Genomic DNA, 57,671 nt, shown 5'->3' with positions numbered 1-57,671 from the left:
TTTGTCGCATCTTCATAATTACTAGGGTTCCAAGTAGCGCCTGCTGCAAGCACTTGTTCAATATACTCTTCATCATTTACAGCTTTCTCAAATGCATCACGTAAGATTGAAAGTCTTTCCTCTGGTGTATTAGGCGTTGCAGCAATAACGCGATACAAGGAGACGAGATCAATTAGTTCTTCATATCCTAATTCCGCAATGCTTGGTAAATCTGGATATTCTTCAAGTCTCTCGCTCGTATAAGACCATAATGGCACTAAATCTCCTGTATCAATATAATTTTTTAAACTTTCAACAGGAAGCTGAACAATATCAACATCTCCTCTAATTGCTGCCAAGATTGCTTCTGTACTTCCTGGGTGATTGATTGTCCGTAAATTCACATCAAGATGATTTGCTGCAACAACAAGTCCTAATCCATCTGTTGAAGAAATATTTGTAATACCTGCACGAACTTCGTCAGCATTTTGAAGCTGTGATAACTCTGTATAATTTGAAGACGGAGAAGCTGCTGCAATATAGTCAGTTCTCGTAATATTTCCGACATACTCAAATTCCGTTAAATCATAGCTTGCATCACCCAAAATTTGTTGTGTAAAATGTCCCGGTAGATTAATTAAACCTAGCGTATGGCCATCTGGATTTGCTCGTGTTAATTCTCCAAGTCCGATGTTCCCATTGCCACCTGCGACATTCTCAATAATGACACTTGTATCATTAGGTAAATATTTTTCTAAATAAGGTGCTAGCATTCTCGCAGCTAAATCAAACCCTCCACCTGCACTGTAAGGTACGATAATTGTAATTTCTTGTTCAGGGAAATTGTCAGCGCTTTCATTCGAATCATTTGCCGAACCCGTTGCTCCCTTATTGCTACCACAGGCGACAAGTAAAGAAAGCACTAAGCAAATAACACCTAAAAACGTAATTTTCCGACCCCACATTAACTGATTTTTCATCGTTTTTTCCTCCTTAAGTTATCTTTCTCTTCCTATTTAAAGTGTAGTGAATATAAATTGCTCAAAAAACAACTCCATTCCTGTATATGGAACGTTATTTCATAATTTTTATTGGATTATTAATTTTTTGAATGTTTTAGGAAAAGTTTGTTAAGACCTAGTTGAATGCAAGTAAAAAGGAGTGTACACGAGGCTACACTCCCTTAATTAGACGATAAATTTCTTCACTTCACTCCAACACTTTCTTTTGTATGAAGAAGGAAAAGCATTATCTTCTTTTAAAGAGACGCAAAAAGCTTGGTTTTTTTACCAAGCTTTTTGTACATATTAAATCTTCATAAACACAATGCTTCTGGGAGAGACAATTAAACGGTTTCTTTTGTTTTTTCAGGTTCGAAGGTCATCAGGGCATTCCCACTACCTGATGATTGAGCATAGCCAAGAAACGATGGTTTATAGTCACCTTCTAGGGCACCTAACATCATTGCTAAATGACGTCCACCTCCTTCTACTCCTGCAACACGCGCATACTGAGGGAGCATTTCTCTCGCCGATTCCATGTCTTTGTTCATAAGGTAGTCAATAAATTGCTTATCCAATGCTTGCTCTGAAATCGTCGGCATATGGTGACGTCCACGAACTAAGTTATGAGCCAAAGCACCACTGAAGACGAAAACGATTCGTTTATCCGAAGCATTCAAGACTTTTCCAATTTCCTGTCCCCATTTAAAGGTTTCATCCAGACTTGCGGCCATTGTAATGGACAAGTTTACGACAGGAATATCCTCATTCGGAACAAAATAACGCAGTGGAACAACTGTACCGTAATCCCATACATAGGTTGGGTCATTGACAGCAATCACTGGCAAACGTGCATGCTTTCCAGCCATAACTAGAGCTTCACCAAGCTCTTGATCGCCAGGATAATGATACGAGACGTCTGAAATAATATCAGGGCATTCAAAAGCGGTTAAAACCCCTTTATGAACGGGTGAAGCATCAACATAATGGTGAAAGGTTGAAATCCAGTGGCAGGAAACAAGAACGATTGCATCTGGTTTAAGGTCTTTAATCGTCCCAGCCAGCTCATCCATTTGTGCTACCATTTTTTGTTGAAAGTCAGGTACATTTTCACGATGACAAATACTTGGGACATGCGCTCCGAGTATACCCAATTCAATTGTCATACCAATTACCTCCTATCATTATTTTAATAGAGCCTTACGAATTTTTAGCCGTTCGTTTTTCGACAGATTCTCCTGCAATCCCCCAGTGAGATTTAGGTGTTTCGGTTACAAGGACTCTCACATTTTCTTTCGGAACCTCAAGCGTTTTTGCAAGTGTTTCAGTCAAATCAGCAATGACTTGTTCGATTTTTTCCTTTGGTCGCCCTTCCATCATGTTAACGTTTACAATCGGCATGGATAAGCCTCCTATCTTTTCCGACCTTTATTCTATTCAACAACAGTAAAACCAACTTCACCTAGGCCATCTAATTTCGCAGAAACAACATCTCCCTTTGATAATTGGACAGCACCAGTAATACCACCTGTTAAGATAATTTGGCCTGCAGTTAGCTTTTCACCTTTACGATGGAGCATGTTCGCAAGCATCGCTACTGAGTTAGCAGGATGACCTAACACCGCAGCACCTGCGCCAAGATCTTTAATCTCCCCATTAATCGATAGCGTTGTTCCAACTAAGTCTAGTTCAAGCTCCTCAGGTTTCCGTAAGCGATTTCCTAATACGACTTTTGAGGAAGACGCATTATCAGCGATTACATCAGGAAGGGTAAAATTAAAGTTTTCATAGCGGCTATCAATAAGCTCAAGTGCTGGAATGACATAATCTGTTGCCGCCAATACTTGTGCACCAGAGATTCCAGGCCCTTCAATGTCCTTTCCTAAAACGAAAGCAATTTCAGCTTCAACTTTTGGATGAATAAAATCTGATAATGAAACAGCAGATCCCTCTTGTACGACCATGTTATCAAAAATATAGCCATAAATCGGTTCTTCAACATTCATTTGCTTCATTTTTGCTTGACTTGTTAAGCCCATTTTAGGACCAACAATCGAATGACCTTGCTCAAGCTTAAGCTTCACGATCTCTTCTTGAATCAAATAGGCATCGTCTACTGTCAAATCTGGCACCTTGTCCTTTGTAATTCTAACGACATCTCTTCTTTCAAGCTCTGCATCTAATAAAAATTTAGCAATCTCTCGAAACTGCTCTGTTCCCACTATCAATTCCTCCAATCACACATTTACGCTTTTCTGTTTCCTTGCAATTTCTGCAGCTACATCAATAATCATATCTTCCTGACCACCGACAACTTTTCGCTTTCCAAGTTCAATTAATATGTCGCGTGAGTCAATGCCAAAGCGTGCAGCTGCTCGTTGGGAATGGAGCAAGAAGCTTGAATAGACACCAGCATACCCCATTGTAAGACTGTCTCTCGTAATCTCTTGAGGTTTTTGTAAAATTGGCGCAATGATGTTTTCCGCTAAATCCATCATCTTGTATAAATCAACGCCGCTGTTTAGACCTAATCGTTCAAGTACTGCCACAAGCACTTCTGTTTGTGTGTTTCCAGCACCAGCTCCGAGGCAGCGTACACTTCCATCAATCCGAGTAGCCCCTTCTTCAATCGCCGCTAAGGTATTTGCCATGGCAAGTGATAGATTGTTATGGGCATGGAAGCCAACGTTAATCGTCAATGTTTGTCGTAAGGCTTTAATTCGTTCCCGAACCTCATGAGGAAGAAGGGCACCAGCAGAATCTACAACATATACCGTATCAGCTCCATAGCTTTCCATTAGCTTCGCTTGCTCCACTAGCTTATCGATTGGTGCCATATGGGACATCATTAAAAACCCAACTGTTTCTAGCCCAAGCTCTTTGGCAAGCCCGATATGCTGTGGTGCAACATCTGCTTCCGTCACATGTGTCGCGATTCGCGCCATTTTTACCCCTAATGAAGCAGCTTGCTTCAGTTCATTCATCGTACCAATCCCTGGAATCAATAGGACAGCAATTTTTGCTTGCTTACATACAGAAACTGCCGCTTCAATTAACTCCATTTCATCGGTTAAAGACAAACCATACTGTTGAGACGAACCTGCTAAGCCATCCCCATGGGCAACTTCAATATACGGTACATTGGCTTCATCAAGCGCTTTTGCAACAGCGGTCACCTGCTCAACAGTATATTGGTGACCAATCGCATGACTTCCATCACGTAATGCAACTTCTGTTAATACGATATCTCGTTTATCAGTCATTCGTAAAAGTCCTTTCTCTCATAGTATAGTTTGTCATTACACTGCCGGTGAGCTTTTTAGCTTGTTCTTTGCAAATTCTTCAGCGACTTTTACCGAAGCAGCTGTCATAATATCTAAATTTCCAGCATATTTCGGCAAATAGTCTCCAGCCCCTTCAACTTCTAAAAAGATCGTTACTCTGTTCCCTTCAAAAATCGGCTCTGTTCGTAAACGGTAGCCTGGCACATAAGACTGAACAGCCTCTGCCATCTCTTGTATCGACTTTGTAATTTTCTCTTCGTCTAAAGTTCCTTCTTCAACAACAGCATAAACTGTATCTCTCATAAGGATTGGCGGTTCTGCAGGATTCAAAATAATGATGGCTTTTCCTTTTTTTGCACCACCGATTTCTTCAATTCCACGAGAAGTGGTTTGCGTAAATTCATCAATATTTGCTCTTGTTCCTGGTCCAGCACTCTTACTTGAAATCGTCGCCACAATTTCAGCATATTCAACTGGACTAACTCGGTTTACAGCGTGAACCATAGGAATCGTCGCTTGGCCACCGCACGTAATTAAGTTAATGTTTGGCGCATCTAAATGCTCACCTAAATTGACAGTAGGTACAACGAATGGCCCTCTTGCCGCAGGTGTTAAGTCAAGCACTTGCTTTCCAGCTTCTTTGAGAAGCTTTGCATGACGGACATGCGCTTTTGCTGAGGTTGCATCAAAGACAATATCAGCTAATTCGCCACTTGTTTCTAAAAATTCCTGCAATCCATTCGTAAATGTGTTGTATCCTTTATCTTGCGCTCTCTTAACCCCATCAGAGTTAGGGTCAATACCGATCATGGATGTTAATTCTAAAATTTCTGATCGCTCTAACTTAAGCATCAAATCCGTTCCAATATTTCCCGTTCCTAAAATGGCAACTTTTATTTTATCCATTTGAATCTCCTTCCTTTTTATGAAGAAAATCGAACTGATACTTCACCTAAGTGGGCAATTTTTGCCGTAAAGATATCACCTGGTTCTGCATTAACAGCTGCAGAAAGGGCACCAGAAAGGATGACCTCTCCCGCTTTTAACGTAATGTCAAATTGACTGAGCTTGTTCGCGAGCCAAGCAACGCAATTTGCAGGATTGTCCATTGCCGCAGCTCCTACACCTGTATTAATGATCTCACCATTCTTAAACAGCACCATACCAACTTGGGCAATGTCTACCTGATCCACACGGACCGGTTTTCCTCCGAGAACATATAAGCCTGATGAAGCATTATCAGCAATTGTGTCTTGTAATTTTATTTTCCAATCTTTCACCCGGCTATCGACGATTTCTAATGACGGCAAGATGTAATCCGTCGCTTGCAGAACATCAAGTGCGGTAACATTTGGCCCTTTTAGATCTTTTTTTAATACAAAAGCAATTTCTGCTTCGACCTTCGGCTGCATGACGCGCTCAAATGAAACCTCGCCACCATTTTCCACAACCATATTATCGAGTAAATGACCATAATCTGGTTCATTTACTCCTAATAAGTTTTGCATAGCTTTTGAAGTCAGACCAATTTTTTTCCCGACAATATTATGGCCTTGCTCTAATTTTTGCCGAATGATTTCTAACTGAACAGCATAGGCATCTTCTGTTGTAAAATTCTCGTTTTGTTCTGTTAAAGCCGTTGTCCCTTCACGATCTTTTTCAGCTTGTAATAGTTGATTTGCAAAGGTTTCGGTTGAATGCATGATGATTGCCTCCTATTATAGCTTGATACAAATATTTTTTAGTTCACTATAAAATTCAAAGCTATGCATACCACCTTCACGTCCAATACCACTATGCTTCATTCCACCGAATGGTGTGCGTAGGTCACGTAAGAACCATGTGTTCACCCAAATAATTCCTGCTTCCACCTCTCCAGCTACACGGTGTGCACGACGTAAATCATTTGTCCAAATGGATGCGCTCAATCCATAGTGTGAATCATTAACCTGTGCGATCACTTCTTCCTCAAGGTCAAATGGAATGACTGTAACGACTGGACCAAAGATTTCTTCTCTCACACAACGAGCATTTCGATCTAAGCCTGTAATAATTGTTGGTTCAATATAATAACCTTTTTCGAACCCTTCAGGTCTTTTACCACCTATTAAAATTGTTCCGCCTTCTTCTTTTGCTAAATCTATATAGCCCATTACACGCTCATAATGTTCTTTTCCAATCATGGCACCAATTTTTGTTTTTTCATCAAATGGGTCACCAACAACAAGCTCTTTTGTTTTCTTGACAAATTTATCAACGAATTCGTCATAGGCAGGACGCTCAACATAAATACGGGAACCACATAAGCAAACTTCGCCTTGGTTGATAAAACTAGATTTAATCGTTGTTTCTAACACTTCATCAATATCAGAGTCAGCAAAAATAATGTTTGGATTCTTTCCACCAAGCTCATAAGAAAGCTTCTTTAAGGTTGGTGCAGCCGCTTTCATAATTGCCGTACCCGTTGAGGTTTCTCCAGTAAATGTAATCGCATCGACATCAGGGTGCTCCGTTAAAGCTGCACCAGCTGAACCAGGTCCAAATCCGTGAACGACGTTAACAACACCATCAGGAACGCCTGCTTCCTTACAAATTTCAGCTAAGACTGTTGCTGTCATCGGTGTCCATTCTGCAGGTTTCATAACAGCAGTGTTTCCAGCCGCCAAGCAAGGGGCTAACTTCCAAGTTAATAGAAGCAATGGAAGGTTCCAAGGGTTAATTAAACCAACAACACCAACAGGCTTTCGTACAGCATAGTTAATTGCTAAATCATCATGCTGATATGCTTCTGTTCCCATTGTTGTCATGTAGTCGGCGAAGAAATGAAAGTTATAAGCCGCACGCGGAATGTCAATGGAACTTGATAACCAAATTGGCTTTCCTGTATCCAATGATTCTAATTGTGCAAGTTCCTCTTTTCTTTCTAAAATAATGTCGCCAATTTTACGGAGAATACGAGAGCGTTCAGTCAAAGGCATTGTTTTCCAACGGCCGTTTAATGCACGTCTTGCTGCTGAAACAGCTAAGTCGATCTCTTCTTTTCCTCCTTCAGCTACAGTTCCTAAAATTTCTTCGTTTGCTGGATTCACATTTTCAAAGGTTTTGCTGCTTAAAGAGTCCATATATTGACCATTAATAAAGTGTTTACAATCAATCCCAGTTACTGTTTTCGTTGTAATTGCTGTCATGCATCATACCTCCAAATAGTCGTTTTGATTGTTTTGCTATGTGTCTAGCATAAATGAACTTTGTACCTTATAAAACACCTTTGTTCTTATATACGCAACAAATAATTATTTTTTTAATAATTTTTAGATTATTCATTTTTATTTAACAATATGATATAGTGTTTTTATATCCCATAAAAGAACATTGTTCCTTTATAGGCAACAACTTAGAATGGAGGTTAGGTTATGCAACAAACGGCAAAGAAGGATTACACCTTATCATCTGTAAAGAACGCTCTTCGGATATTACGTAGTTTTTCAATGGAAGAGTCTGAACTAAAAATTACTGACTTAGCAAAGCAGCTTGATATAGGAAAAAGCACCGTCAGTCGTTTAATGTCAACGCTTGCTAGTGAAGGATTTGTAGAAAAAAATCCTGAGAATCAGCGCTATCGCCTAGGGCTTTCAATCTTGTCTCTTGCGAGCGTTTGCACTTCAAACTTCGAAATCCATACAGAAGCAATGCCTGTTTTGCATCAACTAGTAGAAAAGACAGGAGAAACCTCCCATTTGGCGATTCTAGATGGAATCGATGTTATTTATCTTCATAAGGTTGAAAGCAAGCATCAGGTTCGTGCTTTTACTCACGTTGGAAAGAGAAACCCTTCCTATTGTACTAGCTCAGGTAAGATTTTATTAGCCCATCATGATGTAAGTATATTAGAAGAAACAATTAAAAAGGGATTAGTGCCTTACACCGAAAAGACCATTACAGATCCGAAGAAATTAGCCAAAGTGTTAGAAGAGATAAGACAGCAAGACTACGCTATAAGCACTGAAGAAATGGCTGAAGGCGTTGTTTCCATCGCAGCACCTGTGAGAGATTACACCGGACAAGTGATTGCATCTGTGAACATAGTCGGACCGATTCAACGGGTAAACGACCATACGATGCCCAACCATATAAAAAAGGTTGTCGAGGCAGGTAAGCAAATTTCTGAAAGACTAGGCTATCGCCCTAATTTAAAAAATAACCAAACTTTGTAAGGAGAGGATTTTCATGTACGATTTCCATACGCATTTTATTCCTGAGGATGTCTTAACTTGGATTAAAGACCATCAGAAAGAGGTCAATGCTAATTGGATTAAAAAAAACCCAGAGAAAGAAAAATTTTTATCAATTAATGACAAGTGGGCTTTTGAACTTAAGAAAGAATTTGTAAGCGCTTCGTTATATCTTGAAGAAAAAGAAAAAGCAAGCGTCACTCATGCCATTGTTTCACCGATTCCACAGCTGTTTTTATATGACTTTCCCTCTGAAATCACAAGCGAACTCGCTTCTGTCTATAATCAAGCACTTGCACAATGGACAAGCTCTAATAGCAATCAATTGTCAGCACTAGCAACCGTTCCGTTAAACGACCCAGAGCAAGCAGCAAACGAATTGCGAAACGCGATGAATTTAGGCTTAAAGGGCGCAATTATTGGACCAGGCTTAAACGGTCAATTGCTGTCCAACCAGGTTTTCACCCCGTTTTGGGAGGAAGCAGACCGTCAACGAGCGATCATTTTTATACACCCATTGCTATGTGAAGATCCGCGGTTGAAACAACGCATGATGCCAAATCTAATTGGTGTTCCTTGGGAAACGACCATCTGTGCCACGGACATTCTATTAAGTGGATTGCTCGATCAGTACCGCAATACAAAAATTCTCTTAGCGCATGGTGGTGGTTTCCTCCCTTATCAAATTGGTCGTCTGAACAAGGGTTATGAGCAATGGCCACTCGTATCCAATACTCTTCGTAAAGAGCCAATTGAGTATTTGAAAGATTTTTGGTATGACAGTGTTCTTTGGAACCCCGGAACGCTTGACTATTTGGCACAAACGGTTGGTGAGGATCGAATCGTACCTGGTTCTGATTTTCCATTCGATCTTTGTGCTTGGCCTCCGGCTAGTAATTTGGCAAAAGGCTCTGAGGCTCTATTAACTTAAGTCATATCTTTACTTCACCTAGGCTGCCACGTTCATTGTGGCAGCCTTTTAAGCGAATTTTTACATCTCGTCCCCTTGCGTAAATGAGATACATACATTGATACATTGAAAATTCCTAGACTTGACTATGAAGTGCTTCCATGCTTCCCCACTCAATCGGAAGTCCAGTATAATTCTCAGAGAGGCTTGTTAGAGCTGCCCGAGAAGATGTAACATAGGCAAGCTCACTAACCTGTATTCCCCGCTCAAACGGACTGTGATTATGATTACGATGCAGCATTGTTGTCATCCACCAAGAGAAGCGTTGCGCTTTCCAAACACGTCGAAGGGCAATGTCTGAATAGCGCTGCATTTTATCCTTGTCTCCACAATGATAAAATGCAGCCACTCCTTTTGTTAAAACTTGGACATCTGACATGGCTAAGTTTAATCCCTTTGCCCCTGTTGGTGGAACAATATGAGCAGCATCACCAGCGATAAAAAGCCTACCATACTGCATCGGTTCACAAACAAAGCTTCGCATTGATACAATGTTTTTTTGAATAATCGGACCATCTGGCAAGGTCCAGCCATCCTTCGTCTCGACACGTGTTTTTAATTCCGACCAAATCCTATCATCTGACCAATTGGCAATGTCGTCGTTCGGATCAACTTGAAGATAATGCCGTTGAATTTGTGGAGTGCGTGTACTAATTAATGCAAACCCACGATCATGGTTGGCATAAATCAATTCAGGGTTGGCGATTGGTGTTTTCGCAAGAATACCTAACCAGCCAAATGGGTAAATTTGTTTCTTTTCATTTCGTATTTCATCTGGAATCATCTTACGACTCGGACCATGGTAGCCATCACAGCCTGCGATAAAGTCACAGGTGATTTCTAGTAGTTCACTATTTTCTTCTTTTCGAAATTGAATTTTAGGAGTATCGGTATTGATATTATGAAGGCTAACATCGCGAACGTTAAAATAGATCGTTCCTTGATCTTTTAATCTTCTAGCAACTAAGTCTTTAATGATCTCATGCTGAGGATAGACCATGATTGTTTTCCCTTCGGTTAATTCATACATATTAACCCGATGCCTAATTCCATTATATTGAAGTTCGATGCCATGATGAACATGCCCTTCACGCATCATTCGTGTCCCAACACCTGTTGCATTCATTAAATCAACGGTTCCTTGCTCAAGGACACCTGCACGAATCGTCCCTTCAATTTCTTCTCTCGTTCGGCACTCCACAATGATTGAATCAATACCTTCTAAATGAAGAAGGTGTGAGAGCATTAATCCCGCAGGACCTGCACCTATAATAGCGACTTGTGTTTTCATCGTATTATCCCCTCTCTACTTTTGAACAAATTTCAAATGTAAACGCTTCCTTCCCTTCATTTACATGGTATAATACGAATATTCAGAATAAAAGATTGTGTTTCTTTTATTCGAAACAATTTGAATTTTTGGGGGTGTTGACTTTGAAGGCTACCGAATCAAATACGTCCATCTTAAAGTCCGTACAAAATGGACTGCGTCTCTTACGGTTATTTTCAAAGGAAAAGCCTGTATGGGGAATTACTGACATGGCAACCACTTTACAGCTTAACAAAAGTACAGTTAGCCGATTAGTCGCTGATTTAGTCGCTGAAGGTTATGTACAAAAGACTAAAAATAAATACAAGCTAGGTTTATCATTGCTTTGTCTAAGTGGTGTCATTACATCAAACTTGGAAATGCACCGTGAAGCAAAAGATCCATTACAGGAGCTCGTCAACAAAGTAGCTGAAACCGCTCATCTTTCCATTCTAGAAGGCTCCGCAATAACGTATCTACACAAAGTAGAATGCAAGCATCCAGTGCGTCTTTTATCCCATATCGGCAAACAAAACCCTGCCTTTTGTACAAGTTCAGGCAAGGTGCTGCTTGCTTATCATTCAAAAGAGACGATTCAATCAGTTATAAAGTCAGGCTTACCGAAAATGGGCCCGAATAGTCAAACAGATCCACAAGCATTGCTTAAGGAACTCCATACGATTCGTGAAACTGGATATTCCATTTGTATAGAAGAATTGCACGAGGATGTTGTTAGCATCGCAGCACCGATCCGAGATTATACAGGAGAAGTTATTTCCGCAGTGAGCGTCGTTGGCCCCCTACAACGTATTACAAGAGAAAAGATTCCTTTTTTTGTGCAAGAAATTGTACATACTGCAGCCATCATTTCTACAAAGCTAGGCTATAGCTCTACACTTATGCCAATGAAAGGTGGAGATTATGAATGAGGTATCCGGCCATAAGCCAACATTCTGTTTCATCCATGAGAAATGCACTTCGACTATTGAAGTTATTTACGCTCGATGAAGCAGAATTATCAGTTAGTGAATTAGCTAAAAAGTTAGAAGTGGGTTTAAGCACCGCTCACCGTTTAACGAGTACACTTGTTCATGAAGGTTTTCTCGTTAAAGATCCACTTACAAAAAATTATCGACTCAGCTCTTCAATTTTAGCAATGGGTCACACGATTCTATCACAAATTGACCTCTGCCATTTTTCTACTCCCATATTAGAAAGACTTACAAAGGAGACTGGAGAGACTTCGCATCTTTCCATTTTAAAAGAAAACCAAGTTATCTATTTACAAAAGATTGATAGCTTGCACCCCGTTCATTTGCTTTCCCATGCTGGTAGGCAAAATCATGCCCATTGTACAAGTTCAGGTCAAATCATCCTCGCCTTTCAAAGCGATGAGGAAATTGAAAGAGTTATTAAGATGGGCTTGATTCCTTACACATCAAAGACGATTACTTCCCCTGCACGTTTTAAACAAAGGCTACGAGAAATGAAAGAAATGGGGTATTCGTTAAGTGAAGAAGAACTTCATTACGGTGTCAGCTCCATTTCTGCTCCAGTAAAAAATGCTCTAGGAACCGTTGTTGCCTCTGTTAGCATTGCCGGTCCTATCACTCGTATTAATCAACAAAAAACAGACCAACTCATCAAATCTGTAAAAAAGGCTGCTGAAGAAATGAGTAAACAGATGATGACAAAAAATCGAAGATAATACGAAATAGCTGTCTATTAACATTAAAGGAAGGGGTGTGAGCAAAAGCTTATTTGCTTCCTCATCCTGTTATCAAGCTCAGCCTCTTCAACAAAGCCTTCATAAGCAGGCTTTTCTCTATTAAAATCTTAGCGGCAACAAGCTGGAAAGGTTGACTAGAAAACGTTATTTGTTTTCAAGCGACATTGAGCCGTTGCCTCTAGTAGCTAAACACCTTTGACATGTTATACTTTCTTATCCCAAAAGAAAAGCTGTCTACAAAAGGTCTTGTTGCTTCCCTTTTGAGACAGCCGTAATTATGATTAAAATGCAAAGCTTCGATATTTGGTTTGCACCGACACCCACTTCGTAACCGTAAACTCCTCTACAACCCAAGGGTTTCCAAATCGTCCTAATCCACTTGCTTTGTTTCCTCCAAATGGAATATAAGGAGCATCATTAACGGTTTGATCGTTAATATGAGTCATCCCTGCATCCACTTCTAATGCGAGCTTTTCTCCTCGCTCAAGATCATTCGTGAAAATCGCCGAGCTTAAACCGTGCTGTGTATCGTTAGCAATTTCGATCGCTTCTTCATCTGACTCTGCTTTTATGATGGTAGCAATCGGTGCAAATAGTTCACTTTGTGCAAGCTTGCTTGAATTGTTTACATTGGTAAATACAAACGGAGTTAAAATGTTTCCTTCACGCTTTCCTTCCAGTGCAACCGTGGCCCCTTCACGCTTTGCTTCTTCAATAAAATTCAACGCTTTTTCCATCTGCCTGTCATTCACCAAGGGACCAATCACCGTTTTTGGATCGCTCGTATCACCGTATGGCAGGGCTTTTGCTTTTTCAACGAACTTATCGACAAATTCATCATGCTTGTCCTTGTGAACAATGATACGGTTAATGATCATACATATTTGACCTTGATGAATGAATTTACCGAAAATCGCTGCATCCACTGCTCGGTCTACATCTGCATCCGATAAGACGATGAATGGGCTGTTTCCACCGAGTTCCAGTGCAACCCGCTTTAGCTGTTTTCCAGCAATTTCACCAATGCGTCGACCAACTTGCGTAGAACCTGTAAAGCTAATTAACTTAGAATGAGGGTTTGTTAGCATCTCTTCCCCAATTTCTTCAATGTCCGTTAAAAGAACATTCAGCACTCCTTTTGGAAGACCAGCCTCTTCAAAGGCTTTTGCAATAATCGATCCACCGCTCAAACCAACTTGAATATCCGGCTTATGAACGACACTATTCCCTAAGGCAATCGCTGGTGCAATCGTTCTCATTGATAGATTCATCGGGAAATTAAATGGTGAAATCGAAGCAATGACGCCAAGGGGTAAACGGTGAATATGATTCAGCTTGCCTTCCACATGACCTGGCACTTCCCGTACTTGGTAGATTTCATCGGCATACTTAATCGATTCCTCCAAAAACTCAAGCGTTAGATGCAATTCAACGTTTGCTTTTAATACCGTGCCCCCCGTTTCACGACCAATCACATTCACTATTTCTTCACGGTTCGCTTTTAAATACTCTGCCGCTTTATGCAAGACTTCTCTGCGCTCTTCAACAGAGCTTTTGGCCCATTTTTTTTGCGCTTCCTTTGCCACTTCAAAGGACTCTTTTAGTTGCTTTGACGTTGCCAAGCGAACAGACGTTATTGGCGTGTTATCATACGGGTTTAAAATATCATAGGACCGTTCACTCGCACCTTCTGTCCATTCACCATTGATAAAGCTTTTGTTTAAATTTTCAAAACCAACCATGTGTGAGCCACCCTTTCTATTTTAAAAATGATTGCTACCATGTTACTAGACCTACTCTATCCATTCGGTAAACGCTTACAAATAACGATAACGAAATTTTTCTTTTAATTAAACTTGTTCATTCTTTTATGTGAAAATAATACCAAATAATTTGTATTTATGAGATATTTTGATCACCCCATGCTAAAAAAGCTACAAAAACATGCTCATATTCATCGTTGTAATGACTGCCTGATCTGGAATGATGGTCCGAGAGATGATTTTCCATTCCCCGTTCATTTTTTTGACAATATCATTTCGTTGTCCAAACATCTCTTCAATATCAGTCGTTGAACCACGGCTTCGTTTATATAGAAAGTAGCTTCGTACGTTATATTTATCAGCTTCATCACTCGCTTTTATCACAACATTTGAAATAAAATGACGCTGCCTTGTCGCTGGATTTTCAACCCAAGCTGACTTCGTATACAAACGATTCACTCTTGTTCTTAATGATGCTTTGCTTTCTTCATAAAAAGCGGAATCTACTGAAATATTATTGACATCGACCCCTTCTAGCGTCTCACGTAATGGCATTTTGTATAGAACATTATCAGAAAATAGTTCAAGCCATTCCTTATACATCCGATTATCTAGAAAGTATGCTTCTTCATATAAAAGATTTGCAATTTGCTCTTTAATGTCATAAGGAATGTTCGCAGATACGTCTAAGCTCATTTGCTTCCCTCCTTAACTGGCAGATCCTTCGTAAGCAACTCAAGCCAATGCTCATGCATTCTTCTTGATAATGCGTCAATATACGTGGTTGGATAAGCGATACCAGGGCCTGGGAAATCTTTATCTTGCTCCACATGACTAAAACCCATTAAATAGTTGCTTACATTATTGTAATTAAGCTCTTTATCACGCATCATTGTTGCACCGCTAACTTCCACAATTCGTGCCCAAGTTTCTGTATCATCCTGCTCCAACGTACCTGTTGGACCAAATGAGCCAAGATAGCCCCTATACGCATCAACCTTGTACTCTTCAGGTGCATCTTTATCAATCATAAACCAACACCACACTTCGACTTTATCAGGTCCTAATGGTCTCCATACTCTAAAGTTCAAGTAGTTATGTAGATGCCCCTCTGTTCCATGAATAGGACTGACAAATGAAAGATTCGGATAAACACCACCAACAAACACAGTCACTCTTTCCAAAATATCTGCTTGTTCAGGTGACAAATTTCGTTGGAACATCGGCCACATCGACTCTGGCATTCCTTGAAATGCAGCGCGTGACCGACCTGTTTTTGATGTAATGACATTAATACCATGTGCATTTTTCATAACTACTTGATGTCCATAACCCGCATAAAGCGGATCTTCTGGACTAATTCCCATCTCAACGGTTGAGCGATGAGTTGTTTGAACATGATAAGGATCTGCGGCAAAATTTTCTGCTGTAGCTTTCCAATTTGCTTTTGCAACCCAACGTTGCGGAAGTCCAATTACTTCCATTCCATTATCACTTCTACCTAACATTAAATCAAAATACCATTTCATTTCCCCTAAATAGTCTTCTAACGGCTCAACGTCAGGATCTAAGCAACCAAAAATCATCCCACGGTAGCTTGCTAGTTTCGGAATTGGACGAAGGCCCCATTCATCTTTGCACATCTCTTCGCCATAGACTTTATTTCCTGCCACAATGCCGATTAATTTCCCATCAAGACTGTAGCTCCAGCCATGATAAGGACATGTAAACGTTTTCTTTTTTCCGCGGTCAGCAGTGCATAGTTGGGTACCTCGATGCGTACAGGAATTTAAATACGCCTTTATTTCTCCTTCATTATCCTTAACAAGCAAGATTGGATCGTTAACCATCCAACGAGTGACATAACTTCCAGCTTCCTTCAGTTCTGTTTCATGCCCTAAAAACTGCCACGTTTTTGCAAACACTTTTTCCTTTTCCAATTGATAGATGTCAGGATCGGTTAGAACCCATTGAGGAAGTAGCCCTTCTGCCATTTTTTCCTTCAACTGCTGAACAAGATTTTCATCAATCGTTCTTCTTATCATCGAAGACAGACCTCCTTAATTCATGGTTAAACAAGGCTGTACTGCAAAACACCGGATGATCCCATACCACTCAATTCGTATAATGAACTGACAAACTGTATAATGAATTGATAATTTAAATATATTAAAATATTTCCAATTTGTCAATATTAAAAGAATATTCACTTAATTTTTTGGAGCATTTCAGATAATTAAAATAAGGAAGAAATTCCCTTCATTGAGAAATCTCTTCCTTAGCCATTCTGTTGATTCCCTAATCTTTTCACTTTTTATCAAACACTGGTTACGCTTTACCTGGAGGTTTGCCCCATTCTTACGGAAATGTCTGAAGCCGCCTTTGTAATTAATTGAATTAAATACGCCCGATTTTCTCCTTCTGTTTTAAAGCTAGGTCCTGATATCCCGATGGACGCAATCACTTTATTTTTGTCACTAAAAATCGGTGCAGAAATAGCCGTGTAGCCAAAGAATGTTTCATCCTCATCTATATAATGGCCATTCTTACGTATTTCTCGAAGTCGAAGTAGAAATTTCTTATGATCTGTCAAAGTTTTTGGCGTAAGTGGCTCAAGAGGCCATCGTTCAAGTAAATTTTGTACAAACTCCTCCTCCATATAAGCCAATAAGACTATTCCAAGTGCACCATTATGTAAAATACGCCTCCTCCCTACAAAATTATTCGGTTGCAGGCCTTCGTCACTGTCGAATCGAAGTAGATATTGAATCGTTTCCCCTTGAGGCTGGGCAAGAATAACAGAATGACCTGTTACTTCATGTAAGTGTAGCAAGTAAGGCTCTGCTTCTCGGCGAATATCTAAATTTTCAAGTACAATTCCCCCATACTCTAATGCCTTTGTTCCTAGACGATATTTGTTTGTCATTTGATCATATTGAATGACATTATTTCGTTCCATTGTCCAAAGAAGGCGATACGTTGTGGTTTTTGCTAGCTTAGTCTTTTCCATAATTTCATCAATTGAAAGCACAGGCTTTTCAAAACTAAAGCAATTTAAAATTTGAATCGCCCGTTCTACTGAACGAATCGGGTCTAAATTAAGTTCTCTCATCTCATCACCAGCTTTTAATAAATTAACGAAGAATTACACTCTTTAAAAAAACGAAACTTTCAATCTATTACGTTTCTATTTTAACAAAAACAGCCTCCTTGATGTGATTTCAAGGAGGTTTTTCTAAATAAAATCTACTGATTCCCAAAAAGTGAACATCGTCACTGAATCAAGCTAGGTAGATATGTAACGATTCCTGGAAAAATAACTAAAACAACCGTAAAGCCTATCATGACAAGGACCATTGGCATAACTGCCCTAAAGATTTTTTCGATCGGTACATGTTTTATAACCCCACTTATGATAAAAACACTTAGTCCAAGAGGCGGGGTTAGAACACCAATGTTTAAAACCATAACGATAATGATCCCAAACCAAAGACCATCAAAACCTAATTGCACTATTAACGGGTAAACAATCGGTAAGGTGAGTACCATAATCGCAATCCCTTCTAAAAACATGCCTAAAATTAAATAAACAAGCAAGATCATCGCCAAAATTAAATAGGGGGAAACATCTAAAGAACCAACTGCAGATGTTAACCTCATTGGAATTTGACTTAATGCTAAAAAGCGACCAAAAATTGAGGCACCGATTAAGATTAGAAAGATCATTACCGAAAGTCGAATTGTATCATCCAATGATGAAAGCAACTTTGCCCACGTTAGCTTTCGCGTAAATAGCGTAAGAAGAAAGGCTCCCATTGCTCCAATCCCACCGGCTTCTGTTGGAGTAAAAACACCAAAATAAATCCCCCCAATACTTGCTATAAAAATGACGAGAAACGGCCAAACGCTTTGTAGTGATTTCATTCTATCACTCATTGACGAAACCTCTTGGGATCTTGGTGCTATCGATGGATTTAGTCGAACCTGTAAATTAATCGTTAGCATAAAAACCAGTGCAAGTAAAATACCAGGAATTAACCCTCCGATTAGTAAAGGTCCAATTGGTTCTTGAGTTAATGCTCCATACAATATTAAGATGACACTTGGAGGAATTAGAATCCCTAATGTTCCACCAGCTGCAACCGATGCCGTTGACAATGAGTATTTGTAATTGTATTTATCCATTTCTGGAATGGCAATCCTTGCGAGTGTTGCAGTTGTGGCGTTCGTCGAACCTGAAATAGCAGCGAAGATAGAGCTAGCACCAATTGTAGCAATTGCCAATCCGCCACGCAAATGTCCAATCCATTTATCAACCGCATTAAACAGATCTTGACCTAGTCCAGTATTCGACATGAACATTCCCATTAATATAAATAAAGGAATGACACTCAGACTATAATTGTTTGCAGTACCAAAGGCAGCCGTTCCCAACTGGGCTAGCCCAACACTCCAATCAGTTAACAATGAAACCCCGAGAAAGCCGACTAAAAATAAAGATAGACCAACTGATACATTTAAAAGCATTAAGACCAATAATAAAACAATACCTAAAACGCCAATTAACTCAGGACTCATTTTTTTGCACCACCTTTAACACGGACTTAAACATACTAAGCAAGATTGTTAAAGCAAAAAACAAGACGCCGATCGAAGCTAATATTGCAAAGATATACATAGGTAACCCTAAATCACCGCTTGTCTGGTTGCTAAATCTTTTTGCATATTCAAATAACTGCCATGAGGTTAAAAACAATAGAACTAATACAATGAATGACATCAGGGCGTGTAAGAGATGCTGAACTTTCTCAGGAAATTTGCTCGTTAGAAAATCAATGGTAATATGTTCATTTTTTAACTGAGTCATCCCTAAGCTAAAAAAGACAATAATGACAAGCCCTAGTCCTGTTAATTCATATGCTCCTGTGATCGGTGTACCTAAGAAGTTCCGTCCAATGACGTCAACAGATGTCAAACACATGATTCCAAAAAGGATTAGCATTGATAACTTGTGTGTTACATTGTTAAGAAAATAAATGCCTATATCCAATTTATTCATTAAAGAAGACCCGTTGGGACCCTCAGACCCCAACGTGCTATCTTGCATCTCAACTTCTTTTTCTTCCGATTTCATTTTATCTCACCTCGAAGAAGGAACTTTGCTTGTATTTTTTTATTGCATTAATTCGATCGTTCGATCCAAAATCGCTTGACCGTCTACACCTTTTGCTTCCATTTTTTCAAGCCACTCATCTGTAACCCCTTGGGCTGCCTCTCTAAATTTCTCACGTTCAGCTTCATCTAGTTCAAAAAATTCAATTCCTGCTTCATTTGCCGTTTCGACCGCATCCTCTCGTTGTGTATCAAACGCAGCTCCTGCTCTCTCAGCCATTGGCAAACCAATCATCTCTTCAATAATTGCTTGGTCTTCTGCTGAAATTCGATCCCAACTACTATTGTTCATTACTACATAAAATAGAGCAGTATTAAAATTACCAATTGTTACGTAATCAACGACATCAAATAAATTAAAATCTGCTAGTGCAGCAACTGGAAGTACCCCCCCATCAATGACACCTTTTTGCATCGCATCATAGATTTCTGGTGCTGGCATGGATACAGGTGTTGCGCCCCATGATTCGATCATCTTTCCACCTTCGACAGACGGGGTACGTAATCTGAGCCCTCGCACATCCTCTATACTTTTTACTTGCTTCCCTTTTGTCACAATCGCATATGGATCTGCTGCATGGACCCACATTAGTTTGACATCGTCATATTCTGCTTGAATGACAGGAAATTCTTCATACAATTGTTGAGCGACAACGCTCAATTCAGCAGCGTTACCCTCTGCTAAAAACGGTAGCTGAAGAACAGAATGAACCTCCCATTTTCCAGTATTGTACCCTTGCAACCCCCAGCCTGAATCCATAATGCCTGTCACGATGTTATCAAATGTTTCCGCTGGCCCACCTAAAGCTCCACCAGGATAAAGTTGAAAACTAACCCGCCCTTCTGTTGCCTCTGCTACCTCTTCACTAAAGGGTCTCATCGCCATGGAATCTTGAACATGCTCGGTTGAATTCATGTGACCCATGCTAAATTCCAAAGCATCTGCAGGAGCAGCTGTTGCATCACTGTCCGCATCATTGGTACTAGAACCTGACTCTCCTGAAGCTCCTGAGTCTGTTGAACCTCCACAGGCAGAAACGATTACGATCAAAAAGACGAACAAACTTGCTAATGATAGTTTCCAGGTAAATTTTTTCATTTAGTCATCCCCCTAATATTTTGATTAAATGACACCCGCCTTACTTCCCCTCTCCAAAACAAACTAGCAAAAAATAAAGCGCTTACAATTCTATTAATAAGAATCGCCTCCCTCCTATTAACTCAGAGCGCTCAGTTCACTATACGGAATATCAATTCTAAATTTTTTCTATTTTCACAACAATGTTATTACGGTTGATCCATCCCACACAACTCTCTTGTTTCGCTATACGCAACAAATTGATTCAAATTTTTAGACAAAATTCCCTAATTTTCATTTTTTTATAAATAAGGCAAACGAAATAAGTAGTTAATAGGACCCGCCTCCATTCATTTATAATCACATTTCATTCGAATCGTATATTATGAATAATCAGAATAAAAGATTAAGTTTCTTTTATTCGATACATTTTTAATTTTTCCTCGTTTAATTCACTTAAGGAGTCATCTTTATTAAGTCAATACATGTTAAAATATATAAAATAAACATTTTTCTGAATTTTAGTTTCGATTAAAGGAGTGAGGAACGTTGGCTTTAGAAAAAGGAAAAGGCTTAAGTCAAGAAGATGTCATGGAGATGCTACATCACGCGGTAAAAAAAGCGAAGGAGCTTAACATTCATGTAAGTGTCGCGATCGTAGATGATGGTGGTAACCTTGCTGGCTTCATTAAAATGGACAAAGCAAAGCTCATACCTAGTCAAATTGCACAAAATAAAGCTTACACAGCCTTAGGATTTGGCCTTCCAACAGCTGATTGGTATGAAAAAATCAAAGACAATCCACCGTTATTACATGGTATCGTTCATACTGAGCGCATGACGATTTTTGGAGGGGGTCTGCCAATCATAATAAATGATGAGCTTGTCGGTGGGATCGGCGTATCTGGTGGAACTTCTGATCAAGATATAGAATGTGCTGAAGCCGCTTTATTAATTTTTCAGTAATATCCATTTTATTTTGTCATGCAACCCTACTTAGCTTGCTCGTAATAGTGAAACAAAAAAAGCTCAAGTCAAAGGCTAGTTTCACCAAGCCTTTGTCTTGAGCTTTCTCATCATACACTGCGATTTATTCAAACTTCGTTGCATCTCCATCAAATGGTTCATCGGCAACTTTAATTGATTCTGTCGGGCATCCCTCAAGTGCATCTTCCATATCATCGATTAATTCATCAGGGATTTCTGCAATCCCTTTATTATCATCGATCGTAACAAATGCAATTCCTTCATCATCGTAATCATAAATATCTGGAGCTGAAGCACCACAGGCACCGCAGGCAATGCATGTTTCTTGATCAACAATTGTATATTTTGCCATTTTCTAAATCTCCTCTCCCAGTTTAACGTTATTCTTTATTTTGCAGCTACAGCGGTTTTTGATAAATCCATTGATGTACTATGACCAGGCTGAAGCTTCGCATCTGGATCAAAATAAGATTTTGCATTATTTACAGCGGTAGGCGCTTCTCCAAAACCAACGGCAATTAATTTTACTTTGCCAGGATACGTACAAATATCACCCGCTGCATAAATGCCAGGAATATTCGTTTCCATTTTGGAATTGACAACAATGCTTCCTTTCTCAAGCTCAAGTCCCCATTCTTTAATCGGTCCAAGACTCGACACAAACCCAAAGTTGACAATTAAATCATCTAACTCTATCGTTTTTTCTTCGTTTGTCTTATTATTGGTAATAATAATTTGTTCAAGTCTATCCGTTCCGACTAACTCTTTAATTTGATATGGGGTGAGAATTTCAACCTTTGAATTTTTCAATTGCTCAACACTGTGTTCATGGGCGCGAAATTTATCACGGCGGTGTATAAGTGTAACTTTTTCAGCAATTGGCTCTAACATTAACGCCCAGTCAACAGCAGAATCCCCTCCACCATTTATGACAACTTTCTTCCCTGCAAATTTACTTAAGTCACTGACAAAGTAATGTAGGTTTATATTTTCATATTTACTAGCTAATTCATGCTCAAGACGCCTTGGTTCAAATGCTCCCACACCTGCTGTAATGATAATCGATTTTGAATAATGAATGCCTCGATCCGTTGTAATTTCAAACTTATCTGACTGCTTTTCCACATTTAATACACGTTCTTCAAGTGCAAGCGAAGGATTGAAATGTAGAGCTTGTTCTTTTAGCGAATTAACTAATTCCTGCGCTCGCACTTTAGGAAAACCCGCAATATCATAAATGTATTTTTCTGGATATAAAGCAGCTAGCTGACCACCTAATTGGGGCATGCTTTCAATAATTTTCACACTGCTTTGGCGCATTCCGCCATAAAAAGCTGTAAAAAGCCCAGTAGGTCCTCCGCCTACAACGGTAATATCATATACTTGTTCATCAATAAAACTCATTAAAATGCCTCCCTCAGTCTATTTATTAAAAATTCTAAATTATCCTTGATTATCATACAAGATCAACGTTCCTTCATAGGAAACATTTAGACAAAGAAAAAATTAACCGTTCCTAAGTTCCCTTTAAAAAATTAGATTTTGCTATTTTCCTATTAACTTTTTACAGATTTTATACTACAATTAAAATTCTGAATTGTATAATTAATTTATTTTATATATCATTTAAATAAACTCTATATCTATGTTTTGATAATCGATAAGCACTAGCTCTTGCTCAGGCACTAATCTATTACACAAACGAGTAAAATACAATTCAAGTAGCATAATCAAGTAATCAAAAGAAGAGGTGAAGATTGATGGTGAAAAGTAATACATTAATAGATGTAGAAGATCACGTAAAACGATTATTGAAAGAAGACGATGAATATGAGCTTTGTCCCTATGGTCTAACCTTAAATAACCGCAATTACTATTATGGGTATATTACGGAAAAAGGGTATTTTGTTATCGATGAGAACGGTTCCCTTGTCACAAAAAACGAGGCATTGCCCATTTTAAAAGATTTTGTTCAAACAGGGTCGATACTCACTGAAAGCTTGGAGCATTTTCAAAAATGTGTAACAAAACGCCCTCTTGCAGCCTTCGAAAAATTATCTTTTAATTTAGAAAAAATCAACAAAAAATACAGCACACCATTCAGAGGATTTGAAGATGATCTTATGAATATTAAGCATATGTTAACCGTCATTTTTGACGGACAAGAGCAATTAAAAGAAAAAATTACAGAACTACAAACCTTTAAGAAAGAAAAGATTCAAGAACGTCTATTTTTAGAGAAAGGCGATATTAACCAATTAACCCTACTAAATAGCGAGATGAATTGGATCTTGTACAAGCAAGCCCTTAGTCTAGATAATACGATGCACTCAATGAAAAAAATCCATGAATTCATTTCGAACGAATTTACGTTTGGAGAGAAATATTTAAATTTAACTGTGATGCCTTTTAATAAATTACTTGAACAATTTATCTCGCAGGAAACAGTTGAGCAAAACAGAGAATCGCTCAAAACGTTTGAAGAAAATCACAACGGAAAATATATTCAGTTTCCTGAAGGAGAAATCGGTTTCAGCTTGTTTGATAAAAATATAAATAAAAAATCAGAGGTGAATTTTGATACTTATTTCGCACCGAAATTAATTAATGACAGACTTCTTGCGTAGCCCACCAATTAAAAACACCTCCAAAATCGTTTAAATGACTCATACGATTTAGGGGGTGTTTTTACTTTGTCCCATTTTATTTGCTCTCGCTTAAAGTGAAACATTTATTGTCTTAATTTGCGTATAACTAAACATTTCTTCAATGCTATTTTCAACACCAATCCCACTTTCCTTGTAGCCTCCGAATGGTGTGCCTACATAACGTGCTGAGCTTTCATTTATCCATATATATCCAGATTCGATTTCATTTGCAAAACGATAAGCTTTTCGTATATCATTTGTCCAAATACTTGCCGTCAGTCCATATTCACTATCATTACAAAACGCCAATAACTCATCTTCACTGTCCCAACTTAAAACTGATATAACCGGACCAAAAACCTCTTCTTTCGCAATCTCCATCCCTTGAGTAACATTTTTAAAAATAGTAGGTGGATAGAAATAACCATTTTTATAGGGGCTAGCTACCACTCTCTCACCACCTAAAACGATTTCCGCCCCCTGCTCAATCGCTCGTTGGACGAACCCATGAACTTTCTCAAGGTGCTCATGTGAAATTAACGCACCCATTTTACAGGCAGGATCAAACGGTATACCCACTTCAATTTCTTTCACTCCCTCAATTAATTCAGACAAAAAACGATCAAAGATGGAGCTATGAACATAAATTCGAGCTGTTGAACCGCATGACTGTCCTTGACAGACATTAAAATTCATCCCTTTTATGGCAGAACGAACGACTTCTTTAATGTCCACATCAGGAAAAACAAGCATTGGATTTTTACCGCCTAATTCGAGTGAAACAACCTTCATTTGCTGAGCGGCTGATTGTAATACCTTTCTACCAGTAGAAATACCACCTGTAAATGCAATTCTTTTTATCTTTGGATGCTTTACTATCGATTCTCCTACAGCCATTCCCGTTCCCGTAACAATGTTCAATACACCTGGTGGTAACACTCTATTAGCCAGCTCACCAAAAATTAAAGGGGAAATGGGTGTCTGATCTGCTGGTTTTAAAATGACCGTATTACCAGCAGCTAGAGGAGCTGCAATTTTCCCAGCTGCAAACATAAGGGGGTGATTAAAAGGGATCATTCTAGCTACAACACCATAGGGCTCACGAATCGTAGCATTCATTACCGTTCCATTATAAGGTAAAGTATCTCCTTTCATTTCCATGGCTAGCCCTGCATAATACCGGATCTGACGAGCTGCTTTATAAATATCTTCTTTCATTGCAGTCACTGGATTGCCACTATCTATCGAATCAATGAACGCTAAATATTCAATTTCTTCTTCTAACAGATCAGCTAACTTTAGTAAAAGACGACTGCGCTGCATCGGAGGTGCTTTCTTCCACGATTGAAATGCGTCCAAGCCATTTTCAACAGCTAGTTCCACATCTTGGTTGTTACCAGAAGGGACTTTTGCTAATAATTGACCATCTCCAGGATAATATACATCCATCCATTCACCTGAGACACTCTCTACTTTTTCGCCTCCTATTAGCATAGGAAAATAGGTTTTCTCTCTAATTTGGTCTAACGTTATTTGTCCATTTACTATACCATTAGCCATTCAGACCGCCCCCGTTTTCGATGAAACATAATGATTTAATGTACTAGCTTTTACCTATAACAAACCCAATCATTTGCTTTTTTCACAAAAAGACACGACGTTCCTATGAGTTATCTCAAGCCTCGCCGTGTCTTTTTTTGAAATTTTTTTATTTCAATTGCTTTTTATTAGGTCCTACAGATGTTATAAATGTGTTTTCACTAAATTTTCTGTATTCCAATACGAGCCCCAATTGCTTCTTACTTTTTTCAAATCCTCTTCTGGAGGCATCGCAATCGCTGGGAACTGATGTTTTTTTGTCGCATCAATCCCCATTTTTGATGAGGTTCTTCTTGACTTATCGAGCTGTGTTACTTCATCTGCTGCTTGCGATGGATCTAGCCGCACAGCAGGCATATCCTCTACAATGAAAATATCCTTATGAGGTTGAACACGCCATGATAATGCCCAGTTCAGCATAAATTGATCCCTAATATCAATATCCTCATCTACTACCACGCAGAATTTCGCAAGCGTCGGGTCAACAGACCATGCTCCAAGCATAACTTGCCGCACTTGTCCTTCATGCTCTTTTTTCATTGAGATGGCAAGATAAGCCGCCGCACCGCCAGCTTCAAGTAAATGAACATCCTTAACTGGTAAACGTAGATCCTTCACTAATGTTTTGTAAATCGCTGCTTCGCGCCCGATGCTACGAATCATACTCGATTCGCTCGGTGGCATCTGACTTAAGAATGCTTGATAAATCGGATCATTCCGGTGTGTAATACACGTAACATCCATGACATAAGACATTGCCTTTGGACCCATGTACCCAGGATATTCTCCAAATGGACCTTCAATTTCTAATTCATTCGGTCGGAAGTATCCTTCAATCACAATCTCTGCAGTTGCTGGAACATGAAGATCGACGGTTTCACATTTAACTAAATCGACCGCTTCCCCACGCAAACCACCAGCAACAGCAACTTCATCTAACCCATAAACGGTTCTTGCAACAGAGCAAAGACCAATCGTTGGGTCTGTACCCAAAACGATAGCAACAGGTGTAGGTTCATTACGCTCATCGTACATTTCCACATGTTTTCGAGCATGTTGAACGAAATTAACCCAAACCCCGAGCTTGTTTTTTTCCTTTAACTGAACTCGATAAGTACCGACATTTTGTTCACCAGTTTCGGGATCTTTTGTAAAAATAAATGGAGATGTTAAGTAAGGAGCTGGGTCATGCTCCCTTGTCCATGTGGGAACAGGAAATTTAAAAACATCTATTTCGTCCCCTTTTAGGATGTTTTCCTTCACAGGCCCAGTTTGAACAATATTTGGTTCAATCGGACGTTGTTGTGCTTCTGCCCACTTTTCCTGAATTTTGTCTTCTGTCGTTCCTAAGGCTAAAGAATAAATTTCACGAGAACCTCCTAAAATTCCAAAAACAACGGGTGTATTATAGCCTTTTACATTTGTAAACATAAGCGCTGGACGATCCTTTTGATTGATTGATTGGAATGCTACCCGTCCAACTGCTGAAATTTCCCAATCCTTATCTACTTCTTTATCAATCACTTTTAATTTCTCGTGTTTTTTTAACGTTTCTAAATACTCCCGTAAATCCTTGTACGCCATTCAACCACATCTCCTTTTAATGTATACTTTTTTGAATAGTATGTTTTCTTACAAATTAAGCGTACCAGTTTTCAAGTCTTCCATCATTAGCATCCTTTTGATATGATTATTTAAAATACTGAATTTTCTTATTTATTAATAAATAAGAATGAGATTTATATTACTTTTAAGGAAGTGACGTCCTATCAATGAGATTAAGAAGGTTCGTACAATTCTTTTTGACCTTGATGGTACTCTTATCGATTCATTTCAAGCCTTTTGCTCTATCGCTAACGAAATATGTAAAGAATTGGGATTTCCCCTCGTTAAACAAGAACATTTGTTATCCGTAGTAAATGATGGGAAATCGTTTTTTGATTTTTGTTTTTCAAATCATTCAAGTGATAAAGAGAAAAACATCACATTATTTAAGCAAAAGAGGGAGGAAATGTGGGAAGATCTCTTTCATAAAAATGTTAAAATCTTCCCAAAAACCTTCTCTCTCTTAAAGGAACTTAAAAAAAGCGGCTATAAAATCGGCATTGTAACTTCTTCAGGCAATGAGGTGTTACATTTGAAAAAAATAAGCCCACTTTTACAATATGTTGACACCGTCGTTACAAGAGATCATGTCACGTTGAAAAAACCAAACCCTGAAGGAATTCTCCTTGCTTTAAAGAACTTAAATAGCTCAAAAGAAGAGACGTTGTTTGTGGGTGACACACCGTTAGATATTCAAGCTGGAAAACGAGCAGAAGTTACTACTGTAGGAGTATTAAGTGGGACCTCCTCTTATGAAACGTTGGAAAGAGAGGAGGCAGATTTTATTCTAGAAACCACATCCGATCTTCCCTTTTTATTAAAAATTGATAACCAAAATGCAATTCTCGCCACCCACATTCTTCAAGGCAGATACACAAAAGGATTAAATAAGGCCACAGATTTTTTATCACAGAACGCAGTCCGAAATGAAATCGAACGTTTGACACAGCAGCAACCGTACCCTGGTACTCTTAATCTTTCACTGATTACATCTTCTTTGCTTAAGCTAGAATCTTTTTTCAAATCTACCCCTTCCATACAATTATCATTTAACGGAAAATATTGTCATGCAACCCTATATCCAGTTATGATTCATGCACATTCGATGAAGCAGCAAGCTTATATCCTTCGTCCAGAGCTCAAAGAATATGACCCTCTTAAAATTGAAATCATATCACCCCTTCATTTACAACAAACGTTGAATCTTCGGTTTTATGATTCGATTTACATTACACCCATTCAGTGAAAATAGTAAATAAATTAGGAGGAAACCATTTTGGATTTAGAGCTTTTAAAAACATTTGTAAAGTTAGCAAAAGTGAAGAGTATTCAAAAGGCATCTGACGAACTGTATGTTAGTCAATCTTCTATTATTAACCGCATTCGTGTATTTGAAAAAGAAATCGGTTACAAAATGTTTTTTCGAAATGGTAGAGGAATTGAATTAACACCTGAAGGCAAAAAAATGCTTATTTATGTACAAAAAACGATAAAGATTCTTAATGAAGGCGTGGAAGACTTAAAAAATGTTAAAAAAACAACTGGCAGAATCCATTTAGCATCAATATCCACTGCTGCAAGCTATATTTTGCCAAACTATTTACAATCCTTTCATCAAGAGCACCCGCATATCGGAATTAATGTAAGGACTTCGATCTCAACAACAATTATCGATTGGGTCATAAATGGAAAAGCAGATCTAGGAATTATCAAAGGCCCACTTTTTCATAACGGAGTGAGATCATTACTTCTTAGCTCCGATCCAATTGTTTTAATTGTTCATGTTCATCACCCTTTTGCACAGAAACCGTATGTAACGCCTGAAGATTTTAAAAATGAAACCGTGTTACCTTTTAACCGTAAGTCAAGGTACTGGTCAACAATTGCTAATTGGTTCGACGAACATCACATCCATCCAGATATGGGTATGGAATTTGATCATTTAGAGACAATTAAACAATTAGTCTTTGAAAATGAGGGCATTGGCTTTATTCCTTTAGCGGCAGTAAATGATGAGGAATCAAAAGAAACGATTAAAATTGTGCCTCTGAAGCCTCCATTAAAAGTTTCTAGAGACACCTTGCTCATCTGTAATAGCAAAAAGCCACTATCGATTCATTCTCAACAGTTTTGGGATTATATTGCTTGCACGTCCATAGCAAAGTAACTAGAGGAATGTAAACTTCCCCTAGTTACTTTACTTCCATCACGATTCAAATCATTTTGCTCGTTTATTGATCCATTTGTAATAATTGTTCGTTCAACGTGTTAAATGAAATGACTGAGGCGTACTTTGCATTTATATCGAATAAATTGGCACAATGAGCGAAGTATGACCGGTCAAAACACGCTTCTTCTACTACAAAAGTAGAAATACCATAAGAACAGGCATCCGTAGCTGTCGCTCGTACACAGCCTGACGTTGTCGCACCACAAATAATAAGGCTGTCAATCTGTTTTTGATACAAATACGAAACAAGCGATGTAGAAAAAAATGCGCTTGCTTTTGGTTTTTGTAATACCCATTCACCATCGCTTGGCCTTATTTCATCAGGTATTAATTGATAATAAGGGTCAAGGTCAACTTGCCTTATTGATTTCGTTGCTTTTCCAACCATTAACTGGCTTTCAACATCATTCTTTGTATAAATGATCGGAAGCTGCTTTTCTCGAATAACGAACAATAACTGCTGAATATATGGAATCGCTTCCCACGCCATTTCCCCACAAGCTGTAGGCACTTCCTCTATCGCTTTTTCAATGGTCGTTTTTCGTGTACCCGTAAATGCATAGGTGCAATCAATCACTAATAGAGCAGGCTTTATCCCTAAATCATTTGTTTGACTAAAAGTTTTTGAATAAAGAAGTCGCTCTGATTTAGGCATCACATCTTTCCAGGAATAATCCAATCGCCTCATCCCCCTTATCAAAAATAGTTTGCCTTTTAAAAAGCACCGTTTTAGTACTTGCGGTTTTTGAAATCCCTCTTTGAAGTTTGGTCACAATGTCCCTTTACTAGCATCAGATCATATGTCCGCCACCATCAACAATCATTGTTTGTCCAGTAATAAAATCACTTTCATTTGATGAAAGAAAAACTGCCGCCCCTAACAAATTTTTTTGTCTCTGTACACTTTTTCAAGCTCTTGACGCACCCTGCTCTCTCTCTTAATCTAATTGTTTCTTAATCGCAACTTTGTTTAATAATCGTTTATTCCCACATTTTTCCATCAAACATTTATTCACTAAACTTTCGCGGTCCGTTTAACCATTCCATTGAACAAGGGCAAATACATTTTTTTGGCTTCGCTCCTAGTTATTACCTTCCTAGAACCAAACCGAATAATAGATAGACAACAGCTCCCGCGCAAATGGCTACAAGGGAGGATGTTTTCCACGTTTCTTTGCTTAAGAACTTTAAAAAGAGAAATAAAAAGATTGGCACAACAATAAAATACGAGACATATCGAATGACAATGACAAAGATTAGTAACCAAATAAATATGTTAAACACTGTCTTCCATTCATTTTTTGTATTTATATTCTCCTTTTGTTCATCATCACTTTTAGAGTTAAAGTTTGCATTCCCAGCCAGTCCTTGCGTTCTCATGAACCCAAAAATTTTATTTTTAGGAAATAGATCTGACAAGAATTGCAAGAAAACCAAAACAAAAGTGAAGATACCAAACGTGAGCGGAAACACCCTTGCAATACTTCTAAAATCTAAACTTATAACAATCGTAGTTAATGAGAAAAAAATTAAGAACATGGAAAATATATGCCGATCTATACTTTTTTGCTTCATCACATTCCAACCCCCGAATCCTTTGGTGATTTCTTAAACTTTTTTATAAGCGGGAAAGATAGCATCAAAATTGTCACCAGAAACAACGCTAGTGATAAAGGACGATTGAAAAATCCTTCAACACCAAATAATTTTATCGTTTGATGATAATTTGATTCGAGTAACCCACCTAACACTAACGCAATGACTAACGGAATTCTTGAAAAGCCAAATCGATACATAATGTAACCTAATAGACCAAATAAGAGGGCAACCACAACATCTCCATGCTCGAATTGAGTCATGTAAGCTCCAAGTAAGGAAACAACTAAAATATTTGGCGCGATTAACATGACAGGTAGTTTTGTCAATTTCGTTAATTGAGGTGCTAAGAAAATTCCTAATGTGCTGACTACAATATTGGCAGCCAATAGTGCGTAGATAAGCTCTAAAATTAAAGTTGGATGGTCTAGCATAATCCTTGGCCCTGGCTGAATTCCATGCAAAATTAAAGCTCCCAATAGTACAGCCGTTTCCGCACTACCTGGAATACCAAAAATTAATGTTGGTACTAGAGCACCACCATCTTTTGCATTATTTGCAGATTCTGGGCCAATAACACCCCTTATGTCACCTTTACCGAACATCTCTTTATTTTTTGATGTTTGGACGGTTTGACCATATGCGATGAAATTTGCTACGGTTCCACCCACACCTGGGATAATTCCAATAATTGTCCCGATTATCGAACTACGAAAAAACACACCAAAATTTTTAAAAACGGAGCCTACTCCTTCCCAAACGCCTGTTATCCCAAGAGGTACCTTCTCTTTTGAAATTGTCCCCTTTTCTAACATCAGCTTAAATGCTTCACTTATCGCAAACAATCCGATTAAAGCTGGCACCATTTTTATCCCGTCGTATAAATAATCAATCCCAAATGTAAATCGCAATTCTCCAGTAATCGGATCATTCCCAACAGCTGCAAAAATAAAGCCAAGCCCTGCAGCTATTAATGCTTTCCACATGCTTCCTTGGGAAACAACAGCTATGACGCTAAGACCCATTAAAGCAATCATGACATATTCGGGGTATGAAAACGCTAAAACAATATATCGTCCAAAAGGTAAAATTAATGTGAGAATAATCACTCCAACAACAGCCCCCATTAAGGATGCAGTTGCTGCAGCCCCAAGAGCTACCCCCGCTTTTCCTTGTTTGGCTAAGGGATAACCATCAAAAACCGTTGCTGCATTCTGACTTGTACCAGGTGTGTTTAATAGAATGGCGGTGATGGAACCACCAAAAGTAGAGGCGCCAACCACACCTATTAAAGTTATAATTGCATGTTCTTGACTCATAGTAAGTGTAAGAGGCAAAAGTAGCGCCAATGCTTGCGTACCACCTAAACCAGGAATAACACCAAATACAAAGCCAAGTGTAGCACCTAAAAGTAAGTAGAGCGGACTAGGCCAAGTTATAAAAGATTGCAGAGCCATTAACGCTTGTTCCCACATGGTTTAACCTCCAAGATCAGAATTTGTGGGTCTTCAAATTTATGAAGACCCACTTTCAAAAAGCAATCTTTACTCGTATAGGATCTCAATTAAATCCCTATTTTCTTCTATATTCTTAATTCCGTTCTCAATAATTTCCACGATTCCTTCATGGTCTAATGGATCAGATTTTCCCCCTTCAAGGTTTGTTAATTTTTCTTGAAACTCGGGATCTTCAACTGTTTTCATAAATGACTCGCGCAGTATGTTTAAAATTTCTTCAGGTGTTCCTGGGGTAACCGCAATAGCACGGTGTAAAGATACTAAATCCACCAGGTCAGGGTTACCTAATTCACCAATCGTTGGTACATCGGGAAATTCTTCTAATCTTTCATTTGAGTACACCCAAAGTGGTGTAATATCTCCACTTTTAACATTTGGAGCTATCGTACCAATTGGAAACTGTGTCCAGGTTATATCTCCTCTAACAACTGATAAAATTGCTTCACTTCCTCCATCATGAGGGATTAACTCTATATCAAATCCTAATGTGTTAGCAGAGATAAGCATGCCTATCGTACCTGCTGACACAAGATTTCCTTGGGCTGCCGTTACAAGACCAGCATTTCTTAAATCATCTATTGTTTCTATGTCTGAATCCTTACTTACAGCTGCCATATATTGTACTTCTGAAACTCTTCCGATCCATTCCATATCCAACACATTAATATCATCATCAGCAAATATCATATCAGGTAAGATTCCAGGAACATTGAATATTCCAATCGTATACCCATCTGGATTTGCCCTTTCAACAGCTCGATATGCACTTCTACCTCCAGCTCCCGGCTTATTATCAATCATGAAATTAGCATTTGGTAAATACTTTGACCAATATTCTGCTAGGAGACGTCCTGTTGTATCAAATCCACCTCCTGGTGAATTGGGAACTACAAAGGTTATATTTTTCTTTGGGAATTCCACTTCTTCATTGCTAGAAACTTCATCACTATCACTTTCTTCATTTGAGCTTGCCATCGGTTGATTTGAATTTCCTGAACAAGCAGCTAAGATTAAAAAAATAGAGCCAACAAGTAACAGACTGTAATACTTGTAAAACTTTTTATTGTTCAATGAAAAACCTCCTTATTTTTATATTAATCTTGTATACGCTTACATTTTTTAATTTCGTTCGACAGAGATATTTAATTTTCCCCTTTGCTTCTACACCTTTCTACATTTTGTGAAATATTTCACAAAATTGAAGGCTCTTTTATCTCGCTTTCTTTTAATTTGCTATTTGTTTGTTTAATGGACTAGTAACTAGTTGATTTTATCGTTTTTAAATAATTTTCATCGTACTTTCTTTCCATCTTCTAGTAAGTACGTTGTCAATTTCAAATTGATCCAAAGTTCTTGCAACAATGTGATTGACAATGTCCTGAATCGAAGAAGGATGATTATAAAAAGCAGGAACTGGCGGTAAAATGACGGTACCCATTCTAGATAAGGCTAGCATATTTTCCAAATGAATATCATTCAGTGGTGTCTCTCTTGTTAACAGTACTAATTTTTTTCTTTCTTTCAAAACTACATCTGCAGCCCTTCCTAAAAGTCCTTCCGACATACCCACTCGAATGGAAGCAAGTGTTTTCATACTGCAAGGTGCAATAATCATACCATCCACTCGAAATGATCCGCTTGAAATAGATGCTGCCTGATTCATCGTGCCATGGACAGTGGAAGCTAAACTTTTTACTTGGTCAACTGTATAATTTGTTTCTAGCTTTATCGTTGTTTCTGCCCATTTAGACATGACAAGATGTGTTTCTACACCTACTGAACCAAGTGCTTCTAACATTTTTATCCCATAAATTGCTCCAGTCGCCCCCGACATCCCTACAATGATTCTCACTAATCCCACTTCCTTCGATTGATTTTTCTAAATATTTTTAATTCTTAGTTTAAATTTACTCATGTTGCTTCTATAAGTCAATGACTGCTCGCAGTCATATCATTAATACCTTCATTAATAATTTATTCAGTTGTAACAGCCTCCTTTAACCTATTTAGATCATGGGCAACGCTTGTGTGAAGAATACAAATTAAGCTTCTTTAAATATGTCCCTTAACATTTTAAAAATATTCGAAGAGATAACGGAATGATTTTCTCTTTTATAGATGAGAGACACTTCGCGTATTATTTTTGTATTGATTAAATTTTTTTTCACTAATTCCCCGTTTGCCATTTCTTTCTTTATTGCACTTTCCGGCAGAAAAGCCAGCCCCATTCCCGCTAAAACCATTTGCTTAACAGTAATGACATGCTCTAACTCCATTGACACATTTAATCGAGCCCCTTCTTTTCGGAAAGCCTCTTTTATAAGTTTGTAGGTGCCGGATAGACGTCGATAAACGATAATATTTTCACTCGTGAGGTCATGTACGGTGATGTTTTTTAAATGTTGAAAAGGATGTTGCCTAGAATGCACCAAATGCAGTTCTTCTTCAAATAACTGAAATGTTTCGATCTCATGATCTTCAGCGCTTCCTCGTATTAATCCAATATCAACCAGCTCATCTTTTACCATTTGAATAATTTCATTTGAAGAACCCGTGATGAATTTCAATTTTACGTTCGGCTCTTTTTTCCGTGCTTCTTTTATCTTGCGGGGTAGAATAAAGGTATTAATCGTTGGTGTTGCAGCAATGGAAATATTCTGCTCATTGTTTGCTAGTCGGTCTACACCAAACTGAAAGACTTGAAGTGCACGGTCTATATACGTCAAAAACCTCTTTCCAGCATCTGTTAATATCGCTTTTTGCCCTGTCCTCAATACAAGATTTTCATCTAATTCTTTTTCTAGCATTTTAATACGTGTCGTAACTGTTGGTTGGGAAATTCCCAGCTCTTTTGATGTTCGACTAAAGCTTTTTTCTCGATCCAATTTTTGCAACGTCTTTAACTGATGAAAATCCATAAAGGCCCTCCTTTGTTTGGATTTTAAATAATCATTCACAATTCATGCATCTCTTCTACCACGTTGTATAGAGATCACCTTGAAACTTGCTTACCGAAAAACAAAATGAGCTATTTGCATTTGATTGAAAACTTAGCTACATTTCGTCAACTTTTCGAAAAGCCCAAATATTTACTTTTTCTTTACCACCTTTAATACACTCATGCATTGTACTGAAAAAGGGATCATTTTCTTGTAACCGATCATCTTTTATTTCGTGATATTGTTCTTCATTATCTATATGGAATTCCTCAACAAATAAATTTTTTTGCTCCGTACCTTCGAAAATTTCAAAATCATTAATATTCCATTTATCTTCATGGTACTCTTTCAATTGGGGAATTAGCTGAAAAAACATCGCACGCTTTTCCTTTTTGACCCAATATTCAATAAAAATTTTAACCTTCATTTCAAAAAACCTCCTTTTAAATTTATCTACATATTATTCTCTGATTTTTCTTAATCACCTTTTTAAATGTACTAACATTGTATTTAATATCTATTTTAAGTAGCTGTTTATATTGTTAATACGTCTATTAAAGAATTGATAATAGCCTATAAATCTATAAAAAACAAAAAAAACACTTACCATTATTGAGGAACGGCAAGTGTTCATTTCTTCACATGAAAATCAAAAAACAGCTATTGAAGGCATTAAACGTATCCTTACTACGATTATAAATTTATAAATTAGAAAATTCAGAATTAAATTATTTTTAAAATTTGAGCCTATTTTTGCATAAACCACTTGCTTTGCAAAACGCTTTCAATGCTAAGATGATTATACTATAAAAAGGAGGGGATTTTTAATGGGTTTATTAAACATTTTAAAATTTACGTTTGCCATCAATCATGTGAATGAAGCTGATTTAAAAGAACTTGGTATTCCAAATGAACTTTGTCAGAACGCCCTTACATTCTTGCAAAGTCGTGAAATTTAATTCGTTTTTTTAGATGCCCGTAATGTTTTATTTTTTCGTCGTATGACCTATCCCATACTGTAGGTTACCAAAGCCTTAAGATATGGTTTGCCAGAACACAACACCTCTTGAATCTCATCATGTGAACCCATCAGAGACTACACAGTGATCAGACATTTTCTTATACCAATGACTGTTTACGGTATGGGAAGGCCTTGTTTTTTTTTAACTCCTCATTTTTACATTCAATTTTCTTTGTTTTATTTTAGCTTGCTTAAATGATTGTCCCAAACTTTTTGAATGTTTTTAGGTTGCCAAATAAACTCTTTCATTTGCTGTATTTCATCTTCCTCTAACGAATGGGCGTAGCCAATTTGACCAGCCATGTACTGCCGATAAGCATTTTCCTCTAAAAAGACACTTCTCGCAAAAACTTCCGTTAAATTATGACCTACAATGGCTGCACCATGTGCTTTCATTAATACAACAAAATCTTCACCCATCGCTTTTACTAATTCTGTTGCGATTTCTTGATTACTAATTGAATTTGCTTTTGGGAATATAGCGACATCGCCGATCACCGCTCCTTGGATAATAACTGGTCGTAAAGGAACTTTGGATATCGTAAATAAGGTTGACCATTTCGGGTGAGTATGGGCCACAGCATTGACATCTTCTCGATTTCGATACATTTCTGTGTGCAAGGGATATTCGTTGGGAGGCTGACCGTCTTCATCTAAAACATTGCCTTCTATGTCTATCTCAATAATATCTTTAATTGTCAAAGCACTCCTACTCGCCCTACGTTCATTTATAAAAATGCGAGATGTCCCAGGTAGACGTGCACTTACATGGCCATTAAAATCAATATGCTCTGCTCTCTCTAACATACGAATGGTATGAACAATGTTTTGTTTTAGCTGCTGTAACTCCACTTTTTGCATCTCTCCTTTTGATAATGAAACTCAAATGATGATGTGCCTAATCTGCTGCGGTTTTCGGAATAAATGCTACAACGATATTTCCTAGCAGGATAATTAAAGCAATAAAATAAAAGGTATACATTATACCAATTGAATCTGCAATCATCCCCCCGATAAGAGGTGTCAATGCAGCTAACATGCTTTGTGTTGTAAATAATAGACTTGTTGTCGTACCAGACATACTTTTTTTTGTACTGCTCATAATCCATGCTTGCATAACAGGTCGTAATGAATATAAAAAGAAGCCTAATATCGCTAATGTTGTAATGAGTAACCAATCAATTTGAATGAAAACTACGGCAACGACCAATACAGAGGTTATAATCATTCCAGAAAAAATAATCTTTCTTCTCCCTACATTATCTGAAAGCTTTCCCATTAACGGTGCTGCAATTAAACCACCAGCCTGCATAACCGTAATATATAAACCAACCAAAAACGGGGAGTATCCAAGTTCTAACAAGAGGAAAATAGGCAAAAATGTCATGAGCCCTAGCTGAGTCATGGAACGCATCCCACTTGCTAAAGCAATAAGTAAGACAGCTTTGTTTTTAAGAAGCTCTTTAAACCCAGCCATGTATTCAGGGAATGTTAACTTTTCACCGTTTTCCTTTTTGATCCCTTTATTTGATGTAACTTCAATGTTCCGTAGCATGAAGGCAATGACTATACCAACGACAATTGCAGGAATAATATTAAAATAGACTACATCCTGCCAACTTACAAAAGTTAAAACCGTACCAATAATTACTGGAGCCAATAAATCCCCTAAGTTAGCAGACATTCCGTGAACGCCGAAAACATAGCCTCTTTGCTTTGGATATAAGCTAGATAATGTTGAGAAGGATGCAGGGTGCCACATTTCATTGCCTATTCCCATAATGATAACCAATAACATAATCATCCAGTAAGCGTTCACAAAACCTAAAAATAAAAACGGTAAACCTGCTAAAATTAATGAGAGCAACATCAATAGATTTTTTTTGGTTGTCATATCCGTAATTGCACCGATCGGCATTCCAGCAATGGCCTTAACTAAGTACATAATTGTAACTAACAACCCTGCCTGGCCAACGCTTAGTCCGAATTGTACTGTAATTAAAGGCAACAAAATATAGAACGTTGCTGGATACCAATGGGTGAAGGTATGCCCTAAACAAATTCCCCAAAATGCTGTGTCCTTATTTGGATTGCCCTCAGTAGAAAGTTTTTCTGGTCTAACAGCCTCTGTGTTCAAATCGCATTCCCCCTCATGTAGAGATGAACTTAACCAACCGCAAGTATCATTGCGCCTACCATTCCAAGTAATGCCGCAAAAATAACCATTCGACTATAGGTTTCGTAATTTTTCAGGAAAAACATTGATAAAAAAATCGTCAAAAGCACTTCAGTTGATGCGATAAGCGCAACTCTGGAAACCTCTATTTTGCTTAAGGCAATAAAATAAAAAATTTGCCCTAAAGAGGAAAACACACCGGCCATAATAAGCCAGATTTCAAACTTTGTAAATGTCGCAATGACTGCCACACGATATCTTTCCCTAAACATTGCAGTAATGACAAATAAAATCGCCCCTACCCCAGCTCCTAACATGGACCCGAAGAATGGCTCAGGAATTTCACCCAACCCTATTTTCCTTGCAACATAGCCAAAGGCATAGCATAACGCTGAAAAAATCCCATACAAATAAGTAATATTCAGATCTTTTTTTAGGTTGAATCTTCTCCTGTTTTTTGTAGTAAGATTCGTTTCAGGAGCTTCAACATCCGCAGCGAGTTGTTTATTTACGTTATCGGTATTTGCTTTATAATTGTCGTAGATGATCATAGCAAAACTAGAGAAAATTAAAATCATCCCTAAAAACAAAGGTAAAGTAAAGGGTTCATTTAGAAGGAGGACACCTAAAATCACAGCAAAAAATGGGTTTAACCTTTTTATTGCGGTTGCTCTAATTGATCCTAAATATTGAATTGAATTGTAGAGAAGTGTCCTTCCTAAGAAAGTCGTTAGTACACCTGCAATACAAAACCAAATGAATCCGTTTACATTAATAATCGGCCAGCCGTTAGACAAGCCTACAACAATAAAAGCAAATCCCGATAACAATGCGGTGATTAATATCGAGAGGAAGGCTCCATTATTTTTAGATGCCTTCGTCGTTCCTCTTTTAATCATCACATTGGATAAAGAAAAGCCTAATGCTGCCAGTAACGCAAACAAACTACCCATAAAAGTTCCTCGCTATTTGAGAATTTTAACAAATAAACGTTAGCCATACGTTTACCAAACTTGAACAATATCACTAGCTTCCACTGCATCCTCTAGCGTTTTAACAATATAACCATCCTTCTCAACAATATCCCATTGATCATCGACTCTACGTAGGCCAATAACCACTTTAACGCCGTTATCTAATAGAAATTTGACTTCTTCACGTGCTGCTTCATCATATCCTAAAATTGCAACTCTTTTCCCTTTTAAATATTGATAATATTCAGACTCTCTTAGAAAATGTTGTGCCATGTTTCCTCACTCCAATACATCAATAAATTTTCATTTTCAAAAAAGTTTCATGTAAATCGTTCTTAGCTTTTGACTTAAGCTAAACAATCAAACATGCGACAACTCAATTACTATATATTTTCACATTAAAGTGTATTGAAGCTGAATGAAATGGCTCTGTTCTCTTATACGAAACCCTTAACCTATCAATTTATTGGAATAAGTGAAAACACATTCACCTTATCTACTCTACATTTCAAAGATAAGTGATTTAATTGTGACAGGTACCGTACCAGAAGGATACAATACTTTTCCGATATCAATAAAATCAAAATCTTTCAATACAATTCCATCGACGACAATCACATCATTCTCTAAAAACCCTAACTCCTCTTTAATGATATATCCAAGTGTATTTGCAATATCTCCATCTAATACAATATAGATCGCTTTTCCTGATTTAATCGTTTCAGCAAGTCCTCGCTTGATCCCTTCCGCCAATAGACAAATTCGTTGATATTCTGGCTTGCCCGTCCATGAAAGAGCCAAGACCACTTCTTTTTCACCTTCTGTTAAATCAAAGCGTGTAAAATGCTCTTTAATGGATTGAGCTAATTTTTCTGGATCAATCCTTTCTTCGAGTAAGTAATCAGGACGTAATACTTGAAGGTTGCGTTGAGGTAGTAGATCCATATCCGTTACAAAAATGGTATTTCCACTTACCTGAACACTATGCTCAGAAGCCCCAATCACTGTTGCCCGAATACACTCTTTTGCATCATATAATTTGTAAGTAAATGGTTCGTCTAATAAGATTTTCCGGATTGCCTTTCCTAAGCGTTTCCCTAAATCCCCAAAATCCCTCTCTTCTCTTTCATATACGTATTCCCCCACGCCACCTGAGAAAATGATGCCCTTTATTTTTTTAAACTGTGTCAACTTTTCCGTTAAATATAAAGAGTTTAGCTCTTGGGGGAGCTGTTTTTCAGTGATGACCTTAAAAATAGCATGTGCCATCCAATTCGTCATTTTTTGAAGCTGTTCCTCTGTCACAACATCGCCTTTTTTTAGGATTAAACCAACCTTTTTTGCTATTTCTACGCCACCAGGATCAAGCCTAACTATTTTTTGTTCTTCATCAACGACTAGCAAGCGTCCCCCAATATAGATCGCACCTGTCTCTAATACCTTTCCATTTTCAACAATTGCTAATTTTGTCGTTCCTCCTCCTATATCGATGTTTAATAAACAAGTTTGATCAAGATACGATTTCTTTGCTGCACCAGAACCATATGCAGCAAGGAGCGCTTCCATGTTATGCCCAGCTGTTGCACAAACAAATCCACCCCCTTTATCTGATAAAACTTCTGCAATCGCTCTCGAATTTTCTCTTCTCATTGCTTCCCCTGTTAATATCACTGCGCCAGTGTCAATCGTATTTGCTTCTACACCAGATTCCTTATATGCTTCATCAATGTACTGACTGATTTTTTGATCGTCTATTTTTTTCTCATCCAAATATGGGGTAAGTCGCACAGGGGAACGATAAAACGACTCTCTTTGAATGACAACATAACGACTAGACAAGGCTTCACCTATTCGGCGTAGAGATAAATTGGAGAAAATGACTTGCGTTCCAGCAGAACCGATGTCGATTCCAACGGATGTAAATTCAATGTTATCAGCAAGCCAAAGACCATTTTTCCGAGGATTTAGCTCCACTCCTTCGTGATCACCATGATGATGACCATGGCTATGTTCATGGTCGTGATGAGAATGATCATGGTCGTGATGATGAGCATCGTTGTGATCATGGTGATGGTGATGATGGCCATCGTAATAATGAAGCTGTTGTGTTTCAAGTTCATCCACTTGAATGATCTTAATAAGGTCTTTTTCTTTTTTCACCATCCAACTTTCCTCCCAGTTCTGTAAATAGGTAGAGCCGGGTATAAACATAAGACATATTTATACGCCGGCATACATTCTTTTAGTAAAAATTTAATTTTTTTCTGGCTTCGGTGGTAAATCTTCGAGTTCTTTTTCATAGGCACTTTCCATTTGTGGTTCTAAACCATTTTTAGCTAACTCAGCTGCAAATGTATCTCGTACAATGTGTGATTCATCTGCGTAATCAATTTGATCTCCACCAAGTCTTTGGCTAATCCAAGCCTTTGGCACCCCTTGTTCATTTCTGAATGCTACACCCTCATATTTTAGTGCTAAATAACGCGCTGGAGTTTTACCGGTATTAAAGTGTTGGTGATACCACATGTTCGGAGGTACAACCATACTTCCCTCTTTCCAATCATATTTTTTAGGGTCAGATCCCTCAGGCCACATTAAGCTATAGCCTTCACCACTTAGAATAATAACGTGGGCCCCAGGGCCATGACGGTGCCCTTTTTTATAGGTTGCAACTGGGAATTCGGAAATGTGACTATTCATTGAGCCTTTTGCTAAGTTAAAGCGAATATGCCCACCACCTGCACCACGCTCTTTTGCATGAATCAACTGCAGTTTGATGGCATCTGCCACAAAATTCGTCTCTAACAATAATCCCTTTTGCTCTCCTTCATTACTAAAATAATCAGCCTCTCCGTTAAAACGATCTTTAAAATCGTAAGGAGTATTAAAAATGAATTCAGGATCATCAAATGTATTGACGATGATTGGTGCATTGGTTACAGCTAAAAAACGTGCTCTTTCTTGTCCTGATCCATTAAAGTGCTGATGCCATGCATTAATTGGGATTGCAAACAGCGCTCCTTTGCTCCACTCAAATGTTACTCGCTTCCCTTCATCATTCCATACCGTCGTCGAACCTTTACCATCAAGAACATAAATCATTTCTTCATATAGCTGGCGTTGAGGAGCTAGCTTACTTCCCTCTGGAATTTCACAAACATAGCAATCATTTGACGTTCTTGAAGCTTCATGATTAATATAGACACCATACCCTTCTCGCCTTGCCCAAGGCTTTAATTCCACAGTATGAAGATTTGGGACGTAATGACCTGCGATAATATCTAATCCTTCTCTTTTTACCCATTTTTCATAAGCAGATACTTTTTCAGTTGAAAACTTCTTTGCTAATGATTCGGCTACCTTTGCGTTTGCCATCTGTACAGCACCTCCGATTTTCGAAATATTCGTTCTATTTTAAGCTTAATACGTTTTATTTTTTAAAAAAACTATCCTTATTCAATTGTTTGATTAATAATTCCGAACAACAACATTTTAAAGTGCGCTAAATGTTGATTGAATTTATTTAACACCGCTAATCCTTTTATCCATCAAGCAAAATTAAAAGATGTTATAGCCCATGAAGTATCTGAAAATCATCCCACGATATAATTCGATGTTAAATACTTCTTCAAATAACAGAAATAGTAAGGCTGTGACACAAATAGTAACAATGATCGAGAGCTTCAGTCTCTCTTTCCCAATAAAATACATTAATGTAAACATAAATATTGCCGCACCTGCATAATGACCTGCAATATAGATTAATACACAAAATATAATCATCCATAAAACAAAACTCATAATCTTTTTATAATCCTGATTTTTCCCTTTAAACAAACCGACATAAAAATCATTAATTAACTTTGAATTTGAACTTTTAACTAAGCGAATGCCTTGAATTAGAATTAAGATAATTAAAGGGGTCATAACGACTAACGGAGCACGCCCTGAAACTGGGTGATAACCAAGTGCTGTAATGAATGCCAACAAAACAGTGATTCCGACGATGCCAAGGAATATTAATTCCGAAATGGGATTTCTTTCAGCAACCGTAGCTTCTATTTCGCTACCGGCTGATATTTCATCTGTACTCTCCATACGGTTATTTGTACCTTTGTTCAAGTTATCCACCAATGTTCTGACCTCCTTCGATGTTTTTATTCTTATCTCTGAAATACGTCCAAATGTTGTACGCTAAAAATGCGAGAGTAATAACTAGTAGTAATAACGGAATTGGCTCTAGGAAGAAGAATGGCCCTCCTAAATTTAATGCTAAGTATAGATTTCTTTCAACCGTAAATCCAAGGACAAAACCAATCAATAACGCAGCACGTGAATATTCAAACTCTTTCATTGCATAACCGATAATTCCAAACAATAGTGCTATACCAATATCAAACCAAGAACTATAAGAAGCATAGGCACCTGTAAAAATAACTACGACTAAAATCGGGACAAGAAGTGTACCTCGTAGAAACGTAATTCTTGCTAATGGGTTCACAATAAACATTCCAAGTAGTGTTCCAATCAGGTTCCCAAGTATTATCGTCATGACCATTAAGAAGACTACATCCACTTGATTGTTTATCATGCTTGGGCCTGTTTGATAGCCAAGAATAAAGAGCCCACCTAATAAAATTGCCATTGAAGAGCTTCCTGGAATCCCGAATGCAATGGTTGAAGCAAGGGCTCCACCTTCAACCGCATCATTGGCTGACTCTGGTCCTATAACACCTTCAACTTCTCCTTTACCAAACGTTTCTGGGTGCTTTGACGTTTGCTTGGCATGTCCGTACGCCACAAAAGCTGCAGGAGCGCTTCCTAGACCTGGTATTAATCCCATAATCGTACCAATTGAACTACAGCGTAATACAAGCCACCATTTTTTAAAGGTCTCGCCAATCCCTTGAAAAATCTGTACTTGCATTTGTTTTGTCGATAATGTTTTCCCACCTGTATCCGAAAGCGAGCCTCCTCGAATCCAAAGTGAAATCATTTCAGAAACGGCGAACAACCCTAGAATAACTGGTACAAGCTTTAGACCATCAATTAAATTTACGCTTCCAAAGGTAAATCGTGCTTCGTTTGTTACATTATCCATCCCAACCATTGCTAATAACAAACCGAGAAATGCGGCGATAATACCTCTCGTCATATCCTCTTTACCTAATACAGCGACAAACGTTAAAGCTAGAAAAGCAAGCATAAAAATCTCTGCCGGTCCAAAGAAAAGGACAATTTTTTGAAGAATAGGTATCATTAACGCTAAGGCAACTGCACCAAACGCTGCCCCTAAGAAACATGCTGACATAGCTGCACCTACAGCACGTCCTGCCTGCCCTTTTTTCGTCATAGGTGGACCATCAAGCAAGGTCGCCGCATTTTGGCCAGTTCCTGGGGTATTAAATAAGATTGCAGTCAGTCCTCCACCTTGAGCAACAGTGGCATGTGCTGCCAACAAAAAAGCAATACCAGGCGCTGGGTCCATCGTATAAAGAAAGGGAATTAACATCGCCATAGCGAAATGTCCGTTTAATCCAGGAATGATCCCTATGATTAAGCCAAATACTGCACCGACTATAATATATGGAAGTACTTCGATACTAATTGCTTGTAAAAATCCACTGCCGAGTCCTTCAAACCAACCCATATTCACTCCTCCTTTTTGTGTTTTTTAATATAAAAAGTAGCTCCGTAATGGAGGCTATCCTCTTTAAACAGCTGTATGTCTTTCGGAGCTACTTTTCCCTTCGCTTTTATAGCTGACCTCTGACTGCAGCAATCAATATATCTCTTACCTCATCAGACATTTCTGTAGCAGAATTTACCACATCCTCCATTTCTTGACCCGATAGGTAATGCAATTCTCGCGTTGCAGATTCTGCTCGTTCTATCAGTTCAGGGTCGTTCATCGCTTGTTCAAAGGCTTCCCTCAAAAATTCCAATCTTTCTTCAGGAACACCAGGTGGTGCGACAATCGGACGACCTACTGCAGTTAATTCTTCTAATACGTTTAAAAGCTCTAAGCCCATGTCTGATGTCTCATACTTGTCGACCATTTCAAATATGGTTGGAATATCTGGAAGTGCCTCAGATCGTTCATGTCCGCTTTGCAAGACAACCTTAACAAGTCCTTCTTCAATTCGATCATAGGCACTACCATACGACCCCCACATTCCGTCAACATCACCACGAAGCATCGCTTGTTCAATCACTCCTGAACTATCAAAACCATGCATGACCTCTTGATCAAACCCAAATGCTTCACCGACTACAACTGCATCAACATAGGTACTTCCACCTAAGCCAGTAGCCCCTAGTCTAATTGTGCGGTCAATTGTGAACAAATCATCTGCGGTTTCAAAATCCCCATCAACCTGCATTGTTAAAACACGAAGGTCTGTTACAACACGCCCTAAATAAGAAAATTCTTCGATGTTGTATTCAGCGCCTTCAATCCCTGCAAGGTCGTTCATTACTAACGCACTACCATTAATATGTCCAATCGTTAACCCATCATTAGGGGCACGCCACAGCTCGTTGGCTCCTCTCATTCCCCCTGCACCTGGCAAGTTTGCAATTTCAATTCTTGCACCAGTGTATTTTTCGAGATACGGCATTAATAGTCTTGCATATTCGTCGTAACCACCACCTGGGTCATATGGAACGATTAATCTCAGTCTCTGTCCTTCGTAAAAAGCGGCCACATCTTCACCTTTAGTAAATTCAACTGCTTCTGATTCTCCATTTCCAGTATCCGCTGCTCCTGAAGTACCAGATGGTCCTCCATCAGAAGAACAGGCCGCTAGCACAAGACTTAAAGATAGTACAATCGTCAAAAATAGTATCCAGTTTTTTTTCAATGTAACCATTTTTCCACGCCCCTTTTTATTTAAACGTATATAATTTAGTAAAAATTCTTACTTCTCACTCGATACAATTCATCATTCCTTTCTTTTCAAATCAATAAAAGAGGTATGATGTTAAGCACTTATAATGTTGTTTCATATATACCTGAGGAACTCACATAACGGTAAGCGCTTACAACAATTCTTTTTATTCATTTGATTACTTATTTGAATTTTATAAAAATTTAGTTTTTAAAACGACCATCTCTCTTATATTGCGCAATTAATAATTTCAAATCTTTCCCTTCCTCTGTTGAAAAAGGTCAAAATCAACCAATAGACATATAAGGTAAGGTGTTTGCTGGATTAAGCATAGAATACAGCCAAACAAAAGAAGCCATACAATCCTTTGAGGACAATTGAATGGCTCATCTACTGGAACATTACGGTGTTACTGATATGTCTATTCAATTTTATAAAGGAATGTAAACATACATGATAAGGTATTTGTTTTTTCAACAGTAAAAAGTCATCTCCTTTGATAACGTGCTATACAAGCAAACGTGTTTCCTTTTTGTCATTTTGCAAGCTTGTTTGAACCCATGCTTGAAACTCTTCGACTAATCTCTGGCTGCCCTCACGCTTATACACACAATAAGCATCGCGATTAATGTGAAAGTCCTCAATCGGCTTACAAGCCAAAAACTCAAGATCCGTCTTACGAATGGAGTTTTCAGGCAAAAGCGTGACGCCTAGGTTATTTTGAACAAATCTTTTTGCAGTAATGTCACTATCAACCATCATTTTCGGTTCAAATTTCCCACCACATTCTAAAATTTTGCTTGAAAATAATGACCAAAACCTTCGTCGATACGTTATGATATTTTCATTTAATAGATCCTTCATATAAATGAAGTCTTTATCATTTAACGGATGATTCACAGGTAATGCTAAGTAAATTTTCTCACGATATAACAGTCTACTTTTTATCTCATTGTTGATTTTAACTGGTCCACGCATCACTCCAAAATCCACAGCATCATCTAAAATCAGTTGGTACACTTTAGTCGATGAAACACTTTGAACTGTGTACTGTGGCTTATCTTTTGAATTTGTTGGCTGTAACATCCTTGGAAATACATAGGTAGTAAAGGAAGGAATAACGGCAATTGAAAACCGATTTGTTGAAGCAGGGATGCTTGATAGATGATCTTTTACTTCTTGAAGAACATACAGCATTTTACTGGCATATTTCATTAAGGTTTCGCCACTCGGCGTTAGCGTCAAATAATTTCCGTGTCTTTTCAGTAATGTAGAGCCGATATTTTGCTCAAGGGTTTTTATACGCATTGTAACCGTTGGTTGTGATACATTAAGAACTTTTGCCGCTCTTCTAAAATTTTGCTCTCGAACGACCGTTAGGAATGTTTGCATTTGCTGGATATCTAGATTCATGAGATCAATCTACTCCTTCCATTTAAAAACTCCCCTTCCGTACGTTCAATTGCAAAATCGATAAATTCAATGTAAATAGAGGATAAATGTTCTTTTTCATTCGCAATAAAAAATGTGTTGCGCTCCCATATTGGTGAACGTTCCATTTTTATTTCAACGAGACTCCCTTCTGCCAATTCATTTTTTATTGAATAACGTGGTAGAAAGGAATAGCCATAGTGATTTAATAAAATTTCTTTAATTGTCTCTATGTGATTTAGTTCCATTCCAATCCATGGGTTTACACCTTGATTTCGTATCCATTCGATTCTTTTTTTCCACATAAAAGTGTGTCTTTGAAAGGCTAGTAAAGGCTGAAGATACAATTCGCCCAATCGTATTTCATCCCGTTTTGCCCATGGATGCTCACTTGAAACGACCATAACGTCCATATCTGTGAACCAATGCTTATAATCAATGGATTCATAAATATCACTTCTTTGAATGATTCCTAGATCAACCTCATCATTAAAAATATATTTTCGTATTTCATAGCTTTTACAGGAGTAAATCTCCATCTCTAATTCTGGATGGATGTGTTGAAATTCACGTATGAGGCGTGGAAGAATATACGTAGAAATTAATGGTGTTGCCGCTAAGCGAAACCTTACACTCTTATCCTCATTCCTTAAAAGCTCTTTATTACATTCAAGACCCATTGTATAAAATTGTTTAGCATAGGTTAAAAAAACTTTTCCAGCAGGCGATAATTGTAGCGTTCGACCCTTTAAAATAAATAATGGTTCACCCAGCTCTTTTTCTATCTTTTTGATGCGTCCAGTTAATGATGACGGGTTTAAATACAGTTGATTGGCGGCTTCAGTCAAGCTTTCTGATTCTGCCATGACAATAAAGGATTGAATCGAATCTAAATCCAATAAAAACACGCTCCTTTTTTGAGGAATTCTGTTAACACAAAAGATTGAAATAACAGCTTCGCCACTACAAGTAAGAAACGAAGCTGTTATTTCGAGATAGAGTGTTATTTAATTCATCACTTGTTAGCGCTTTCTTTTTTGGCAACTTCAATATAATCTTTTACTTTTTCAGCGGTTAATGTCACACTTGGATCATATTCTGGCGCATCTTCAAGCTGCTCTAAATCATTTAATCCAGAATACTTGTAAATTCGATTGATGGCTGAAACGAGACGCACTGGCTTTTCAGGATCTGCATTAAAATGCTGATGAATGGTATTTGGTGGGATGTAAATTAAGTCTCCAGCCTCCCACTCAAATTTTTTCACCTCATCTTGTGGAACAAACTCATATTGATCAACGATTTCCACATCACAGTCCTGATGCATGTCATAACCTTTTCCTTCTAATACGTATAAGCATTCTTCTGCCAAATGACGATGTTTTCCCGAGCGGCTTCCTGGTGGAATAATTTGCATATAAGCATCCACCGTTTCCATTCTTGTATTCATTTGCTCATTAATTAAATGCTTTAATAAACCTTGGCGCGACAGTTCCCACGGCATTTCTTCTGCTTTTACAACCTTTTTTCTTTCTGCATCTTTTTTCGGTTTATCCATTGCATCATCTAGTAAATCTTGATAAAACTTCTCTGATATATCACCTTTTCTCCAAGCATTTGATTCATCAAAAGCCATGAATGATCATCTCCTTATTATATAATTATTTTTAAAACCACCTTTCAGAAAAATTTATTAATCCTCGTGTTCTCTTGCTTTAAAACCTACGCCTTCTGGGGTTGGTTCTGTTGGTCTCGGGATGACCTGCTTTTGAAACAGCATGTTCATGAACATGTACATCGGCTTTGTTTTAAGCACTAATGCTCGCGCTGGTTTATCCTTGCTCGCGTTATGATGCTGGTGAACACAATTGTTGTGGACAATTGCCACATCCCCTGCTTCCCAGTCATAACGAATTTCATCATGAATTTCATAGCCGATTCCATCTAAAATATAGAAGGCAGCTTCATTTACATGACCATGCTTTTGAGAGACCCCACCAGGGCCATATTCCTCTAAATGTATGTGAAGAGTTTGGCCCATTCCATCTACTGGCTCAATATAATGCTTACTAAAGGCTTGTGGTCCATCATTGAACTTGATTTCTTTCCCTTTTCTTACTCTTGGAAGTGAACGTAGTCGTTCTAACTCCTTTTGAAGATTATACTTTCCCTGAATTGCACGAACGAAAATTCGGTCTTTTTTACTGTGATAATGTGACTCTACTCCCATTTTTTGCCCCTTTCTTAAATCATTTATTTCTAAGGCAATTAAAATTTTGCCGTTAGATCTTCTTTTATTGCTACCCGCCAATCAATATTGCCTGGAGGTAATAACTTATCACAACCACGAACATGACGATGGGTTTCAGGATCTTGTCCTCTTAACTGCTTTTCGCCATTTTCTAGTTGCTTTGCTGCTTCTAAAAGAAGTTGACGGGCAACAATGATTGCCGAGTCGGCTGTTCCTAATTTTTCTAACGAACGATCTGTGAATGGTCTTTCAGCTGTTTCTTGCAATGCAAAGTCTTGCGTATTTATACCCGTAATGCCTGTAAACGTTTTATTACGCTGCAAATCTCGATCGATTAAAAAATCATTTGAAGCATTACGTTTTAGTTTATAGCCTGATAATACATCCTCTGGTCCACGACCAAATTGAGTTTCATGCTCTTGAACAAATTCTTCGGTAAATGGAATGTCCGGTGAACCACTATAGATAAAGTTATAAACCCATGTATTTTCATCATCAATTGGAACCCAAATATGCCCTGCGATGCTCGGGAATTCTTCCATTTCTCCCGTTTTCCATTTCACCATTGCTCCTCGCATTTGCTGAGCTGGCATAATGAATTGATAGCCTCGGATATAGACACCATCCTCTTTTAAATCACGAATGCCAACGTAGACGAATCCTGAAGGGGTCTTCTCCACTTCAAGCTTCGGATTTTTCACTCTTGTGCGTAAAGCATTTTTATCATGAATGTTCTCATTGTGTGCGAAGGACGAATGGGATGTATCAATTCCTCCTTCTAAGCCTTGAACCCAGTTACAATTTTCAAAGGTTTTCGAGACATGCACGAAATCTTTTGGTGCTCGTAGCCACTCATAATCAGGCTTTGGTGGCATGTCTTCTTCAGGACCCATGTACGTCCAAATAACTCCACCCGCCTCCCAGGTCGGATATGACTTAATTTTTACCTTGTTTTTAAAATTACTTTCGTCTGGCTCGTTTGGCATATCGACACAATTTCCTTCTCTATCAAATTTCCATCCGTGGTAGACACAACGCAAGCCACACTCTTCATTTCTACCCCAATATAATTCGACACGACGATGAGGACAGTAGCGGTCAATTAAGCCAACTTTTCCATCTGAATCTCTAAAAGCAACCAATTTTTCACCAAGTAATTGCACACGCACTGGATCGCAATCTGGCTCTGGCAACTCTTCTGATAATAATGCAGGGAACCAATATCTGCGCCAAACCTCACCCATTGGTGTTCCTTTTTCTACACGACATAATCTTTCATTTAATTCAGCTTTTAATACCATCAAAACCACTCCCTAGTTGAATTATTATTGTTCTATTTTCATTATAGAAGGGCCACATCGAGTAAAAAATTAGCGGTTCCGTTATATAGAACTAAAAATAATTTCGAAAATTGAGAATTTAACTTCCAATTTAATCTTTAGGGTTACCTAAAGATTAACAAACTATTTTTGGTCAACCTATTCGAAGGTTTTAATCAACTGATTAAAATTTACAATGTTTCTTTTTCCCTATAACCAAGGAGATACCGTAACAAGCAGTGGAAACGGTTCTCCTTCACCACCAGCTGTTTTTAATGCTGCATCCGTTTTTGCTAGTGGATAATTGTGAGAGTTCATAATTTTAATTGGGAATTTCCCGGACGATATACATTCGATCGCCATTTCAACAGAATGATAGCTATGTCCTCGAACTCCTTTAATTGTCAAGGTTTTTTTTATAACCTCATCAATATCCCATTCGGCAATTTTTTGATACTTGTAGGCACCGAGAATAATCGTCGCACCTTTATTAGCCACATCAAGTGACGAAGTAACAGGGCCTGCGCCCCCTGATGTTACATCCAGAACAACATCCACCATGCTTCCCTTAGTAATTTCTTTAACTCGTTCAACTAAATTTTCTTCGCTAATATTGATGATGTGATCAACACCTAATTTTTTCGCTAATTCCAATCGTTTCATGCTTGTATTTCTGCCTGTAACAATCACCTCAGCTCCAGCATATTTTGCTGCTAAGGCACAGGCTAAGCCTTGCTGTCCTGGTCCTTGAATCAATACAACTTGATTCGGACCAACATTTCCTTCAATGCACATCCATTCAAAACCGTTTGATAAAGGCAATGCAAACGAAGCTTCAACTAAATCAACATCTTTTGAAATTTTATGGAGTACAGCATTTGGATGTAAATAAACATACTGTGCAAAGCCTCCATACAAAGAAGGTGCGATGTCAAGTGGCGTTGCACCGTAGCGAATTCCGTTTTTTCTCGGATCCGTTTCTTCACAAGCACGAAGTACACCCGTTCTGCAATGCTTACATTGCCCACATGGAATGTATTCTTCCATGACGACTCGATCACCAGGAGCAAGTCCCCATTTTTTTGCCGCTTTTTCACCAATTCGTTCAATATCCCCGACAATATGATGCCCGAGAATTCTTGGGGATTGTTCCTTTCGATAGTAGTCTACGTCTGTGCCGCAAACACCTACAATTTCTACTTTTAATATTCCTTCATCTTCCCCAATCTCAGGTAAATGAAATTCTCGAATTTCCGTTTCTCTCACATTTGTTGCAACAGCTGCAGCCGCAATTTTTGACATAAGTGCTCCCCCTTTCAGATGGTTAAACATTCACTTATTTCCTTTGAACCAGCATACATTTCATCACTATCTATCAAATGACTCGCTGTTTTATTAGAATAGTAAAAAATCGTTTAGGATGAAACCTCTTGTTCTTTTATACGGTATCCTTTTCAATAGCTTCCTTCTCTGACAATTGTTTTGCCGGACGAGTGAAATAGGTGCCAATTAGTAAAAAGCCTCCACTTACCCAGAAAATTGGAGATATGCCTGCAACTGTACCGACAGCTCCAAACAAGAGAGGGGCAAAAAACTGAGCACCTCGGTTAATCGTAATTCGCAATCCTAGCACTTCTCCTTGACGGCCTTGAGGGCTTGAGTTTAAAGCAAATACAAGACTTAATGGTTGACCAAGTCCTAGTCCAGCACCTAAGACAAGTGATAATAAAATAAGAGGGGTAGGTTCATAAAAAAACGGAATGAGGGAATAGCTGACACCACTCATGATCATTGTTAATAATAAAATGTGATTGCGACCAAATTTGTTGACAAGATGGTGCTGAACAATACGAACCATCATTGAGGCCCCTGCCATCATCGAAAGAATCAACCCAATCATACTTGGGCTAATTCCTTGTTCACTCGCAAAAATGGGAAAATAAGCAGAAAATAATTCTTTTGAATAAAGTACCATTCCACTTATAAGCAAGGCGTTCCGTAAATTTTTGTTTTTAAATAAACACCATGTTGATTCTTTCTTAGGCGTTTCTGAAAGTCCTGTTATCGGGCAGCAATTTTTCCTTAACAGAATAATAAGAAACCAAGCAACACTTACTAAACCAATTACCACCATAAATGCAGCTTCCACACCTAAAATATCATAAGAAAACCCTGTTAGAAGCGGCCCAGTTAACCCTCCTGCTGAACCAACAAAGGATAGTGTAGCAATTAACTTATCTCTTGAACCAGCTAAATTACCAACCGTTTTTTGAATCGACACAACAATAAAAATTTGTGAAAAACCTAAAAACATTTGAGCAACAAACAAACTTGAAAGACCTACATGTAATACAGGGATGGAGACGGCAAAAACCATAAGGCTCGATCCTACCAACAGCATCCTTTTTGCTCCAAAGCGATCAAGCCATTTGCCAACGTAAAGAGCCGTTAACATAGGTGTAACCGCATAAATGGAAACTAACATCCCAATAATTAGCGCTGAAGCCCCCTGCGAATTTGCATATAAAGAAACAATCGGCTTAAGTCCAAATATCGTCGTTGTTATTAGAAAATGAATGATGAGAAGAATGATATACAAATCGATCCCCCTCCTTCTCGTTACGTTTTAAAACATCCTCTCTGCTGTAACACTACCTTTTTAGACTATTTTTTGTTCAGAAGGGCATACCTATTTTTTACAGTATGAGCAAATTTTTAACGTGACCAGTTAGTTGTTCTGCTCAACGAAACACTACATTTCATTGCACAAAAGTCTTCGTTCCAGTTATCCTTAAACCTTTCAATGTTCAACTACTACTGCGATAAACTTCTGTTTCGATAAAATTCTGTGTTCAAAATTTTCCTTTCTTAACCATATAAAAAAGCTTATCTCCGATGTTGGAAATAAACTTTTTGGCGTTCAAATTTGCTTAGATTTCTCGGTTTGAAATGCTGCGACCTGCATAAACCATTCGTGCTGAACAAGGTTCAATTGGTTCAAAGATCATTTTGTGTGCAATACAAAAGACTCAGAAACGCGATCGAATAAGGTTAAAAGTCAAAAGAATAAAAGCTTTTTCATCTTTGTAATTCCTTTTCAAATACCTTATTTTTTGCAAAGCATTCGGTTAAAATCAACCGCGCTTCTTCTATCGTTTTTGGTCGCCACGATGTATGCTGAAACAGCGTGACTAAACTTGGAAGAGATAAACGCGCTCTTTCCATCAGTTCTTGATCCTCCATGATCTCAGCCGTCCCCACCGCAACGATTTCCCCATCTTTTAAGAGCATGCATTCCTCCGCCCAATGATAAGCAATATCAACATCATGGGTCGAGAGAATGATTGTATGACCAAGGATTTTTAGCTTGTATAATAATTCAAGAAACTCCTCTAATGATGCAGGGTCCAAGCCTGAAAATGGTTCATCGAACAATATCACTTTTGGTTCCATTGCAACAACGCCTGCAATCGCAACTTTTTTCTTTTGTCCTAAGCTCAAATTGTAAGGGGGACGATCTTTTAAAAATCTGATTCCTAGTAATTCAAGTGTTTCTTCCACACGTTTTTTTACTTCGTTCTCTGAAAACCCACTATTCCGGAGACCAAAAGCCACATCCTCATAAACGGTTGGTGCAAACAATTGATGGTCGGGATGATCAAAGACAAGACCGACTTTTTTTCTAATTGACTCAAGGTTTTCCTTTGCTACTCTTTCTCCTAAAATGTCAATTGAACCTTTTTTTGGTAAAAGTAACCCATTTAAATGTTGCAAAAAAGTTGATTTTCCACTTCCATTTCCGCCTAATAAAGCAATATTTTGAGCCGAAAATGAACAGGTTAGATTCGAAAGTGCTTTTGTATTGTCTGCATATGAGTAGCTAAGCTCGTTAATTTCTATCGAATTCACAACACGCGCCACCTTTCAATCAAAATGCCACTCACATTTGTTTTATATATTGTACTGACTGAACATACAATTGCTTTCCTATCCTTGTGAATGTTCGAATGGTTTTATTTATGATCGTGTCCGTGGTCGTGAGCATGTCCTTCATATTCTGAAACATTTGCAGCTTCAACTTCGTCCCCTGCTTCATTTATGATTTGCATATCAAACTCTTCGGCATGATGTTCCGTGAATATTCGATAGCTTCCAGATTCACTTACTGTCAATATAAAACTAGTCGATCCTTCAGTATTCAAAAATAGGTTATATACATACTCACTTTTTGCTTCAAACGTTGATCCACCGGCTACTTCTGCTGCCTCAGATTCCATCACATGAGCAGCATGGTGCTCTACATCCGTAATATTACTATTTTCAAGAATAAAGCTTATAAGCATGCTTTCATCACCAAATTCATTCTGAGGTAAAAGAAGCGTGTACTCACCTTCGTTCAATTCATAGCTTCCTGCCCATTCGTAAGGCAGCTCGTCATGGTGGTCAGTTCCGCTCTCTTCCTCCCCGTCTTCCACATTAACAGCTTCCTCAGGCATTGATTCTTCTTCCTCAATTGGTTCTTGCTCTGCCTCGGTAATCGCTTCGTCAATTGGTTCCGTAGCTTCTTCCATGCTCGTCTCTTCACTTTGACCACATGCCATTAATGCGATACATAATAATAAACTTACTGTTAAATTTCGTAGCTTTTTCACCATTCATATCCCCTTCGTATTTTAATTATAAAACGAACAAAGACTCGCTTTCGCATTTCTCTCATCTAAGATTGTCTAGTAACTGTTGCGAAAGGCTCACATTCACATTTGTTTTACGGGCATGAGCAGCCTTTTTCCAATGATTATGTATAAAAAATATCTTTTTGATGTTGCCATTATCTATGCTCATCCTATGATTCTAGTTCCACTTCATCGTCTACAAACGTCACCGATAATTCTGAATACGAAACTCCTTTTTGAGCTTCGACGATTTCATGGAGTTCCTGTAATTTTTTTTGCTTGCCTCTTACCACAAGAATTTCAAGGCATTGGGAATGATTGAGATGAATGTGCATGGTTGAAATAATTTCCTTGTAGTAATCGTGTTGAAGGTTCATAATTTTTTTCGCTAGATTACTATAATGGTGATCATAAATAATGACAATTGTTCCTGCTACAACTTTATTTATATCTGATTGTTCACTCTCCAGTACGGATCGACGGACGAGATCACGTAATGCTTCAGAGCGGTTGCTATAGCCTTTTTTCGCAATATAATGATCAAACTTTTTCACTAGGTCAGCTGGCATGGCTACACCAAAGCGTGTTAATTCCTTACTCATGGTACACCTCCTTTCCAGTGTTACGATTTAATAAAATCATAGCACGTCTTTATTGACCAGAAAATATAAATAAACTGAACGATTTCTAATCATCTGATTAATAATATCCAAAGATGGACAATAAATCTGTTAAAGACAGAGAAAATGCATGCTTTGACAAATCTACAAAGCATGCATTCTGACTTAAATAACATATTCTTCTAGCGTTGACTTTACGAAAAGATCATCAACCGCTAGCTTATTTTTAATTAATCCTTGTTCATAGGAATAGGTTACAAATGCTTCGAGCGTCGCGCGATTTTGCTCTAAACCGTACGGCCAAAAGTCTTCACCCATAATTTCTTTCGTTCGTTCAATCTCTGAAACCAACCACGGTAGCGTCACTTTTAACGCGGCAGTTTGATGAAAGCCCTCATAGATTTTTTCCTTTGACTCAACAAACGCTTTATATAGGTTTGCAGCTACCCAAGGATTTTTTTCTAATATTTCGTCTTTGATCGCCACAACATGCATGATCGGGAAAATTCCCGTTTTCTTAAAATACTCTTTTTCTGCCGCTACATGATCCGAGAAAAGTCGCGACACATTCGGTGAACCTTTTAGGAAGCAGGATGGGGCTCTTGGGGCGATAAAGGCATCAATTTCACCAGATTCTAACATTTCATTCAATGTTTGATCGTCTCGAATCGGCTCGAT

General features: G+C 38.2%; 56 protein-coding genes and 1 pseudogene (1 of these 57 running past the window's edge). 9 read left to right on the top strand and 48 right to left on the bottom strand.

Translation table 11 applies throughout. The features are described from left to right. From BLT_RS0109595 to BLT_RS0109560, 8 genes are all read right to left on the bottom strand, one after another. Positions 1-959: the 5' portion of a tripartite tricarboxylate transporter substrate binding protein gene (locus tag BLT_RS0109595; protein ID WP_017727577.1), read on the bottom strand. It extends 61 nt beyond the left edge of the window; the window shows 959 of its 1,020 coding nt (coding positions 1-959); it begins with the start codon at positions 957-959; its stop codon lies beyond the left edge, outside the window. A 365-nt stretch (positions 960-1,324) separates the two neighbouring features. Next, entirely contained in the window at positions 1,325-2,146 is an 822-nt protein-coding gene (locus BLT_RS0109590) for a DODA-type extradiol aromatic ring-opening family dioxygenase (protein ID WP_017727576.1), read from the bottom strand. 34 nt (positions 2,147-2,180) lie between these two features. Further along, the gene (locus BLT_RS0109585; protein ID WP_017727575.1) at positions 2,181-2,381 is read right to left on the bottom strand and encodes a 4-oxalocrotonate tautomerase; all 201 of its coding nucleotides are present in this window, start codon (positions 2,379-2,381) and stop codon (positions 2,181-2,183) included. 32 nt (positions 2,382-2,413) lie between these two features. Continuing rightward, positions 2,414-3,202: a 2-keto-4-pentenoate hydratase gene (locus BLT_RS0109580; RefSeq protein ID WP_017727574.1), complete on the bottom strand. Its 789-nt coding sequence runs from the start codon at positions 3,200-3,202 to the stop codon at positions 2,414-2,416. A gap of 15 nt (positions 3,203-3,217) precedes the next feature. Next, a complete protein-coding gene (gene dmpG, locus BLT_RS0109575) occupies positions 3,218-4,243 on the bottom strand; it encodes a 4-hydroxy-2-oxovalerate aldolase (RefSeq protein WP_017727573.1) in 1,026 nt (341 codons plus the stop codon). A 36-nt stretch (positions 4,244-4,279) separates the two neighbouring features. Then, a complete protein-coding gene (locus tag BLT_RS0109570) occupies positions 4,280-5,170 on the bottom strand; it encodes an acetaldehyde dehydrogenase (acetylating) (protein WP_017727572.1) in 891 nt (296 codons plus the stop codon). Between the two features lie 17 nt (positions 5,171-5,187). Continuing rightward, positions 5,188-5,967, bottom strand: coding sequence for a 2-keto-4-pentenoate hydratase (locus BLT_RS0109565; protein WP_017727571.1), 780 nt, complete (start codon positions 5,965-5,967; stop codon positions 5,188-5,190). A 15-nt stretch (positions 5,968-5,982) separates the two neighbouring features. Continuing rightward, complete coding sequence (locus tag BLT_RS0109560; RefSeq protein WP_017727570.1) at positions 5,983-7,452, bottom strand: aldehyde dehydrogenase; 1,470 nt, start codon at positions 7,450-7,452, stop codon at positions 5,983-5,985. Between the two features lie 225 nt (positions 7,453-7,677). On the opposite strand from BLT_RS0109560, the gene BLT_RS0109555 reads away from it, so the two are divergent. Together BLT_RS0109555 and BLT_RS0109550 are read left to right on the top strand one after the other, a co-directional pair. Beyond that, positions 7,678-8,478, top strand: a complete 801-nt coding sequence (locus BLT_RS0109555; protein WP_017727569.1) for an IclR family transcriptional regulator — start codon at positions 7,678-7,680, stop codon at positions 8,476-8,478. Positions 8,479-8,491: 13 nt separating this feature from the next. Beyond that, positions 8,492-9,427 carry an amidohydrolase family protein gene (locus BLT_RS0109550; protein ID WP_017727568.1) on the top strand — a complete coding sequence of 312 codons (936 nt, stop codon included), beginning with the start codon at positions 8,492-8,494 and terminating at the stop codon, positions 9,425-9,427. A gap of 115 nt (positions 9,428-9,542) precedes the next feature. On the opposite strand, the gene BLT_RS0109545 is transcribed toward BLT_RS0109550, so the two are convergent. Next, positions 9,543-10,757, bottom strand: a complete 1,215-nt coding sequence (locus BLT_RS0109545; RefSeq protein WP_017727567.1) for a 4-hydroxybenzoate 3-monooxygenase — start codon at positions 10,755-10,757, stop codon at positions 9,543-9,545. 143 nt (positions 10,758-10,900) lie between these two features. Between BLT_RS0109545 and BLT_RS0109540 the strand changes: the two genes are divergently transcribed. Together BLT_RS0109540 and BLT_RS0109535 are read left to right on the top strand one after the other, a co-directional pair. After that, positions 10,901-11,704, top strand: coding sequence for an IclR family transcriptional regulator (locus BLT_RS0109540; protein ID WP_017727566.1), 804 nt, complete (start codon positions 10,901-10,903; stop codon positions 11,702-11,704). Next, positions 11,701-12,483, top strand: coding sequence for an IclR family transcriptional regulator (locus tag BLT_RS0109535; protein WP_017727565.1), 783 nt, complete (start codon positions 11,701-11,703; stop codon positions 12,481-12,483). Before BLT_RS0109540 ends, BLT_RS0109535 begins: the two co-directional genes overlap by 4 nt. A gap of 302 nt (positions 12,484-12,785) precedes the next feature. Here BLT_RS0109535 and BLT_RS0109530 read toward each other — a convergent pair whose 3' ends face one another. From BLT_RS0109530 to BLT_RS0109500, 7 genes are all read right to left on the bottom strand, one after another. Further along, entirely contained in the window at positions 12,786-14,246 is a 1,461-nt protein-coding gene (locus BLT_RS0109530; protein WP_017727564.1) for an aldehyde dehydrogenase family protein, read from the bottom strand. A gap of 192 nt (positions 14,247-14,438) precedes the next feature. Beyond that, entirely contained in the window at positions 14,439-14,963 is a 525-nt protein-coding gene (locus BLT_RS0109525; protein WP_017727563.1) for an aromatic-ring-hydroxylating dioxygenase subunit beta, read from the bottom strand. Then, positions 14,960-16,312, bottom strand: a complete 1,353-nt coding sequence (locus BLT_RS0109520; protein WP_017727562.1) for an aromatic ring-hydroxylating oxygenase subunit alpha — start codon at positions 16,310-16,312, stop codon at positions 14,960-14,962. Before BLT_RS0109520 ends, BLT_RS0109525 begins: the two co-directional genes overlap by 4 nt. Positions 16,313-16,602: 290 nt before the next feature. Next, positions 16,603-17,379: an IclR family transcriptional regulator gene (locus tag BLT_RS0109515; protein ID WP_017727561.1), complete on the bottom strand. Its 777-nt coding sequence runs from the start codon at positions 17,377-17,379 to the stop codon at positions 16,603-16,605. 161 nt (positions 17,380-17,540) lie between these two features. Further along, positions 17,541-18,845, bottom strand: coding sequence for a TRAP transporter large permease (locus BLT_RS0109510; RefSeq protein WP_017727560.1), 1,305 nt, complete (start codon positions 18,843-18,845; stop codon positions 17,541-17,543). Further along, positions 18,835-19,401: a TRAP transporter small permease gene (locus BLT_RS0109505; RefSeq protein WP_017727559.1), complete on the bottom strand. Its 567-nt coding sequence runs from the start codon at positions 19,399-19,401 to the stop codon at positions 18,835-18,837. The genes BLT_RS0109510 and BLT_RS0109505 overlap by 11 nt, the downstream gene beginning before the upstream one ends. Before the next feature lie 39 nt (positions 19,402-19,440). Next, positions 19,441-20,538, bottom strand: a complete 1,098-nt coding sequence (locus BLT_RS0109500; RefSeq protein ID WP_017727558.1) for a TRAP transporter substrate-binding protein — start codon at positions 20,536-20,538, stop codon at positions 19,441-19,443. A gap of 528 nt (positions 20,539-21,066) precedes the next feature. Between BLT_RS0109500 and BLT_RS0109495 the strand changes: the two genes are divergently transcribed. After that, the gene (locus BLT_RS0109495) at positions 21,067-21,483 is read left to right on the top strand and encodes a GlcG/HbpS family heme-binding protein (RefSeq protein ID WP_017727557.1); all 417 of its coding nucleotides are present in this window, start codon (positions 21,067-21,069) and stop codon (positions 21,481-21,483) included. 124 nt (positions 21,484-21,607) lie between these two features. Here the strand turns inward: BLT_RS0109495 and BLT_RS0109490 are convergent, their stop codons facing one another. Then, positions 21,608-21,856 carry a ferredoxin gene (locus BLT_RS0109490; protein WP_017727556.1) on the bottom strand — a complete coding sequence of 83 codons (249 nt, stop codon included), beginning with the start codon at positions 21,854-21,856 and terminating at the stop codon, positions 21,608-21,610. 35 nt (positions 21,857-21,891) lie between these two features. Continuing rightward, positions 21,892-22,908, bottom strand: a complete 1,017-nt coding sequence (locus BLT_RS0109485; protein WP_017727555.1) for an NAD(P)/FAD-dependent oxidoreductase — start codon at positions 22,906-22,908, stop codon at positions 21,892-21,894. A gap of 356 nt (positions 22,909-23,264) precedes the next feature. Between BLT_RS0109485 and BLT_RS0109480 the strand changes: the two genes are divergently transcribed. Next, on the top strand, positions 23,265-24,131 hold the full coding sequence (locus BLT_RS0109480; protein ID WP_017727554.1) for a hypothetical protein: 867 nt from the start codon (positions 23,265-23,267) through the stop codon (positions 24,129-24,131). Positions 24,132-24,221: 90 nt separating this feature from the next. Here BLT_RS0109480 and BLT_RS0109475 read toward each other — a convergent pair whose 3' ends face one another. Beyond that, positions 24,222-25,712 carry an aldehyde dehydrogenase family protein gene (locus tag BLT_RS0109475; protein ID WP_017727553.1) on the bottom strand — a complete coding sequence of 497 codons (1,491 nt, stop codon included), beginning with the start codon at positions 25,710-25,712 and terminating at the stop codon, positions 24,222-24,224. Between the two features lie 183 nt (positions 25,713-25,895). After that, positions 25,896-27,335 (bottom strand): UbiD family decarboxylase, encoded by a 1,440-nt coding sequence (locus tag BLT_RS0109470; RefSeq protein ID WP_017727552.1) that lies wholly within the window; start codon positions 27,333-27,335, stop codon positions 25,896-25,898. Between the two features lie 184 nt (positions 27,336-27,519). Between BLT_RS0109470 and BLT_RS22660 the strand changes: the two genes are divergently transcribed. Together BLT_RS22660 and BLT_RS0109460 are read left to right on the top strand one after the other, a co-directional pair. Next, entirely contained in the window at positions 27,520-28,602 is a 1,083-nt protein-coding gene (locus BLT_RS22660) for an HAD-IA family hydrolase (protein WP_338035656.1), read from the top strand. Between the two features lie 30 nt (positions 28,603-28,632). Beyond that, the gene (locus tag BLT_RS0109460; RefSeq protein ID WP_017727550.1) at positions 28,633-29,523 is read left to right on the top strand and encodes a LysR family transcriptional regulator; all 891 of its coding nucleotides are present in this window, start codon (positions 28,633-28,635) and stop codon (positions 29,521-29,523) included. Positions 29,524-29,587: 64 nt separating this feature from the next. Here the strand turns inward: BLT_RS0109460 and BLT_RS0109455 are convergent, their stop codons facing one another. The 8 genes from BLT_RS0109455 to BLT_RS0109420 form a co-directional block, all read right to left on the bottom strand. Continuing rightward, complete coding sequence (locus tag BLT_RS0109455; protein ID WP_152414321.1) at positions 29,588-30,274, bottom strand: isochorismatase family protein; 687 nt, start codon at positions 30,272-30,274, stop codon at positions 29,588-29,590. A gap of 103 nt (positions 30,275-30,377) precedes the next feature. Then, positions 30,378-30,470 (bottom strand): SDR family oxidoreductase, encoded by a 93-nt coding sequence (locus BLT_RS24945; RefSeq protein WP_017727548.1) that lies wholly within the window; start codon positions 30,468-30,470, stop codon positions 30,378-30,380. 205 nt (positions 30,471-30,675) lie between these two features. Beyond that, on the bottom strand, positions 30,676-31,161 hold the full coding sequence (locus tag BLT_RS0109445) for a tripartite tricarboxylate transporter TctB family protein (protein ID WP_017727547.1): 486 nt from the start codon (positions 31,159-31,161) through the stop codon (positions 30,676-30,678). After that, the gene (locus BLT_RS0109440) at positions 31,161-32,657 is read right to left on the bottom strand and encodes a tripartite tricarboxylate transporter permease (protein ID WP_017727546.1); all 1,497 of its coding nucleotides are present in this window, start codon (positions 32,655-32,657) and stop codon (positions 31,161-31,163) included. The genes BLT_RS0109445 and BLT_RS0109440 overlap by 1 nt, the downstream gene beginning before the upstream one ends. Before the next feature lie 69 nt (positions 32,658-32,726). Next, a complete protein-coding gene (locus BLT_RS0109435; protein WP_017727545.1) occupies positions 32,727-33,770 on the bottom strand; it encodes a Bug family tripartite tricarboxylate transporter substrate binding protein in 1,044 nt (347 codons plus the stop codon). A 208-nt stretch (positions 33,771-33,978) separates the two neighbouring features. Further along, positions 33,979-34,551: a UbiX family flavin prenyltransferase gene (locus BLT_RS0109430; RefSeq protein ID WP_017727544.1), complete on the bottom strand. Its 573-nt coding sequence runs from the start codon at positions 34,549-34,551 to the stop codon at positions 33,979-33,981. Between the two features lie 190 nt (positions 34,552-34,741). Next, positions 34,742-35,617 carry a LysR family transcriptional regulator gene (locus tag BLT_RS0109425; protein ID WP_017727543.1) on the bottom strand — a complete coding sequence of 292 codons (876 nt, stop codon included), beginning with the start codon at positions 35,615-35,617 and terminating at the stop codon, positions 34,742-34,744. A 136-nt stretch (positions 35,618-35,753) separates the two neighbouring features. Next, positions 35,754-36,065, bottom strand: a complete 312-nt coding sequence (locus BLT_RS0109420; RefSeq protein WP_017727542.1) for a hypothetical protein — start codon at positions 36,063-36,065, stop codon at positions 35,754-35,756. Positions 36,066-36,465: 400 nt separating this feature from the next. Between BLT_RS0109420 and BLT_RS24690 the strand changes: the two genes are divergently transcribed. Then, positions 36,466-36,597, top strand: a complete 132-nt coding sequence (locus BLT_RS24690; protein ID WP_017727541.1) for a hypothetical protein — start codon at positions 36,466-36,468, stop codon at positions 36,595-36,597. A gap of 239 nt (positions 36,598-36,836) precedes the next feature. Here the strand turns inward: BLT_RS24690 and BLT_RS0109410 are convergent, their stop codons facing one another. The 20 genes and pseudogenes from BLT_RS0109410 to BLT_RS0109315 all read right to left on the bottom strand — a co-directional run. Beyond that, on the bottom strand, positions 36,837-37,520 hold the full coding sequence (locus BLT_RS0109410) for a class II aldolase/adducin family protein (protein WP_026105055.1): 684 nt from the start codon (positions 37,518-37,520) through the stop codon (positions 36,837-36,839). A 37-nt stretch (positions 37,521-37,557) separates the two neighbouring features. Further along, positions 37,558-38,796: an MFS transporter gene (locus BLT_RS21695; protein WP_017727539.1), complete on the bottom strand. Its 1,239-nt coding sequence runs from the start codon at positions 38,794-38,796 to the stop codon at positions 37,558-37,560. Between the two features lie 29 nt (positions 38,797-38,825). Then, on the bottom strand, positions 38,826-39,788 hold the full coding sequence (locus BLT_RS0109400; protein ID WP_017727538.1) for a DMT family transporter: 963 nt from the start codon (positions 39,786-39,788) through the stop codon (positions 38,826-38,828). Positions 39,789-39,839: 51 nt separating this feature from the next. Then, positions 39,840-40,082 carry a hypothetical protein gene (locus tag BLT_RS0109395; RefSeq protein ID WP_017727537.1) on the bottom strand — a complete coding sequence of 81 codons (243 nt, stop codon included), beginning with the start codon at positions 40,080-40,082 and terminating at the stop codon, positions 39,840-39,842. Between the two features lie 228 nt (positions 40,083-40,310). Continuing rightward, on the bottom strand, positions 40,311-41,972 hold the full coding sequence (locus BLT_RS0109390; protein WP_017727536.1) for an ethanolamine ammonia-lyase reactivating factor EutA: 1,662 nt from the start codon (positions 41,970-41,972) through the stop codon (positions 40,311-40,313). A gap of 90 nt (positions 41,973-42,062) precedes the next feature. Continuing rightward, complete coding sequence (locus BLT_RS0109385; RefSeq protein WP_017727535.1) at positions 42,063-43,184, bottom strand: cupin domain-containing protein; 1,122 nt, start codon at positions 43,182-43,184, stop codon at positions 42,063-42,065. A gap of 183 nt (positions 43,185-43,367) precedes the next feature. Further along, entirely contained in the window at positions 43,368-43,940 is a 573-nt protein-coding gene (locus BLT_RS0109380; RefSeq protein WP_152414318.1) for a tripartite tricarboxylate transporter TctB family protein, read from the bottom strand. Beyond that, positions 43,933-45,459, bottom strand: coding sequence for a tripartite tricarboxylate transporter permease (locus tag BLT_RS21690; RefSeq protein ID WP_017727533.1), 1,527 nt, complete (start codon positions 45,457-45,459; stop codon positions 43,933-43,935). Before BLT_RS21690 ends, BLT_RS0109380 begins: the two co-directional genes overlap by 8 nt. A gap of 106 nt (positions 45,460-45,565) precedes the next feature. Continuing rightward, positions 45,566-46,681, bottom strand: a complete 1,116-nt coding sequence (locus BLT_RS0109370) for a Bug family tripartite tricarboxylate transporter substrate binding protein (RefSeq protein WP_017727532.1) — start codon at positions 46,679-46,681, stop codon at positions 45,566-45,568. Positions 46,682-47,206: 525 nt separating this feature from the next. Continuing rightward, on the bottom strand, positions 47,207-48,112 hold the full coding sequence (locus tag BLT_RS0109365) for a LysR family transcriptional regulator (protein WP_017727531.1): 906 nt from the start codon (positions 48,110-48,112) through the stop codon (positions 47,207-47,209). Further along, positions 48,109-49,029, bottom strand: coding sequence for a LysR family transcriptional regulator (locus tag BLT_RS0109360; RefSeq protein ID WP_017727530.1), 921 nt, complete (start codon positions 49,027-49,029; stop codon positions 48,109-48,111). Before BLT_RS0109360 ends, BLT_RS0109365 begins: the two co-directional genes overlap by 4 nt. A 116-nt stretch (positions 49,030-49,145) precedes the next feature. Continuing rightward, positions 49,146-49,766 (bottom strand): cupin domain-containing protein, encoded by a 621-nt coding sequence (locus BLT_RS0109355; protein ID WP_017727529.1) that lies wholly within the window; start codon positions 49,764-49,766, stop codon positions 49,146-49,148. 57 nt (positions 49,767-49,823) lie between these two features. Then, positions 49,824-50,360, bottom strand: a complete 537-nt coding sequence (locus tag BLT_RS0109350; protein WP_017727528.1) for a cupin domain-containing protein — start codon at positions 50,358-50,360, stop codon at positions 49,824-49,826. A 38-nt stretch (positions 50,361-50,398) separates the two neighbouring features. Next, complete coding sequence (locus tag BLT_RS0109345) at positions 50,399-51,682, bottom strand: Rieske 2Fe-2S domain-containing protein (protein ID WP_017727527.1); 1,284 nt, start codon at positions 51,680-51,682, stop codon at positions 50,399-50,401. A 228-nt stretch (positions 51,683-51,910) separates the two neighbouring features. Beyond that, positions 51,911-53,002: a zinc-dependent alcohol dehydrogenase gene (locus tag BLT_RS0109340; protein WP_017727526.1), complete on the bottom strand. Its 1,092-nt coding sequence runs from the start codon at positions 53,000-53,002 to the stop codon at positions 51,911-51,913. A gap of 136 nt (positions 53,003-53,138) precedes the next feature. Further along, positions 53,139-54,299: an MFS transporter gene (locus BLT_RS0109335; RefSeq protein ID WP_017727525.1), complete on the bottom strand. Its 1,161-nt coding sequence runs from the start codon at positions 54,297-54,299 to the stop codon at positions 53,139-53,141. 479 nt (positions 54,300-54,778) lie between these two features. Beyond that, entirely contained in the window at positions 54,779-55,609 is an 831-nt protein-coding gene (locus BLT_RS0109330) for an energy-coupling factor ABC transporter ATP-binding protein (protein WP_017727524.1), read from the bottom strand. 104 nt (positions 55,610-55,713) lie between these two features. Then, positions 55,714-56,352, bottom strand: coding sequence for a hypothetical protein (locus BLT_RS0109325; protein WP_152414317.1), 639 nt, complete (start codon positions 56,350-56,352; stop codon positions 55,714-55,716). A 191-nt stretch (positions 56,353-56,543) separates the two neighbouring features. After that, positions 56,544-56,975 (bottom strand): nickel-responsive transcriptional regulator NikR, encoded by a 432-nt coding sequence (gene nikR / locus BLT_RS0109320; protein ID WP_017727522.1) that lies wholly within the window; start codon positions 56,973-56,975, stop codon positions 56,544-56,546. Positions 56,976-57,158: 183 nt separating this feature from the next. Continuing rightward, positions 57,159-57,671 (bottom strand): annotated as a pseudogene (locus BLT_RS0109315) (ABC transporter substrate-binding protein); the annotation flags it as partial.

This window comes from Halalkalibacterium ligniniphilum (assembly GCF_000334155.1).
Taxonomy (GTDB): domain Bacteria; phylum Bacillota; class Bacilli; order Bacillales; family Bacillaceae_D; genus Halalkalibacterium; species Halalkalibacterium ligniniphilum.
Note: the sequence above shows the minus strand (reverse complement) of the source record. Positions and strands in the feature narration are given on the sequence as shown.

Bases quoted from the DNA above. Each gene is read 5' to 3' on its own strand.
- BLT_RS0109590 (WP_017727576.1), bottom strand. From the start codon at position 2,146: ATGACAATTGAATTGGGTATACTCGGAGCGCATGTCCCAAGTATTTGT.
- BLT_RS0109585 (WP_017727575.1), bottom strand. From the start codon at position 2,381: ATGCCGATTGTAAACGTTAACATGATGGAAGGGCGACCAAAGGAAAAA.
- dmpG (WP_017727573.1), bottom strand. From the start codon at position 4,243: ATGACTGATAAACGAGATATCGTATTAACAGAAGTTGCATTACGTGAT.
- BLT_RS0109570 (WP_017727572.1), bottom strand. From the start codon at position 5,170: ATGGATAAAATAAAAGTTGCCATTTTAGGAACGGGAAATATTGGAACG.
- BLT_RS0109565 (WP_017727571.1), bottom strand. From the start codon at position 5,967: ATGCATTCAACCGAAACCTTTGCAAATCAACTATTACAAGCTGAAAAA.
- BLT_RS0109560 (WP_017727570.1), bottom strand. From the start codon at position 7,452: ATGACAGCAATTACAACGAAAACAGTAACTGGGATTGATTGTAAACAC.
- BLT_RS0109555 (WP_017727569.1), top strand. From the start codon at position 7,678: ATGCAACAAACGGCAAAGAAGGATTACACCTTATCATCTGTAAAGAAC.
- BLT_RS0109550 (WP_017727568.1), top strand. From the start codon at position 8,492: ATGTACGATTTCCATACGCATTTTATTCCTGAGGATGTCTTAACTTGG.
- BLT_RS0109545 (WP_017727567.1), bottom strand. From the start codon at position 10,757: ATGAAAACACAAGTCGCTATTATAGGTGCAGGTCCTGCGGGATTAATG.
- BLT_RS0109535 (WP_017727565.1), top strand. From the start codon at position 11,701: ATGAGGTATCCGGCCATAAGCCAACATTCTGTTTCATCCATGAGAAAT.
- BLT_RS0109530 (WP_017727564.1), bottom strand. From the start codon at position 14,246: ATGGTTGGTTTTGAAAATTTAAACAAAAGCTTTATCAATGGTGAATGG.
- BLT_RS0109525 (WP_017727563.1), bottom strand. From the start codon at position 14,963: ATGAGCTTAGACGTATCTGCGAACATTCCTTATGACATTAAAGAGCAA.
- BLT_RS0109520 (WP_017727562.1), bottom strand. From the start codon at position 16,312: ATGATAAGAAGAACGATTGATGAAAATCTTGTTCAGCAGTTGAAGGAA.
- BLT_RS0109515 (WP_017727561.1), bottom strand. From the start codon at position 17,379: ATGAGAGAACTTAATTTAGACCCGATTCGTTCAGTAGAACGGGCGATT.
- BLT_RS0109510 (WP_017727560.1), bottom strand. From the start codon at position 18,845: ATGAGTCCTGAGTTAATTGGCGTTTTAGGTATTGTTTTATTATTGGTC.
- BLT_RS0109505 (WP_017727559.1), bottom strand. From the start codon at position 19,401: ATGAAATCGGAAGAAAAAGAAGTTGAGATGCAAGATAGCACGTTGGGG.
- BLT_RS0109500 (WP_017727558.1), bottom strand. From the start codon at position 20,538: ATGAAAAAATTTACCTGGAAACTATCATTAGCAAGTTTGTTCGTCTTT.
- BLT_RS0109490 (WP_017727556.1), bottom strand. From the start codon at position 21,856: ATGGCAAAATATACAATTGTTGATCAAGAAACATGCATTGCCTGCGGT.
- BLT_RS0109485 (WP_017727555.1), bottom strand. From the start codon at position 22,908: ATGAGTTTTATTGATGAACAAGTATATGATATTACCGTTGTAGGCGGA.
- BLT_RS0109480 (WP_017727554.1), top strand. From the start codon at position 23,265: ATGGTGAAAAGTAATACATTAATAGATGTAGAAGATCACGTAAAACGA.
- BLT_RS0109475 (WP_017727553.1), bottom strand. From the start codon at position 25,712: ATGGCTAATGGTATAGTAAATGGACAAATAACGTTAGACCAAATTAGA.
- BLT_RS0109470 (WP_017727552.1), bottom strand. From the start codon at position 27,335: ATGGCGTACAAGGATTTACGGGAGTATTTAGAAACGTTAAAAAAACAC.
- BLT_RS0109455 (WP_152414321.1), bottom strand. From the start codon at position 30,274: ATGAGGCGATTGGATTATTCCTGGAAAGATGTGATGCCTAAATCAGAG.
- BLT_RS0109445 (WP_017727547.1), bottom strand. From the start codon at position 31,161: ATGAAGCAAAAAAGTATAGATCGGCATATATTTTCCATGTTCTTAATT.
- BLT_RS0109440 (WP_017727546.1), bottom strand. From the start codon at position 32,657: ATGTGGGAACAAGCGTTAATGGCTCTGCAATCTTTTATAACTTGGCCT.
- BLT_RS0109425 (WP_017727543.1), bottom strand. From the start codon at position 35,617: ATGGATTTTCATCAGTTAAAGACGTTGCAAAAATTGGATCGAGAAAAA.
- BLT_RS0109420 (WP_017727542.1), bottom strand. From the start codon at position 36,065: ATGAAGGTTAAAATTTTTATTGAATATTGGGTCAAAAAGGAAAAGCGT.
- BLT_RS24690 (WP_017727541.1), top strand. From the start codon at position 36,466: ATGGGTTTATTAAACATTTTAAAATTTACGTTTGCCATCAATCATGTG.
- BLT_RS0109410 (WP_026105055.1), bottom strand. From the start codon at position 37,520: ATGCAAAAAGTGGAGTTACAGCAGCTAAAACAAAACATTGTTCATACC.
- BLT_RS0109400 (WP_017727538.1), bottom strand. From the start codon at position 39,788: ATGGGTAGTTTGTTTGCGTTACTGGCAGCATTAGGCTTTTCTTTATCC.
- BLT_RS0109395 (WP_017727537.1), bottom strand. From the start codon at position 40,082: ATGGCACAACATTTTCTAAGAGAGTCTGAATATTATCAATATTTAAAA.
- BLT_RS0109390 (WP_017727536.1), bottom strand. From the start codon at position 41,972: ATGGTGAAAAAAGAAAAAGACCTTATTAAGATCATTCAAGTGGATGAA.
- BLT_RS0109385 (WP_017727535.1), bottom strand. From the start codon at position 43,184: ATGGCAAACGCAAAGGTAGCCGAATCATTAGCAAAGAAGTTTTCAACT.
- BLT_RS21690 (WP_017727533.1), bottom strand. From the start codon at position 45,459: ATGGGTTGGTTTGAAGGACTCGGCAGTGGATTTTTACAAGCAATTAGT.
- BLT_RS0109370 (WP_017727532.1), bottom strand. From the start codon at position 46,681: ATGGTTACATTGAAAAAAAACTGGATACTATTTTTGACGATTGTACTA.
- BLT_RS0109365 (WP_017727531.1), bottom strand. From the start codon at position 48,112: ATGAATCTAGATATCCAGCAAATGCAAACATTCCTAACGGTCGTTCGA.
- BLT_RS0109355 (WP_017727529.1), bottom strand. From the start codon at position 49,766: ATGGCTTTTGATGAATCAAATGCTTGGAGAAAAGGTGATATATCAGAG.
- BLT_RS0109350 (WP_017727528.1), bottom strand. From the start codon at position 50,360: ATGGGAGTAGAGTCACATTATCACAGTAAAAAAGACCGAATTTTCGTT.
- BLT_RS0109345 (WP_017727527.1), bottom strand. From the start codon at position 51,682: ATGGTATTAAAAGCTGAATTAAATGAAAGATTATGTCGTGTAGAAAAA.
- BLT_RS0109340 (WP_017727526.1), bottom strand. From the start codon at position 53,002: ATGTCAAAAATTGCGGCTGCAGCTGTTGCAACAAATGTGAGAGAAACG.
- nikR (WP_017727522.1), bottom strand. From the start codon at position 56,975: ATGAGTAAGGAATTAACACGCTTTGGTGTAGCCATGCCAGCTGACCTA.